At 69.2% G+C, this 56,431-nt stretch carries 51 protein-coding genes (2 of these 51 running past the window's edge); 26 read left to right on the forward strand and 25 right to left on the reverse strand.

The window, feature by feature from the left end:
* A protein-coding gene (locus tag BM041_RS18340; protein ID WP_092961336.1) for a TRAP transporter large permease crosses the window boundary here: on the forward strand, positions 1-1,256 show its 3' portion. It extends 52 nt beyond the left edge of the window; 1,256 of the gene's 1,308 nt are visible here — the last part of the coding sequence; its start codon lies beyond the left edge, outside the window; the stop codon is at positions 1,254-1,256.
* A gap of 92 nt (positions 1,257-1,348) precedes the next feature.
* Here BM041_RS18340 and BM041_RS18345 read toward each other — a convergent pair whose 3' ends face one another.
* From BM041_RS18345 to BM041_RS18360, 4 genes are read right to left on the reverse strand one after another with little or no spacing between them, the layout of a single operon-like run.
* Positions 1,349-2,230 carry a polysaccharide deacetylase family protein gene (locus BM041_RS18345; protein ID WP_092961337.1) on the reverse strand — a complete coding sequence of 294 codons (882 nt, stop codon included), beginning with the start codon at positions 2,228-2,230 and terminating at the stop codon, positions 1,349-1,351.
* Positions 2,224-3,699 carry an FGGY-family carbohydrate kinase gene (locus BM041_RS18350; protein ID WP_092961338.1) on the reverse strand — a complete coding sequence of 492 codons (1,476 nt, stop codon included), beginning with the start codon at positions 3,697-3,699 and terminating at the stop codon, positions 2,224-2,226. The genes BM041_RS18345 and BM041_RS18350 overlap by 7 nt, the downstream gene beginning before the upstream one ends.
* A gap of 4 nt (positions 3,700-3,703) precedes the next feature.
* Positions 3,704-4,501, reverse strand: a complete 798-nt coding sequence (locus BM041_RS18355) for a BtpA/SgcQ family protein (protein ID WP_092961339.1) — start codon at positions 4,499-4,501, stop codon at positions 3,704-3,706.
* 10 nt (positions 4,502-4,511) lie between these two features.
* A complete protein-coding gene (locus BM041_RS18360) occupies positions 4,512-5,288 on the reverse strand; it encodes an SDR family oxidoreductase (RefSeq protein ID WP_092961340.1) in 777 nt (258 codons plus the stop codon).
* Between the two features lie 33 nt (positions 5,289-5,321).
* Between BM041_RS18360 and BM041_RS18365 the strand changes: the two genes are divergently transcribed.
* Together BM041_RS18365 and BM041_RS18370 are read left to right on the forward strand one after the other, a co-directional pair.
* Complete coding sequence (locus BM041_RS18365) at positions 5,322-6,821, forward strand: amidohydrolase family protein (protein WP_092961341.1); 1,500 nt, start codon at positions 5,322-5,324, stop codon at positions 6,819-6,821.
* A gap of 20 nt (positions 6,822-6,841) precedes the next feature.
* Positions 6,842-7,555, forward strand: a complete 714-nt coding sequence (locus BM041_RS18370) for an aspartate racemase/maleate isomerase family protein (protein WP_092961342.1) — start codon at positions 6,842-6,844, stop codon at positions 7,553-7,555.
* A 3-nt stretch (positions 7,556-7,558) separates the two neighbouring features.
* Here the strand turns inward: BM041_RS18370 and BM041_RS18375 are convergent, their stop codons facing one another.
* The gene (locus BM041_RS18375) at positions 7,559-8,578 is read right to left on the reverse strand and encodes an aromatic ring-hydroxylating dioxygenase subunit alpha (RefSeq protein WP_092961343.1); all 1,020 of its coding nucleotides are present in this window, start codon (positions 8,576-8,578) and stop codon (positions 7,559-7,561) included.
* Positions 8,579-8,805: 227 nt separating this feature from the next.
* On the opposite strand from BM041_RS18375, the gene BM041_RS18380 reads away from it, so the two are divergent.
* The 4 genes from BM041_RS18380 to BM041_RS18395 are packed head-to-tail and all read left to right on the forward strand — an operon-like array spanning position 8,806 to position 13,428.
* Entirely contained in the window at positions 8,806-9,825 is a 1,020-nt protein-coding gene (locus tag BM041_RS18380; protein WP_092961344.1) for an ABC transporter substrate-binding protein, read from the forward strand.
* A 24-nt stretch (positions 9,826-9,849) separates the two neighbouring features.
* The gene (locus tag BM041_RS18385; RefSeq protein WP_092961345.1) at positions 9,850-10,668 is read left to right on the forward strand and encodes a creatininase family protein; all 819 of its coding nucleotides are present in this window, start codon (positions 9,850-9,852) and stop codon (positions 10,666-10,668) included.
* Positions 10,661-12,022: an FAD-binding oxidoreductase gene (locus BM041_RS18390; RefSeq protein WP_092961346.1), complete on the forward strand. Its 1,362-nt coding sequence runs from the start codon at positions 10,661-10,663 to the stop codon at positions 12,020-12,022. Before BM041_RS18385 ends, BM041_RS18390 begins: the two co-directional genes overlap by 8 nt.
* Positions 12,019-13,428, forward strand: coding sequence for an FAD-binding oxidoreductase (locus BM041_RS18395; protein ID WP_092961347.1), 1,410 nt, complete (start codon positions 12,019-12,021; stop codon positions 13,426-13,428). The genes BM041_RS18390 and BM041_RS18395 overlap by 4 nt, the downstream gene beginning before the upstream one ends.
* Positions 13,429-13,495: 67 nt before the next feature.
* Here BM041_RS18395 and BM041_RS18400 read toward each other — a convergent pair whose 3' ends face one another.
* From BM041_RS18400 to BM041_RS18430, 7 genes are all read right to left on the reverse strand, one after another.
* Complete coding sequence (locus BM041_RS18400; RefSeq protein ID WP_092961348.1) at positions 13,496-14,026, reverse strand: hypothetical protein; 531 nt, start codon at positions 14,024-14,026, stop codon at positions 13,496-13,498.
* A 247-nt stretch (positions 14,027-14,273) separates the two neighbouring features.
* Entirely contained in the window at positions 14,274-15,008 is a 735-nt protein-coding gene (locus BM041_RS18405) for a proteasome-type protease (protein ID WP_092961349.1), read from the reverse strand.
* Complete coding sequence (locus BM041_RS18410; RefSeq protein ID WP_092961350.1) at positions 15,005-15,769, reverse strand: transglutaminase N-terminal domain-containing protein; 765 nt, start codon at positions 15,767-15,769, stop codon at positions 15,005-15,007. Before BM041_RS18410 ends, BM041_RS18405 begins: the two co-directional genes overlap by 4 nt.
* Before the next feature lie 16 nt (positions 15,770-15,785).
* A complete protein-coding gene (locus BM041_RS18415) occupies positions 15,786-16,727 on the reverse strand; it encodes an alpha-E domain-containing protein (protein WP_092961351.1) in 942 nt (313 codons plus the stop codon).
* Between the two features lie 5 nt (positions 16,728-16,732).
* Entirely contained in the window at positions 16,733-18,196 is a 1,464-nt protein-coding gene (locus BM041_RS18420) for a circularly permuted type 2 ATP-grasp protein (RefSeq protein ID WP_456303965.1), read from the reverse strand.
* 138 nt (positions 18,197-18,334) lie between these two features.
* On the reverse strand, positions 18,335-19,036 hold the full coding sequence (locus BM041_RS18425; protein ID WP_092961352.1) for a DUF1194 domain-containing protein: 702 nt from the start codon (positions 19,034-19,036) through the stop codon (positions 18,335-18,337).
* Positions 19,036-20,736, reverse strand: coding sequence for a gamma-glutamyltransferase family protein (locus BM041_RS18430; protein WP_092961353.1), 1,701 nt, complete (start codon positions 20,734-20,736; stop codon positions 19,036-19,038). Before BM041_RS18430 ends, BM041_RS18425 begins: the two co-directional genes overlap by 1 nt.
* Before the next feature lie 103 nt (positions 20,737-20,839).
* Here BM041_RS18430 and BM041_RS18435 point away from each other — a divergent pair, with 103 nt between their 5' ends.
* Positions 20,840-21,883, forward strand: a complete 1,044-nt coding sequence (locus BM041_RS18435) for a hypothetical protein (RefSeq protein WP_092961354.1) — start codon at positions 20,840-20,842, stop codon at positions 21,881-21,883.
* A 15-nt stretch (positions 21,884-21,898) separates the two neighbouring features.
* Here BM041_RS18435 and BM041_RS30065 read toward each other — a convergent pair whose 3' ends face one another.
* Together BM041_RS30065 and BM041_RS18445 are read right to left on the reverse strand one after the other, a co-directional pair.
* Positions 21,899-26,833, reverse strand: a complete 4,935-nt coding sequence (locus BM041_RS30065) for a beta strand repeat-containing protein (protein WP_139226103.1) — start codon at positions 26,831-26,833, stop codon at positions 21,899-21,901.
* Between the two features lie 263 nt (positions 26,834-27,096).
* Complete coding sequence (locus tag BM041_RS18445; protein WP_092961355.1) at positions 27,097-27,663, reverse strand: nucleoside 2-deoxyribosyltransferase; 567 nt, start codon at positions 27,661-27,663, stop codon at positions 27,097-27,099.
* Between the two features lie 79 nt (positions 27,664-27,742).
* Here BM041_RS18445 and BM041_RS18450 point away from each other — a divergent pair, with 79 nt between their 5' ends.
* From BM041_RS18450 to BM041_RS18480, 7 genes are all read left to right on the forward strand, one after another.
* Complete coding sequence (locus BM041_RS18450) at positions 27,743-28,546, forward strand: alpha/beta hydrolase (RefSeq protein WP_092961356.1); 804 nt, start codon at positions 27,743-27,745, stop codon at positions 28,544-28,546.
* A gap of 36 nt (positions 28,547-28,582) precedes the next feature.
* Entirely contained in the window at positions 28,583-29,773 is a 1,191-nt protein-coding gene (locus BM041_RS18455; RefSeq protein WP_217648762.1) for an ABC transporter substrate-binding protein, read from the forward strand.
* Between the two features lie 15 nt (positions 29,774-29,788).
* A complete protein-coding gene (locus tag BM041_RS18460; protein ID WP_092961357.1) occupies positions 29,789-30,712 on the forward strand; it encodes a branched-chain amino acid ABC transporter permease in 924 nt (307 codons plus the stop codon).
* Between the two features lie 2 nt (positions 30,713-30,714).
* On the forward strand, positions 30,715-31,662 hold the full coding sequence (locus BM041_RS18465) for a branched-chain amino acid ABC transporter permease (RefSeq protein WP_092961358.1): 948 nt from the start codon (positions 30,715-30,717) through the stop codon (positions 31,660-31,662).
* Positions 31,655-32,425, forward strand: coding sequence for an ABC transporter ATP-binding protein (locus BM041_RS18470; RefSeq protein ID WP_092961359.1), 771 nt, complete (start codon positions 31,655-31,657; stop codon positions 32,423-32,425). The genes BM041_RS18465 and BM041_RS18470 overlap by 8 nt, the downstream gene beginning before the upstream one ends.
* Entirely contained in the window at positions 32,422-33,138 is a 717-nt protein-coding gene (locus BM041_RS18475; protein ID WP_092961360.1) for an ABC transporter ATP-binding protein, read from the forward strand. Before BM041_RS18470 ends, BM041_RS18475 begins: the two co-directional genes overlap by 4 nt.
* 129 nt (positions 33,139-33,267) lie before the next feature.
* Positions 33,268-34,230 (forward strand): Bug family tripartite tricarboxylate transporter substrate binding protein, encoded by a 963-nt coding sequence (locus BM041_RS18480; RefSeq protein ID WP_092961361.1) that lies wholly within the window; start codon positions 33,268-33,270, stop codon positions 34,228-34,230.
* A gap of 115 nt (positions 34,231-34,345) precedes the next feature.
* Here BM041_RS18480 and BM041_RS18485 read toward each other — a convergent pair whose 3' ends face one another.
* Positions 34,346-35,236 carry a LysR family transcriptional regulator gene (locus tag BM041_RS18485; protein WP_092961362.1) on the reverse strand — a complete coding sequence of 297 codons (891 nt, stop codon included), beginning with the start codon at positions 35,234-35,236 and terminating at the stop codon, positions 34,346-34,348.
* 152 nt (positions 35,237-35,388) lie between these two features.
* Between BM041_RS18485 and BM041_RS18490 the strand changes: the two genes are divergently transcribed.
* Positions 35,389-35,727, forward strand: coding sequence for a hypothetical protein (locus tag BM041_RS18490; protein WP_092961363.1), 339 nt, complete (start codon positions 35,389-35,391; stop codon positions 35,725-35,727).
* 24 nt (positions 35,728-35,751) lie between these two features.
* On the opposite strand, the gene BM041_RS18495 is transcribed toward BM041_RS18490, so the two are convergent.
* Positions 35,752-38,088 (reverse strand): bifunctional salicylyl-CoA 5-hydroxylase/oxidoreductase, encoded by a 2,337-nt coding sequence (locus BM041_RS18495; protein WP_092961364.1) that lies wholly within the window; start codon positions 38,086-38,088, stop codon positions 35,752-35,754.
* A 118-nt stretch (positions 38,089-38,206) separates the two neighbouring features.
* Here BM041_RS18495 and BM041_RS18500 point away from each other — a divergent pair, with 118 nt between their 5' ends.
* From BM041_RS18500 to BM041_RS18530, 7 genes are read left to right on the forward strand one after another with little or no spacing between them, the layout of a single operon-like run.
* A complete protein-coding gene (locus BM041_RS18500; protein ID WP_092961365.1) occupies positions 38,207-38,941 on the forward strand; it encodes an SDR family NAD(P)-dependent oxidoreductase in 735 nt (244 codons plus the stop codon).
* Complete coding sequence (locus tag BM041_RS18505; protein ID WP_245762155.1) at positions 38,938-39,459, forward strand: MarR family winged helix-turn-helix transcriptional regulator; 522 nt, start codon at positions 38,938-38,940, stop codon at positions 39,457-39,459. Before BM041_RS18500 ends, BM041_RS18505 begins: the two co-directional genes overlap by 4 nt.
* Positions 39,456-40,283, forward strand: a complete 828-nt coding sequence (locus BM041_RS18510) for an enoyl-CoA hydratase family protein (RefSeq protein WP_092961366.1) — start codon at positions 39,456-39,458, stop codon at positions 40,281-40,283. Before BM041_RS18505 ends, BM041_RS18510 begins: the two co-directional genes overlap by 4 nt.
* Complete coding sequence (locus BM041_RS18515; protein ID WP_092961367.1) at positions 40,283-41,470, forward strand: acyl-CoA dehydrogenase family protein; 1,188 nt, start codon at positions 40,283-40,285, stop codon at positions 41,468-41,470. The genes BM041_RS18510 and BM041_RS18515 overlap by 1 nt, the downstream gene beginning before the upstream one ends.
* A complete protein-coding gene (locus BM041_RS18520) occupies positions 41,467-43,119 on the forward strand; it encodes a benzoate-CoA ligase family protein (protein WP_245762156.1) in 1,653 nt (550 codons plus the stop codon). The genes BM041_RS18515 and BM041_RS18520 overlap by 4 nt, the downstream gene beginning before the upstream one ends.
* Positions 43,116-43,580 carry an acyl-CoA thioesterase gene (locus tag BM041_RS18525; protein ID WP_139226104.1) on the forward strand — a complete coding sequence of 155 codons (465 nt, stop codon included), beginning with the start codon at positions 43,116-43,118 and terminating at the stop codon, positions 43,578-43,580. The genes BM041_RS18520 and BM041_RS18525 overlap by 4 nt, the downstream gene beginning before the upstream one ends.
* Positions 43,573-43,986 carry a RidA family protein gene (locus tag BM041_RS18530; protein ID WP_092961368.1) on the forward strand — a complete coding sequence of 138 codons (414 nt, stop codon included), beginning with the start codon at positions 43,573-43,575 and terminating at the stop codon, positions 43,984-43,986. The genes BM041_RS18525 and BM041_RS18530 overlap by 8 nt, the downstream gene beginning before the upstream one ends.
* Here the strand turns inward: BM041_RS18530 and BM041_RS18535 are convergent.
* Together BM041_RS18535 and BM041_RS18540 are read right to left on the reverse strand one after the other, a co-directional pair.
* Entirely contained in the window at positions 43,983-44,198 is a 216-nt protein-coding gene (locus tag BM041_RS18535) for a hypothetical protein (RefSeq protein WP_092961369.1), read from the reverse strand. The genes BM041_RS18530 and BM041_RS18535 overlap by 4 nt on opposite strands.
* A gap of 176 nt (positions 44,199-44,374) precedes the next feature.
* On the reverse strand, positions 44,375-45,247 hold the full coding sequence (locus BM041_RS18540) for a PAS-domain containing protein (protein ID WP_092961370.1): 873 nt from the start codon (positions 45,245-45,247) through the stop codon (positions 44,375-44,377).
* Between the two features lie 209 nt (positions 45,248-45,456).
* Between BM041_RS18540 and BM041_RS18545 the strand changes: the two genes are divergently transcribed.
* Positions 45,457-46,668, forward strand: coding sequence for an NADP-dependent isocitrate dehydrogenase (locus BM041_RS18545; RefSeq protein ID WP_092961371.1), 1,212 nt, complete (start codon positions 45,457-45,459; stop codon positions 46,666-46,668).
* An 88-nt stretch (positions 46,669-46,756) separates the two neighbouring features.
* Positions 46,757-47,440: a DUF599 domain-containing protein gene (locus BM041_RS18550; RefSeq protein ID WP_092961372.1), complete on the forward strand. Its 684-nt coding sequence runs from the start codon at positions 46,757-46,759 to the stop codon at positions 47,438-47,440.
* Between the two features lie 47 nt (positions 47,441-47,487).
* Here BM041_RS18550 and BM041_RS18555 read toward each other — a convergent pair whose 3' ends face one another.
* The 3 genes from BM041_RS18555 to alaS are packed head-to-tail and all read right to left on the reverse strand — an operon-like array spanning position 47,488 to position 51,769.
* Complete coding sequence (locus BM041_RS18555) at positions 47,488-47,949, reverse strand: hypothetical protein (protein ID WP_092961373.1); 462 nt, start codon at positions 47,947-47,949, stop codon at positions 47,488-47,490.
* Positions 47,950-48,006: 57 nt separating this feature from the next.
* Positions 48,007-49,095, reverse strand: a complete 1,089-nt coding sequence (locus tag BM041_RS18560) for a DmpA family aminopeptidase (RefSeq protein ID WP_092961374.1) — start codon at positions 49,093-49,095, stop codon at positions 48,007-48,009.
* Between the two features lie 25 nt (positions 49,096-49,120).
* Positions 49,121-51,769, reverse strand: coding sequence for an alanine--tRNA ligase (alaS, locus tag BM041_RS18565; protein ID WP_092961375.1), 2,649 nt, complete (start codon positions 51,767-51,769; stop codon positions 49,121-49,123).
* 227 nt (positions 51,770-51,996) lie between these two features.
* Between alaS and BM041_RS18570 the strand changes: the two genes are divergently transcribed.
* Positions 51,997-52,488 carry a YciE/YciF ferroxidase family protein gene (locus BM041_RS18570; RefSeq protein ID WP_092961376.1) on the forward strand — a complete coding sequence of 164 codons (492 nt, stop codon included), beginning with the start codon at positions 51,997-51,999 and terminating at the stop codon, positions 52,486-52,488.
* Positions 52,489-52,504: 16 nt separating this feature from the next.
* On the opposite strand, the gene BM041_RS18575 is transcribed toward BM041_RS18570, so the two are convergent.
* The 4 genes from BM041_RS18575 to BM041_RS18590 all read right to left on the reverse strand — a co-directional run.
* The gene (locus BM041_RS18575) at positions 52,505-53,401 is read right to left on the reverse strand and encodes an amidohydrolase family protein (RefSeq protein WP_092961377.1); all 897 of its coding nucleotides are present in this window, start codon (positions 53,399-53,401) and stop codon (positions 52,505-52,507) included.
* Positions 53,401-54,405 (reverse strand): Bug family tripartite tricarboxylate transporter substrate binding protein, encoded by a 1,005-nt coding sequence (locus BM041_RS18580; RefSeq protein ID WP_092961378.1) that lies wholly within the window; start codon positions 54,403-54,405, stop codon positions 53,401-53,403. The genes BM041_RS18575 and BM041_RS18580 overlap by 1 nt, the downstream gene beginning before the upstream one ends.
* Before the next feature lie 190 nt (positions 54,406-54,595).
* Positions 54,596-55,630, reverse strand: coding sequence for a recombinase RecA (gene recA / locus BM041_RS18585; protein WP_092961379.1), 1,035 nt, complete (start codon positions 55,628-55,630; stop codon positions 54,596-54,598).
* Positions 55,631-55,823: 193 nt separating this feature from the next.
* Positions 55,824-56,431, reverse strand: partial view of an ATP-binding protein gene (locus tag BM041_RS18590; protein ID WP_092961380.1) — the 3' portion only. The gene runs 967 nt beyond the window's last position; only the last 608 of its 1,575 coding nucleotides appear in the window; its start codon lies off the right edge, out of view; the stop codon is at positions 55,824-55,826.

Below are 56,431 nucleotides of genomic sequence, written 5' to 3' on the forward strand. Positions count from 1 at the left end.
TCTTCCTCGGCCTGCATGTCGCCACCGCGATGTTCGCCGTCGCCGCCATCGGCGCGGTGGTCTATCTCAGCCCGGCCCTGGTCGCGGCGGCGGGAATGCAGTTCTGGGGTGCGATGGAGGATTACGTCCTTCTCTCCATCCCGCTCTACATCCTGCTGGGGGAGATCCTGGTCCGCAGCGGCAGCACCGACAGGCTGTACCAGAGCCTGTCGGACTGGCTGAACCCCCTGCCCGGCGGCCTGCTGCACACGAATGTCGGCGCCAGCGCCATCTTCTCCGCCGTGTCGGGGTCCTCCGTCGCCACCGCCGCCACCATCGCCACCGTCGCGCTGCCTTCCTTCCGCAAGCGCAAATACGATGACCGCCTGGTGCTGGGCTCCATCGCGGCCGGCGCCTCGCTCGGCAACCTCATCCCGCCGGGCATCGCGCTGATCGTCTATGGGGCGCTGACCAATACCTCCGTCGGGCAGCTCTACGCCGCGGCCGTCATCCCCGGCATCGTGATGACGCTGCTGTTCATGGCGACGATCGTCGTCCTCGCCCTCGCGCGGCCCGATTTGGTGCGGCAGAAGGAAGTGCTGGACCCGCTGCTGGTGCGGTTGAAGCGCCTGGTGGACCTGCTGCCGCCGCTGGTGATCTTCACCATCATCATGGGCTCCATCTATACGGGATGGGCGACGGTGACGGAAAGCGCGGCGCTGGCTGTGGTGGCGGCGCTGCCCATCGCCGCCTTCTACGGCCGGCTGAACGTGAAGATGCTGCATGAATGCTTCATCGCCACCGCGCAGCTCACCGCCATGTCCATGCTGGTGCTGGCCGCCGCCTTCTACCTGAACTTCGTCCTCGGCCTGCTGGGCGTCACGCCGGCACTCGGTAAGTTCATCACGGAACTCGGCGCCTCGCGGATCGAGCTGCTGATCGCCCTCGCCGTCTTCTACCTGCTGCTCGGCATCTTCTTCGAGAGCCTGCCGATGATGGTCGGCACCGTGCCCATCGTCTTCCCCGTGGTGGTCGCGGCCGGCATCGACCCGATCTGGTTCGGCGTCTTCATGGTGCTGATGTGCGAGGTCTCGCTGCTCTCGCCCCCGGTCGGCATGACGCTCTACGTCATCCAGGCCGTGCGGCGGGAAGGCACCATCGCCCAGGTCTTCGCCGGCACCATCCCCTTCTTCGCCGCGATGGTGCTGATGACGGCGCTGCTGATCGCCATCCCGGAGATGGCGCTGTGGCTGCCGAGGCTGATGTACGCGCCGTGACTTTTCGTGCCTTCAAGCGCCAGGCGCCGGCTTGGCTCGCCGCATGAGCGGCGGGCCGCCTTCGCGCCTTGCCTGTCCCTGGCAGGCGCCTTTCATACGGCCCGCGACGGATCCTCATGCACGAAGGCCGCGATATCGGCCCCGCGCGTGATCCAGATGTCGCCGGCCCGCGCCGCGATATGCGCCAGCGCGCGGTCCAGCTGCCGCCGGCGGAAGGGCTGGCCCATGATGTTGGCGTGCAGCGCAAGGCCGAAGACGAGGGGCACCTCCGCCGCATCCGCGATCATCTGGTCCACCTGGTCGATGATCATGTCGGCGAATTCGGCCGCACTCGCCTGGCGGCCGATGATGGCGACGCTGTCGTTGATCTCCTGCGAATAGGGCATGGCCAGCAGCGGCCCCGCATCCGTCAGCAGCCAGATCGGCTGGTCATCCGCGCCCCAATCCATGATGTAGCGATAGCCCGCGCGGCGGATCAGCTCCGGCGTGCGCGGCGTCTCCGCCAGCCAGGGGCCGAGCCATCCCTCCGGCGCCACGCCTTCCTCCCGCGCGATGCGCGATGTCGCCTCCGCGATCAGCGCGCGCTCATCCGCCTCCGACAGCCCGGCCTGGCTTTCGGAATTGGTGCGGCCGTGGCAGGCGATCTCATGGCCCAGCGCGCGGCAGGCGGCGGGAAAATCCGGCGCCTGGTCATAGACGGCGCTGTTCAGCAGCACCGTCAGGGGGATGCCGTGCTGCTGGAACTGCCGCAGCAGCCGCCAGGCGCCAACGCGCGTGCCGTATTCGCGCCAGGCATTGTTCAGCACGTCGGGCTGCGTGCCGCCCGGCACCAGATCCTCCACCAGCCCCTCGCCGAAGGCGTAGTGTTCGACATTCAGCGCGACATACAGCGCGAGCCCCTTGCCGCCGGGCCAGCGGAAGCGGGGCCGATCCTCGATGGATCGATGCGCGTAGCGTCCGTGGGTCTTCAGCATCCCGTTACCGCCGCCAGCCTGGGAAACAACGGCTTCAGCCGCTCATAGCTCTCGCGCCACAGCGGGTAGATCGCGTTATAGCGCGCCGCCGCCGTCGCATCGGGCTCCACCCGGCCGGCCGGCGTTACGAAGCGGCCGATCGCGTTCCAATCCTCGAAGGCGCCAACGCCAATCCCCGCGACATAGGCCGCGCAGAGGCAGGAGCCGGGATGCCCGTGCAGCAGGTGGATCGGCAGCCCCAGCACATCCGCCGCGATCTGCATCCAGACGCGGCTCGCCGCCCCGCCATCGCTCGCGATCACATGGGTCGTATCGTGGCCGAGGTCGCGCAGCACCTCCACATGATGGCGGAAGCCGAAGCACACCGCCTCCAGCGCCGCGCGCCAGACATGCGCCAGGCCGTGATGCAGGCCGAGGCCGATCAGCGTGCCGCGGGCATGGGGATCATGCAGCGGCGTCTTCTCGCCGAGGAAATAGGGCAGCAGCAGCAGCCCCGCCGCCCCCGGCCGCACATCCGCCGCCATCATGTCCAGTTCCGCATGGCTGCGCCCGCCGCCCCATTCCCGCACCACCCAGTTCAGCACCGCGCCCGATGTCGCCATGCAGCCATTCGGCAGGAACAGCCCCGGCACCAAATGGAAGTCGAGGAACAGCCGCGGGTCCGGGCTGGGCGATGACGTCGCCAGCAGGATGTCCCCCGCGCCCCCGAATTTCACCAGCAGGTCGCCGGGCCGCGTGACCCCCGCGACGAAGGCGGAGGCCACATGGTCCGCGCAGCCCGCCACCACCGGCGTGCCCTTCGCCAGCCCCGGCACCTCCGCCGTGACGCCGCCGATCACCACATGCCCCGCCCGCAGCGGCGGCAGCATTGCGGGCGTGACGCCGCCGAGCGCCACCAGGTCTTCCGCGATGGCATCGGTGGCCAGGTCCAGGAACCCGGCCTCCAGCGCCCAGTTGCGTTCCAGGGAAGCCGCGCCGGTCAGGCGCCAGGCGATGTCGTCGTAGCTGCCGCGCAGGGTCGCGATGCGCGCGAAGGCGTGCGGTTCGTGCCGCCGCAGCCAGCGCAGCTTCGGCGCGATCAACTGCTGGTTCACGCCATTGCCGGTGCGGGCGATGAAGGCGGCCTCATCGACCTCCGCGCGGATCTCCTCCACCTCCGCGCTGGTGCGGCCATCGCTCTGCTGGATGCTCGGCCGGATCAGCGCCCCCGCGCCGTCCCGCAGCACCAAGGCGGGCACCATGCCGGTCACGCCGATGGCAGCGACGGGGCCGGGCGATTGCGCCAGCATCGCCCGCAGGATCGCCAGGGTGTTGTCCCACCACTGGTCCGGGTCTTCCTCCGCCCATCCGGGCGCGGGGCTGCGCAGATCGACGGGGCGCGACGCCGTCGCCAGCACGGCGCCATCGCTATCCACCAGGATGCCGATGGTGGAGGTGGTGCCGATATCGATCCCGATCAGCCGCGCCACGCGCCTACCGCAGCCCCCGCACCCGGTCCATGAAGCGCGCGACGCGATCCGGGTCCACCTTGTTCCAGGTATTGCCCTGGTGCTTGAAATGCGTACCGATCACGCAGCCATCGGCCACGCGCATGATCGTCTCCACATTGTCGATGGTCACGCCGGTATTGGCGAAGACGGGCGTGCTTCCCGCGCCCCGCCGCGCCGCTTCCAGATCCGATCCCTCCACCGCCTGCCCCGTGATGCCGCCGGAGACGCAGATGACATCGGCGAGCGAGGAGAAGATCGCGCTCCGCGCCCGCTGCTCGATGCTGCGCGTATCCGGCGTGCTGGCGAATTCCGCGTTGATGTTGAACAGCAGCTTCAGATCCTGCCGGCCGAGTTGCGCCCGCAGCCGCAGCGCGCCGGCGCAATCGGGCTCCCACATCCCCATGTCGCTGGCATAGACGCCAGTGAAGACCTCCCGCGCGAAGCGCGCGCCGGTCGCCACGGCGACGGCGACGGTACCAACAGGATCCCAGAGGTAGTTGACGCCGAAGGGCACGGTCAGCGCGGGCTTCGCCGCCGTCACCAGCGCCGTCATCGCCGCCAGGCTCTCCGGCGTTGCCTTCAGCAGATAGGGTCGGTCCCCCTCATTGCCGAACATGATGGCATCGACGCCGCCCTTCTGGAGCGCCGCGATATCCTCCAGCACATCGTCCAGCAGCCCCGCCATGCCACGCTTCGCGTCATACAGCGGCGATCCCGGCAAGGGCCCCAGATGGGCCATGGCGATCACCGTCTTCCTGGTCTCGAACAATCCCGGGATCATCTTGTCCTCGTCAGCTCATGAACACGCCGCCATTCACGTCCACGGCCAGGCCGGTCATGAATCGCGATGAATCGCCCAGCAGGAACACCACCACATCGGCCACATCCTCCGGCTGCTGCAACCGGGCGAGCGGCGTCAGCGACACGTATTCCGCCCGCACGGCGTCTTCCGTCATGCCCCGGAGTTGCGCTTCCCACACCACCTCCCGCTCCTGCATGGAGGTCGCGACGAAGCCCGGGCAGACGCAGTTCACGCGGATGCCGTTCGGTGCGACTTCCTTCGCGATGGCCTGGGTGAAGCCGGCGACGGCGAATTTGCTGGCGGAGTAATGCGCCAGCAGCGGCGCGCCCACCTTGGCGGCGAGCGACGCGGTATTGACGATCGCGCCTTTGGTTCCCGCCGCCAGCATGTGGCGCACCACCGCCTGGTTCGTCAGGAACACGCCCTTGGCGTTGACGTCCATGTTGAAGTCCCACTCGGCCTCCGTCAGGTCCACCACGCGCCGCATGGTGGAGACGCCGGCATTGGCCACCGCCGCATCGATCCCGCCCATCGCTGCCACGGCCTCGTCTACCGCCGCGGCCGTCGCCGCGGCATCGCGCACATCCAGCGCCAGGCCGAAGGCGCCGCCCCCGGCCTCCGCCGCCACGCGCGCCGCCGCGCCCGCGTCCAGATCCGTCACGCAGACCCGCGCGCCCGCGGCCGCCAGCGCCAGCACGATGGCCCGCCCGATCCCAGCGCCGCCCCCCGTGACGAAGGCGCGGCGCCCTTCCAGCACGCGACTCATGCGGGGTAGCCTGTTCGTGACGAAGGGGTCGCCATGTCCATCCTGATCCGCAATGCCCGAATCCTGACCTTCGACGACGCCGCCACCGAATGGCCGGAGGGCGACATCCTCATCGAGGGCAACGCCATCGTGGCCGTCGGCCCCGCGCTTTGTCCAGACCGCAGGCCCGACCGCGTGATCGAGGCGCGCGGCATGCTGGCCATGCCCGGCCTCATCAACGCGCATTTCCACAGCCCCGGCAACTTCCTGCGCGGCATGGTGGATGGCCTGCCGCTCGAAGTCTTCATGCTCTACGAGGTTCCGCCCCTGATCGAGGGTGCGCCGGTCAAGCGCCTCAACTACGTCCGCACCATGCTGGGCGCGATGGAGATGCTGCGCCACGGCGTCACCACCGTGATGGACGATGCCTTCCACGTCCCCGTGGCCGACCGGGACGGCATCGACGGCATCATGGAGGCCTATCGCGACAGCGGCATGCGCGCCCGAATCGCCATCGACCAGCCGCAGCTGGTGGAATACGAGAAATACCCCTTCCTCAAGGAATTGCTGCCGCCCGAGGCCATCGCGGCGATGGAGGCCGCGCCGCGGCAATCGACGGAGGAGCTGCTCGCCCTCTATGACCACCTCATCGGCCGTTGGGACAACACGTCAGGCGGCCGCATCGCCGCCGCCCTCTCCTGCTCCGCCCCGCAGCGATGCGAAATCCCCTATCTCCAGGCGCTGTCGGCGCTCGCGCGGAAGCACGACCTCCCCTTCAACTGCCACATCCTGGAGACAAAGCTCCAGCGCGTGCTGGGGGAGGAGAAATTCGGCCGCAGCCTGGTGAGGCTCGCGCAGGATCACGGCATCCTCGACGAATTCCTTGTCATCATTCACGCCATCTGGGTGGATGACGCGGATATCGCCCTGATCGCGCGGTCCGGCGCGACGGTCGCGCATAATCCGCTCTGCAACCTCCGCCTCGGCAGCGGGGTTATGCCGTTCCGCGCGCTGCGCGATGCCGGCGTGCCCATCGCCATCGGCACGGATGAGGCAGTGGCCGATGACGCCATCAACCCCTGGGCCGCGATGAAGATGGCGGGGCTGGTGCACACGCTCTCCGATGTGGATTACCGCCGCTGGCCCGGCGCGAAGGAGATTTTGCGCTGCGCCATGCAGGGCGGCGCGCGGGCGCTGCGCTGGCCCGGGATCGGGCATCTCTCGCCCGGCGCCAAGGCGGATGTGATCCTGCTGGACCTCGACACCCTGCCCTTCACGCCGCTGAACGACCTGCACCGCCAGCTCGTCTTCTGCGAACCCGCGTCCAGCGTCCGCACCACCATCGTCGATGGTGTCGTGGTCTTCGAGGATGGCCGCGTCACGACGATGGACGAGGCCGCGCTGCGGCAGGAGGCCCGCGACCTCACCGCCGGCTACCGCGAAGCCTTCGCCCCCGCCATCGACGCCGCGCGCCGGCTGGAACCCGCCTACCGGGAGATGGTGCTGCGCGCCCATGCCCGCGATGTCGGCCTGCAACGCCGCCTCACGCGCTGACCATTCCGGAGAAGCCCCGCATGATCCCCGCCATCGGCACCATCACGCCATCCTCCAACCGGGTCGTGGAACGGACACTGGCCGGGATCATGCGCCACATCCCTGGCGTGGACAGCTGTATCGCCCGCATCACCTACTACGGCGCCGGCATCGGCCAGCCGAAGGACGGCTATGAGGCGGAGGCCTATCGCCATGCCGCCTGGCAGCTCGGCCATGCCGGCATCGGCGCCCTCTCCTGGAACGGCACGCGCGGCGCGGGGCTCGGGCTCGATGCCGATCGCCGCCTTTGCGCCATCATGGCAGAGGCTGCCGGCTGCCCCGCCACGACCGCCGCGCTGGACACGGCCAGGCTGCTGGACCGGATCGGTGCAAGGCGCATCGGCTTCGTCACCCCCGGCGACACCGTCTATGCCGCGGAAGCCGCCGCCGGCTTCGGCCTTACCCTCGGCCCCGTCCGCAGCCTCGACCTGAAGGACAATCTCGCCGCCGCTTCCGTCCCGCCGGACCGGATCGCCGCCCTGGTGCGGGAGGTCGCGCGGGAAGGCGGGGTGGACGCGATCCTGCTGTGGTCCACCAACCTGCCGGGCCTCGACACCATGGCCCCGCTGGAGGCCGAGACCGGCATCCCCATCCTCGACAGCGCCGCGATCGGAGTCTGGGGCACGCTGCTGGCCGCGGGGATCGACCCGACCCCGGCGGCGAGCCTCGGCCGGATCTTCACCATCGCGATGTAGCGCCTACTCCGCCGCTTCCGCAGGCACCTTCGCCTGATGCTCCGCGATCATCCGCGCGAGCATCCGGCGCATCAGCACGCCGGGCCGGTCGGAGGGCATGTTCATCTCGATGCCCGTCTGGTCCAGCGGCACGTCGAATTCCGTGCTCTCCAGGATGTCGCGGTCCTCATCCGTCACGACGCGGTCGAAGGCGATCACATCCTCGGCCTTCGCCTGTTCCTCCGTGTCGTTGCGGTAGACAAACTGCACCACCATCGATGACGCATCGTCGATCGGCGTCGCGCAGGTGACGATGCTGTGGCTGAGCCCGTTGGGGTAGCGGATGCGCAGCTTGCGCAGGAAGGGCGCGTACCACCGGCCGCTCATGTGGCGCACCGTGGTGTCGCTCTCCATGTTCAGCACCTTCTTCTGGATCTCGGGATTCCGTACCGGAACCTCCGTGATCATCATGAAGCCGTCGGCGTGCTCCTCGATCTCCAGCTTCGCGGGTTCCGGGTGGCCCTGGTCGCCGAAGCTGGCGCGGTGGACGAAGGCGAAATGGGCGTTGTCGAAGCTGTTCTCCATCAGCCGCAGCCCGGCGCAGTTCCACACCTCGTAGAACTCGTCGATGCGGCGGAAGCCCAGGCCCTCCTCCTCGAATTCCGGCAGGCCGTAGACCGGGTCTTCCAGCGCCACCCAGACATAGCCGTAGCGCGTTTCCGCCCGGTAGGACGGCACCCGCATGTTCGTCTGCCCCTGCCGGTCCACGGGCCGCTGCGGCACCCGCATCACCCGGCCCTCGGAGGAGAACTCCCACCCATGATACCCGCAGGCGAGCCAGCCATTGCTGTAGAAGCCCTTGGAGAGCTTGGCCGTGCGGTGGCAGCAGCGGTCATCCATCGCCGCCGCCTTGCCCTCCCCATCCAGCCACAGGACCAGGTCGCGGCCCAGCAGCCTGAAGGGCTTCGGCCCATCCTTCAGGTGGCTGACGGGGATGACGGGGTACCAGAATCGCTTCAGCAGCGGCGTGGCGGTGGCGAGCATCCGGGGAGGCCCTTTCGCAGGAATGTGGCCCCCAGGGTGCAAATCCCGCCTGCCCGGCGCAAGCGCCCATTCGCGCGCCCCATCGCGAAACCGCCCATTCCATCACCATTCCGCCCAATCCATCGGCAGAATACGGGCCGCACGCCCCGGCCTGCGGCAAATCCCCCCTCCACCCCCTGCCCGCCGCTTGCTAACAGCGCCGCAACCACAACCTGCCGGGAACCGCCATGATCCGCCGCCGCCACGCCCTTGCCCTGTTCGGCTCCGCCGCCCTCGCCGCCCCCGCGGTGCATGCGCAATCGCTGCTGGATGTCCGCTTCACGCTGGACTGGGCCTTGCAGGGCCCGCAGGGCGCCTTCCTGCTGGCACTGGACCGCGGGTATTTCCGCGAAGCCGGGCTGAACGTGACCATGGATCGCGGCTTCGGCTCCGGCGACGTGCCGGTGAAGATTTCCGCGGGTGCCTATGATGTCGGCGTCGCCGACCTGAACCCCACCATCCGCATGCGCCTCGAACGGCCGGAAAGCGACCTCTTCACCCCCTTCATCATCCATGACGCCACGGCGATGGCGATCATGACGCTCCGGCGGGAGAATATCCGCACCCCCGCCGACCTGGTCGGCAAGACCCTGGCCAGCCCCGAATCCGATGCCGGCCGCCAGCTGTTCCCCGCCTTCGCCAAGGCGGCGGGCATCGACCCGAACAGCGTGCGCTGGACCACCGTGACGCCGCAGCTGCGCGAACCCATGCTGGTGCAGGGCCGCGCCAATGCCATCACGGGTTTCATCACCTCCGGCATCTTCTCGCTCCGCGGCCTCGGCATCCCGGAGCAGGACATCGTCACCATGCTCTACAGCGATGTCGGGGCGGATTTCTTTGCGACGTCGCTGATCACCACGCGCCGCTGGGCCACCGCCAATCCCCGCGCCGTCACGGGCCTGATCCGCGGCCTGGTCCGCGCGCAATACGACAGCCTGCGCGACCCCGCCGCCACCATCGCCAACCTGCGGCGGCGCGAAGCCCTGACCGACGTGGCGCTGGAGACGGAGCGCCTGCGCATGGCGCTGGACCGGCTGACCTTCACGGACCATGTCCGCCGCAACGGCTTCGGCCAGGTGGACATCCCCCGCCTGCAGCGCAGCATCGATGCGGTGAGGGAGGCCTTCGCCATCTCGCGCCCGATGCCGGCCTCGGATATCTACGACCCGTCCTACCTCCCCCCGGCCACCGACCTTCGGCTGGCCTGAGGCGCTTCACGAAAGGTCCTGCCCATGGCCCCCCTTCCCACCCGCTATTGGCAGGACCTGCCCTGGCCGGCGTTCAAGACGCTGCCGGCCAATACCGTCGCCGTGCTGCCCGTCGCCTCGATCGAGCAGCACGGCCCGCACCTCCCGGTCTCCGTCGACACCACCATCAACCAGGGCGTCGTCGCCCGCACCCTGAAGGTCATCCCGGACGATTTGCCCGTGCTGGTGCTGCCGACGCAATCCGTGGGGTGTTCGGTCGAACACCTCCGCTTCCCCGGCACCGTCACCACCACGCCGGAGACGCTGCTGGCCATCGTGGCCGATATGGGCGCCTCCGTCGCCCGCGCCGGCGTGAAGCGCCTGGTGATCGTGAACAGCCATGGCGGCAATGTCTCGGTCCTCGACATCGCCTGCCGCCGCCTTCGCATCCAGCACAACATCCTGGCCGTGAACGCCATGTGGGCGCGCATGGGCAAGCCGGATGCGCTGAAGGATGAGGTTGAAGGCCGCTACGGCATCCACGCCGGCCGCGACGAGACGAGCGTGATGCTCGCCCTCACGCCGCATCTGGTTCACATGGACAAGGCGGTCAACTTCGTGAGCCGCTGGCAGGGCGTCTCCAACGTCGCCCCGCGGATGGCCCCCGATGGCGGCGCGCCGCTCGCCTGGCAGGCGCAGGACCTCAACCCCGCCGGCGCCGTGGGCGATGCGTCCCTCGCCACGGCAGAGATTGGCGAACAGCTCCTCGATTTCGCGGCGGAACGCATGGCCGCGCTCTGGACGCAGGTCGCCGCCTTCGATGCGGAATCCTTCCTGGCGAATGAGCTCTCCGCCCATGGCTGACATCGCCGGGCTCCTCGCCGCGCTGGACGGGATCGAGGTCTCGACCGATCGTGCGCTGCTGCGCCAGAAGTCGCGCGACTTCTACTGGTACAGCCCCATCCTGAAGGCGATCCTCGACGGCAAGGCGGGCGAACTCTACGCCCGCCCGAAGGATGAGGCCGAGGTGCTGCGCATCCTGGCCGCCTGCCGCGCGGCCCGCGTGCCCGTGACGACGCGCGGCGGCGGCACTGGCAATTACGGGCAATGCGTGCCACTGGAAGGCGGCGTCATCCTGGACATGACGGCGATGGCGAAGCCCATCTCTCTCACCGATGGCGTCGTCGATGTCGAATGCGGCATGAAGATGATCGACCTCGACCTCTGGGCGCGTGACCAGGGGTGGGAACTCAAGCTCTGGCCCTCCACCAAGCGCACCGCGACCATCGGCGGCTTCGTGGCCGGCGGCGGCGCGGGGGTCGGCGGCATCGCCCATGGCACGATGCGGGAACGCGGCAACCTCGTCGGCGCCCGCGTCGCCACCATGCAGGACCCGCCGGTGGTGCTGGACCTGGAAGGGGACGATGCCTCCCCGGTCAATCGCACCTATGGCACCACGGGGATCATGACGCGCATCCGCCTGCCGCTGACGCCGGCGCAGGAATGGCGCGACATCGCCATCGGCTTCGAGAAGTTCACCGATGCCTCCGCCTTCGCCCTCGCGCTGGCTTTCGCCGATGGCATCCCGAAGAAGATGTGCGCGGTCTTCGACAGCCAGCTTCCGCCCTTCTTCCGCGCCATCGCGGATAGCGTCCCGGCCGGGCAGTCACTGGTCCTGACCATGGTCGCGCCCTCGGGCCTCCGCGCGCTGCGCGACCTGGCCCGCGACCACAACGGCACCTTCCTGGTGGAGCAATCGACCGTCGAGGCCGAGCGCGACCCGGACAAGACGCCCTTCTACGAATACTGCTGGAACCACACGACGCTCCAGGTCCTGAAGAAGGATCGCGGCGTCAGCTACCTGCAATGCCGCTTCCCCTTCGAGGATACGCTGGCGGCGATCGAGGCCGTGCGCGTGCCCTTCCGGGACGAGGTCTGGATGCACACGGAATGCGTCCGCTTCGGCGGCCGCACCACCATGTCGGCGCTTCCCGTCATCCGCTGGACCAGCGCCGAGCGGATGCATGAGATCATGGCGGCCTTCGAGGCCGTGGGCATCGGCATCGCCAACCCGCATGTCCTCACCATCGAGGAAGGCAGCAACTACCGCCGCGTCCCCGGGGACCAGCTCGGCTTCAAGCAGCGCACGGACCCGCTCGGCCTGCTCAACCCCGGCAAGATGCGCGATTTCGTTCCAGCGGAGACCACCCCAGCATGACCGTCCAGGCCGTCATCGACTCGCTGCCGGGCATCCAGTGGATCACCGATCCCGCCCTCGTCCGGCAGAAGTCGCGCGACTTCTTCTGGTACTCGCCTGTCCTCAAGCGCCAGCTCAACGGCGTCACCGCCGAAGCCGTCGCCTGCCCGCGTGACGAGGCCGAGGTCATCGCCATCCTGAGCGCCTGCGTGAAGCACCAGGTGCCGCTCACGCCGCGCGGCGCCGGCACGGGCAATTACGGCCAGGCGATGCCGCTGAAGGGCGGCATCGTCCTCGATCTCATGGGCCTCGACCGCGTGGTCTGGACCAAGCCCGGCGTGGTGCGCGCCCAGGCGGGCGTGAAGCTCATCGACCTCGATGCCCATACGCGGCGGGAGGTGCGCGGCGAACTGCGCTTCCACCCCAGCACCAAGCGCACGGCGAGCATCGGCGGCTTCATCGCCGGCGGGTCCTCCGGCATCGGGTCCTGCACCTATGGCAAGCTGCGGGAATTCGGCAACATCCTCGGCCTTCGCGTCATCACCATGGAGGCCGAGCCCCGCGTGCTCGAACTCCGCGGCACCGATATCGACAAGGCCAACCACGCCTACGGCACCAACGGCATCATCACGGAAGTGGAAATGCCCCTCGCCCCCGCCTGGGACTGGGTGGATGTGCTGGCGGGCTTCCCGGACACGATCTCGGCAGCGCGCTTTGCCGAAGCCCTGATCGCCTCCGACGGCATCGCGAAGAAGATGGCGGGCGTGGTCGCGCCCGGCGTGGCGCAGACCTACTTCAAGATGCTCCAGCCCTACGTCCCCGCCGGCGCCGCCTGCTCCCTGGTGATGGTGGCGGAGCCCTTTCTCGAATTGCTCAAGCCGCTGCTGGAGCGCTTCGGCGGCACGGAGTTGTATCGCTGCGAGACGGAGAAGGCGGAGACGCCGCTCTATGAATTCACCTGGAACCACACGACGCTCCAGGCCCTGAAGGTCGATCGCAGCCTCACCTATCTCCAGACCCTCTACCCCGCGCCCAACCACTTCGCGCTGATCGAGAAGATGGAGAAGACCTTCGGGGACGAGGTGCCGATCCATCTGGAATTCGTCCGCCTCGGCGGCGTCGTCAGCTGCTTCGGCCTCCAGCTGGTCCGATACACGACGGAGGAGCGCCTGGCCGAGATCATCGACATCCATGAGGATGCCGGCTGCCCCGTCTTCAACCCGCATGCCTTCACGCTGGAAGAAGGCGGCATGAAGCGGATCGACAGCGAACAGCTGGACTTCAAGCGCGTGGCGGACCCGCACGGCCTGCTGAACCCCGGCAAGATGCTGGCCTGGGACGACCCCGACTGGACGCCCGACCGTAAGCGCAGCTTTTATCTGTATGGCCAGGCCGATGCGCCGGAAGTCGAGGAAGTGCTGGAATAGCCTGCCTGAAGCCCTCTCCCCCCCCACCGGGGGAGGAGAGGGTTGGGTGAGGGGGTACGCGTGACGGTCACGCCGTGTAGACCCAGGGCGTGCAGGCGCTAAGGGCGGGCATGTGGCCCTCCACCACCAGGGTCAGCGTCACCGGTGTCGCCTTCGGCACGCTGGCGCCGCCGGCCTGGTCGCGCAGCACGTCGAAGCAGTATTTGCTGTCCTCCAGCTTCCCATTGGCATTGAAGAAGCCCACCGCGATGCAGCCCTGCACATGGGATGGCTTGCTGCCCGGGTGCATCAGGATGTTGCCCTTCTTCGTCTCCTGCTCCTCCAGCCCCGGATTGATGACGAAGGACTTGTACTTCTCGTGCCAGTAGATGGCGGAAGCGGGATAGGTCCGGTTGCCCTTCATGTGCATGTAGCCATCCATGCGCTCGATCGTCTCGAACATCAGGCCGTGCACCCATAATTCGCCGACCAGGCCATGCGCCACCGCCATGGCGGGCTTGCCCCCCTCCATCACCGGGTTCCCGTCCTTGTCCTTCACGGCGTAGGTGTTCTTCACGAAGCGGTCGGTGCGCTTGTAGGTGAGGATGGCGGTGCTCATCGGGGTGGCTCCTCGGGAGGGGTTGTCCTGGGGGCCATGATGCGGCGCCGTGACGGGCGCGGCTGTTCCGCGGGGAACAGGGCGGAAAGGCTGGACAGCGGCGGCGGCACGGGTCTATTCTGGGAATATCATCCCACCAACACCATCCAGGCGCGCCGCTCCACCCCCCGCGAAAAGCGGTGCTAAATGCGCATAATCGGCATAATCGGCTAAAGTCATAGTAGCCTTTAGTGGCCCGAAAGCCACATCAGCCCAGCCAATCCGGCCGCGGCAGGGCCTGGTAGGCTTCCCGCAGGCTCTCCGACCAGCGCTGGCGGAGGAAGGCGAAATACGGGTCATCCTCCCCGATCCGCCGCCGCAGCCCCACCTGCAGGGCATCGCGCCGGATCACCGTCAGGTCGATGGGCAGGCCCACCGTCAGGTTGGACCGCAAGGTGCTGTCCATGCTGATCAGCGCCAGAGTCACGCCATCCGCCAGCGGCGTGGCGGGCGTCAGCACCCGGTCCAGGATCGGCTTGCCGTATTTGTGCTCGCCGATCTGGAGGAAGGGCGTATCCGCCGTCGCCTCGATGAAGTTGCCCGCGGCATACACAAGGAAAAGGCGGGGCGCGCTGCCCGCGATCTGCCCGCCGAGCATGATGGAGACGTCGAAGCTGATGCCCTGCGCGCGCAGCGCCGGACCATCCGCATCGAAGACCTGGCGCACCGCCTCCCCCACCAATTGCGCGGCGCGGAACATGGTCGGCACGGAGGCCAGGGTCTGCCTCTGCCCGCCCAGCGTCACGCCTTCCTGCAGCCGGTTCCACACGGCCTGCGTCACGGCCAGGTTCCCGGCGGTGAGCAGCGCCATCACGCGCTCCCCGGGCACCTGTTCCACGAAGGTCTTGCCGAAGACGGAGATGTTGTCGACACCGGCATTGGTCCGCGTGTCGGACAGCAGCACCATGCCCGCATCCAGCAGCAGGCCGACGCAATAGGTCACGCGCGGTCCACCCGGACGCTATGCGCGAAATGCCCCGCACCCGGGCCGCGGCGGATGCCGCGCACCGCGCCGGCCTCGCTCTCATCAAGCCCGATGGCGAGGCGGATATGCGCCTGCGGCGGTGCCTCCCGTAGCACCTCCACCGCCTGCCAGGCCGCGCCATCCCAGTATTCCGCCCAGAGATGCGGCGCCGCCGCCTCCTGCCCATTCGCCCCGTCCCAGACGTAGCCGGAGACCATGCGCGCCGGCGTCCCGCCCGCCCGGACCACCGCGAGGAACAGATGCAGCAGCCCCGCATCGCTGCCCTTGCGCGCGGCCAGCACCTCCGCCGCCACCTCCGCCGCCAGGGGCTCGACCTCGACCATCCCGCGCAGCGTCGCGGCCAGGGCGGCGGGCGCGGGGGCGCCGGCGGCCAGGGCGCGGATCGCGTCGTCCAGCGTGGTCAGCGCGGTCTCCCGCTTGAAGACCTCCGCCGGCAGCGTCTCCTCAAGGCCGGAGGGGCCTGATTCCAGCCGCAACTCCACTTCCCCGTCCACGGTCACGGACAGGCCGCGATGCGGCAGGTTGCGTGTCAGAAGCAGGGTGGTGTTGCCGTAGCCATCCTCGAAGCCCGGCATGGCGCCGCCGCGGTCGCCCGCGATGCGCCAGTGGCAGATGGTCAGCCCGGCCTCGTCCCGCGGCGTCAGGCGCAGCGCCTGGACGGTCATGGAATGGGGCTCGTCGAACTCCCAGTGCAGGCGGTGGCGCACACGCAGGCGCATCGTGGCGACCCTTCTCTCAGCCGTGCAGGTAGAAGGCGGTGATCTCCCGCCCCAGGTCGATGTTGCGGTTGATGGCCTGGGTCAGGAAGGCGTGCAGGCCGCCCTCCATGATCTCCTCGATCCGGCCGTAGCGCAGGCGCGCATGGATCTCGCCGGCCAGGCGATGCGCCTCCCCGCGCCGTCCGCCATTGGATTCGGCGATGCGGTCCAGCACCTGTTCCACGCGGCTGTGGCAGGACAGCAGGGATCGCGGCAGTTCCGGGCGCAGGATCAGCAGGTCCGCCACCAGCTTGGGCTGGAGCCTGGTGTGGTAGATCCACTGGTAGGATCGCAGGGCGGAGACCGATCGCAGCAGCGCCTGCCACTGCGCGTAGGCGACGGCGCCTTCACTGCCCTCCCCGCTGATGGTCTCGTGCTTCGCGTCCAGCAGTCGGGCCGTGTTGTCCGCGCGTTCCAGCATCACGCCGAGATGGGTGAAGCGCCAGCCATCGTTGCGCAGCATCGTGTCCGCCGCCGCGCCGTTGAACAGCAGGGTGCGGGCGCGCACCCATTCCAGGAATTGCGGCAGCCGGTCGGGCTCCGCCGCCGTCGGGGCCTGGGCGCGCATCTCCCGCCAGGTGTCGTTCAGCGCTTCCCACATGTCGACGGTCAGCGCGGTGCGGACGGCGCGGCCATTGCCGCGCGCGGCCTCGATGCAATTGGCGATGGAGGAAGGGTTGTCCGCGTCCAGCGCCAGCCAGCGGATCACCGCTTCCGGCGTGACTTCCTTGTGCTTCGCCAGGAAGCCGGGCTCCGCGCCCGCGGCGACGAGCAGCGTGCGCCATTCGTCGACGCCGCCGCCGAGGCTGCTGGCGAGCCCCGCCATGCGCAGCGCCACCTGCATGCCACGCGCGAGGTTGCCGGCGCGCTCCACATAGCGGCCCATCCAGTAGAGGCTGTCGGCGGTGCGGGAGAGCATGGCGTTCAGCCCCCCATCTTCTGGGACTGTGATTGGGTGGGCGCAGGCCCGTCATCCAGCACCCAGGTGTCCTTGGTGCCCCCGCCCTGCGAGGAGTTCACCACCAGCGACCCTTCCCGCAGCGCCACGCGGGTCAGCCCGCCGGGCACGATCCGCACATCCTTGCCGGTCAGGATGTAGGGGCGCAGGTCCACATGCCTCGGCGCGATGCCGCTGCCCGCCAGGGTCGGCACGGTGGACAGCGCCAGCGTCGGCTGCGCGATGTAGTCGGCCGGCCGCGCCTTGATGCGGCGGGCGAATTCCTCGCGCTGTTCCGCCGTGCTGTGGGGCCCGATCAGCATGCCATAGCCGCCCGATCCCCGCGCCAGCTTCACCACCAGCTCATGCAGGTGTTCCAGCACATAGGCCCGGTCGGATTCACGTTCGCACAGATAGGTCGGCACGTTCTGCAGCAGCGGCGCCTCGTCCAGGTAGAAGCGGATCATGTCCGGCACGAAGGGGTAGATCGCCTTGTCGTCCGCGATGCCCGCGCCCGGCGCATTGGCCAGCGTGATGTTGCCGGCGCGATAGGCCGCGAAGATGCCGGGCACGCCCAGCATGCTGTCCGGCCTGAACACCAGCGGATCGATGTAGTCGTCATCCAGCCGCCGATACAGCACATCGACGCGCTTCGGCCCGGCGGTGGTGCGCATGTAGACGACGGCGTCCTCGACAAACAGGTCGAAGCCCTCGACGACCTCCACGCCCATCTCATCGGCCAGGAAGCAGTGTTCGTAATAGGCGCTGTTGTAGTGGCCGGGCGTCAGGATCGCGACGCAGGGCTCCCCCTGGCAGTTCGGCGGCGCGGCTTCCTTCAGCGTCTCCAGCAATTCCTCGGGGTAATGCCCGACGGGCATCAGGCGATGGCCGGCGCAGAGCTGCGGGAACAGCCGCAGCATCGCCTCCCGGTTCTCCAGCATGTAGGAGACGCCGGAGGGCGTGCGGCAATTGTCCTCCAGCACGTAAAAGTCGTCGGGCCCGGTGCGGACCAGGTCGATGCCGCTGATGTGGGTGTAGACGCCGCCGGGCGGCGTGAAGCCCTGCATCTCCGGGCGGAAGGCCTCGTTCTGCAGCACCAGGCTCGGCGGGATCAGGCCGGCGCGCAGGATCTCCCGCTTCGAATAGACATCGGCCATGAACATGTTCAGCGCCTTCACGCGCTGGGTCAGGCCGCGCGCCAGGCGGTCCCATTCCTGGCGGGCCAGGATGCGGGGGATGACGTCGAAGGGGATCAGCCGCTCGGGGTCCCCCCCCTCGCCATAGACGGCGAAGGTGATGCCGACGCGGCGGAACAGCGCCTCGGCCTCCGCCCGCTTGGCGGCCAGGGCTTCCAGCCCATGGGCTTTGAGCCAGGCTTCTATCCCGGCATAGGCCGGGCGCACGCCGCCCCCGGCATGCATCTCGTCGAAGGCGCGGCGCGATTCGTTCACGTGGTTGATCCGGAAGCCACTTTCCCTTCCCCCGACCATCGCGGAATACGATCGCCCTGGGAAGGGGCGCGCATCACGAGGACCCGCTTGCGGAAACCCGGCCTGCCCGCCGCTTGGGCAGGGCTGCCGCCGGTGCGGTCATCCGGCGCGGGGTCCCGGCGCCAGCGCGACCTCCCGGATCAGCTTGGCGCGCAGCGCCCGGGCGAAGTCGCGGCGATCCTCCGCCCGCATCACGAAGGCACCGGGGCCGCCGATCACATCCCGCTCATAGGCCGCGGCCAGCACCCCGCCGGACCAGGAGGACGCGACCTCGATGGCGAGCGCGTTGATGGTGATGCCCTGGGCCACCACGCGGTCCCGCGCCTCCGGCGCCGGCACGCGGCTTCGCATGTCCGGGCCATCGCCGGAGACGTCGATGGTGCGCTCCGTCGCCGCCCAGGGAGCCGCGGCGATCAGGGCGGCGCTGTGCAGGATGGCGTCGCCGATGGCGTTGTAGGATTGGCGGGACCGCGGCGCATCGCGCATCGCCGTGGCGGCCACCGCCGCGCTGGCGGCGTCCGAGACGCGGTGCCAGTCCACCACCGTCGCCGCGCCGCCGGGCGAACCCCATTCCACCATGGCGATGCCGATGGCGCCGCGGGGTTGGGACCGGATGGCAGCCAGCACGGCGGGATGGGCGATGGCCTCCGCGATGCCTTCCCGCTGGAGGGCGAATTCATCGGCATCGATGGAGCCGGAGGCATCCACCGCCAGCACCAGCAGCGAATCGACCGGCGCGCCTTGCGCAGCGGCGGGCAGCGCCACGAGCGCGGGGGCGGCCAGCAGGGCGCGGCGGCGCATCAGTTCGCGATGGCATAGGCCGGGCGGCGGGGATCCGCGCCGGCATGGATCAGCCCGGTGGAGGGCTCGCTCAACACCACCTCCACGCTGCCGGCCAGCCAGGTCGTGGCCGGCCAGTCCTTCACCTCATGGCCCAGCGCCGACAGCGCCGCGCGCGTCTCCGCCGGGATGCGCGATTCCACCGCGAGCCGCCCGGGGAAGTATTCGTAGGGCGCGAAGGAGGAGGGGAAGGAATAGGTCGCGACGCGCGGCGCCTCGATCGCCTCCTGCACCTGCATGCCGAAATGCAGGATGTTCAGCATGACCTGGAGCATGGCCTGTATCTGCACATCGCCGCCCGGCGTGCCGAAGGGCATCACGCCGCCCTCCTTCGTCAGCACCATGGCCGGGTTGGGCGTGAGGCGCGGCCGCTTGCCGGGCGCCACGCCCGCGGGATGGCGCGGGTCGGGCCGGTTCTGGGAGCCTCGGCCGGAGATGACGAGCCCCGTCCCCGGCACCACCGGCACGTTCCAGGACCCGTCGCTGGGCGTCGCGCTGAAGGCGTTGCCCCAGCGATCCACCACCGCGACGTAGGAGGTATCGGCCTCGATCTTCGGCAGCGGCTCCTCGGTCGCGGGCGGCAGTTCGGTACCGTTGCCGAGGATGGGCTCCGGCAGGCCGGGATGCGCGCGGGTGAGGTCGATGGCCGCGGCCCGGCGGGCGATATGGGAGGGCGAGAGCAGCGTCTCCAGCGGGACGTCGGTGAAGGCAGGGTCGCCGAAATGATATTCGCGGTCCGCCAGCGCGCCCTTCAGCGCCTCCGTGATGACATGCAGGTACTGCGGCGAGTTGTGCGCCAGGCCGTCCAGGCCGAGCTTCTCCGCGATCAGCAGCGCCTCCAGCAGCGCCGGGCCCTGGCACCAGGGACCGCAGGTGATGACCTCATGCCCCCGCCAGGGGCGGCGCACCACGGGTTCGATGCAGGACGCGAAGCCGGCCATGTCCTCGGCCGAGAGGAACCCGCCTTCCGCCTTGATGAACCGCACGATCTGCTGCGCCAAATCGCCCTTGTAGAAGGCGTCATGCGCGGCCTGGAGCCCGGCCTCACGCCCCTTCGAGGCGGCCGCGCGTTCCTGGTCCACCATGTAGGAGAGGCTGTTGGCGAGGTCCGTCTGGCGGAACAACTCCCCGATCCGCGGCGGGCGGCCATCCGGCAGGAAGATGGCGGCGTTCTGCGGCCAGCGGGCGTACGCGGCCTTCTGCTTCTCGATGCTCTCGGCCAGCAGCGCATAGGTCGCGTAGCCGTCGCGAGCGTAGCGGATGGCGCCGGCGGCGATGTCGCCGAAGCTCATCGTGCCGTGGCGGCGCAGCGCGGTGATCCAGGCATCGGGCGCCGCCGGCACCACCATGCGCCGCACGCCGATCGGCATGGTGCCGCCATGCTCCCGCATGAAGACATCGGGCGGGGTCGAGGCCGGCCAATGGCCGAGGCCCGCGATGCTCTCCACCGTGCCATCGGCCTTGCGGATCAGGATGGGCGCCACGCCCGCGACGCTGACGAGGTCCGGCTGCAGCACGCCGAGCGCGAGGCCCGCCGCGCAGCCCGCATCCACCGCGTTGCCGCCCCCTTCCAGGATGGCGAAGCCCGCCGCCGCGGCCAGGTAGTGCCCCGCGCTGATGGCGTGGCGCGTGCCGCTGATGGTGGGGCGTCCGGCGGTCATGGCTGGCCTCGATGCTTTCTGGTGCGGAAGGCTCGGCGCCCCGGGGCGGCGCTGTCAATGGCCGGGAACCATCGGGCGGCTCGGGCGTCGGCACCGCGGACCGATGCGCGATACCCAATCCCCCACCCTGCCCGCCGTCACCCACGGCGCGACGCTGCTGCGCGGCCTCCGCGTGGAGGCCTGCGGCAACGCCCTGCCCGGCCTGCCCGCCGGCGCGGAGCGGGATTTCGACGCCATCCTGGCCGCCTGGCGCCTGCGCCACCGCCGCGGGGGCGGCCGCGACCCCTTCGGCGACATCGTGCCCGAAGCGGTGGAGGCCGAGGCGCTGGAACAGGCGCTGTCCGGCGGCATGCCGGTGGCCGCGGGCCTGGTGCAGGGCGCGATCGAGGATGTGGCCCACAACCTCGTGAAGATCATCCGCGGCTGCCTGGTGCGTCCGGAATGGCAGGGCACGCAGCGCGTCGTCGTCGGCGGTGGCTTTCGCGTCGGGCGCATCGCGGAACTGGCGCTGGGCCGCGCTGGCGTGCTGCTGCGGGCGGAGAAGCTGGGCAGCGCCGTCGCCGCCATCCGGCACGATCCGGCGGAGACGGGCCTGCTCGGCGCCGCACGCCTGTTGCCCATGCGGATGCTGGAGGGGTCGGACGCCGTGCTCACGGCCGATCTTGGCCGCCGGAGCTTTCGCGCGGGGCTGGTGCTGCCTCGGCTCGGCGTGGCGCCGGACCTGGCGGCGGCCAGCGTCTGGCGAATGCGCCACTGGGTTCATGCCGGAGAAACGCCAGACCGCGCCGTGGCGCTGCGCAGCCTGGCGGCCATGCTGCGCGACCTGGTCGGGATGGCGGAGCGTGCGGGCCTGTCCATCGCCCCCGCCATCGCCCTGGGCCTGCCCGCGCCGGTGGCGCAGGACGGGACGCTCGGCGAGGGGGCGGAGGCGCTGCCGGGTGACTGGTCCGCCCCCGGCTTCCGCCCGGCCGAGGCGATCGAGGCATTGCTGCCCGGCGGGGGCGCCGACGTGGTCCTGCACCACGCCGCCGTCACCTTTGGCCTGTCAGAGGCGCCCTTCCACCGGGACATCGCGCGCTGGGGCGTGCTGCGGATCGGGGCCGATCCGGGACACGCCCGCTTCACCAACCTGCCGCTGCGGCGATGAGGGAAGCGCCGCGCGTCACGCGATGACCTGGATCTCCGTGCTCACGAAGCCCGACACCCCGAAAAGGACGGCGATCTGCGTGGCACCGCCGGCACCCGTGCCGTTGGCATCCCACCACAGGATCCGGTCGTCAGTGTCGAAGACGAACTGCCCGGTCCCCGCCACCGTCGCAACCCCCGCTGCGTTGGCGACGTAGAGATTATTGGCGACCAGATCGATGCCGATGGTCAGCGGGCCAGCAAACCCGCTGGCGGAAACCTGGATCGAATCCTCCGCCACGTTGTAGTCGGCGATGCGATCCGGCGCCTCCCCGATGCTTCGGAACAGGAAGACATCGCTGCCGGTGCCGCCCAGCAGACTGTCGTTGCCCGCGCCGCCTGTCAGCGTGTCATTCCCCGCGCCGCCATTCAGCGTGTCGTTGCCATCGGCGCCATCCAGCGCATTCGCCCCCCCATTGCCGACCAGCGAATTGCTCTGGGCGCTGCCCGTGCCGTCGATGCTCGCCGTACCTGTCAGACTCAGCACTTCAATGAAGTCGGACAGGGTGTAGCTGACGGAGGAGGCGACCTGATCGCTTCCCTCCCCGTTCAGTTCGAGGATCGCATCAGCCGCCGTGTCCACGAAGTAGACGTCGTTGCCAACGCCGCCGACAAGACTATCGGCCCCAGCGCCGCCATCCAGCCTGTCATTGCCGGCGCCGCCCGACAGGGTGTTGCCGGCGACATTACCGGAAAGCGTGTTGTCCTGTGCGTTGCCCGTGCCGGCGATCGTGTCCGTCCCGCGAAGGAACAGCGCCTCCGTGAAGGCGGACAAGGTGTAGGACACGCTTGCATAGACCTGGTCAGCGCCCTCGCCATCAAGCTCGACGACCGTATCGCCGGAGTTGTCGACGAAGTAGATGTCGTTGCCGGCGCCGCCAAGCATGGCATCGGCTCCGGCACCCCCATCGAGGCGGTCATGGCCGCCCTGACCGTACAGGCGATTGCTTCCGGCATTGCCTGTCAGGGTGTTGTTTCCATCATTGCCGGTACCATCAGTGTTGCCGGCACCGCGCAGCACGAGTGTCTCGAGGAAACTCGACAGAGTGAACGTGGCTGTCGAGAAGACCTGATCGGTCCCCTCCCCATTCAGTTCAAGAATCCTGTCGCCGGCATTGTCGACGTAGTAGACATCATCGCCCACACCGCCGGCGATGCTGTCCGCCCCCGTGCCGCCGTCCATCGTGTCATTGCCCACGCCGCCCGCAAGCGTGTCGCCATCCGTGCCACCGGAAAGCTGGTCGTTGCCTTCGCCGCCGACCAGGCTGTCCGCGCCCGCGCCGCCGTTCAGGTTGTCGTTGCCGCCGCTGCCGAGCATGATGTCGTTGCCACCACTGCCGTTGATGGCATCCTGGCCCGCCCCGCCGTCGATGGTGTCGGCCCCCCCTGACCCGGTGATCGTGTCACTGCCGGCACCGCCCTCGATGACGTTGCCGACAGTGATGGCGACGGCCTTGGTGGCGGTGAACTCGCCATCGGTGGCGGAGACCATGAAGTCGTAGACGTTGTCGCCACCGGCATCGAGCGGCGTCTCGAAGTCCGGCGCGTTGACGAAGGACACGGCGCCCGTGATGCTGTCGATGGTAAAGATCGCCGCATCCGTACCGGAGATGCTGTAGTTCAGCACCGTGCCCGCATCGATATCAACACCAACCACCGTGTAGGCCGGGCTGGTCACGTTCTCTGTGAAGGCGACAGCTGCGGCGGAGGTGATGCTCAGGCCCTCATTCACGTTGGTGACGGTGATCTGGACCTGCTTGCTTCCCAGCGTGCCGACGACGGTCGGGACACCCGCGACATCGATGATGTCCTGGACAAAGACCTGGATCGTATAGACCGGGCTGCGCGGCGCTTCGAAATTCGGCGACGCCTTGAACGTGATGACGCCCGTATCGGCATCCAGGTCGAAGTTGGCGGCGTCGGCTCCACCGATCGCGAGCGCGTGAGTCCCGCCGGCAACATTCTCGTCATCCGTATAGGTGATCGCGTAGACCGTGCCGGTCGTATTCTCCTGGAAGGTGGCAGAACCAGCGGAGCCGATGATCGCCGGCGCATTCGCGTCCGTGATCGTCAGCGACAGGTTGACGTTGGAACTCAGTGCTCCGTCAGAGGCTGTGATGGTCACGTCGTAGATGTTGTCGCCGCCGTCGTCCTGCGGGTTCTCGAAGTCCGGGGCATCGATGAAGGTGGCAACACCGGTTGCGGTGTCGAAGTCGAACAGCGCCGCATCCGCGCCGCCGAGGGAGTAGACGAGGGTGACCGGACCCGCGGCCGAAGGGCCGCCAGTATCGGTCGCAGAGACAGAGAAGGCCGTACCGGTGCCGTTCTCCGCGAAGGTCGCCGGCCCCGTGCTCGTGACGACCGGGGCCAGGTTCTCATAGACGTCGGTCACGGTGATCGCGACGTTACGCGTCGCGGTGAAGGCGCCGTCGCTCACCGTGAAGGTCAGCCGGTACACATTCGCCAGGGTATCGGCCAGGCTGTCGACCGGCACTTCGAAGTCCGGAGCCGCCAGGAAGTGGACCTGCCCCGTGCCGGAATCGTAGCTGAAGAGGTCGGCATCCGCCCCGCCCATGGTCACGGCCAGATACGAATTGTCACCACCCGCGGGTCCCGCCGCACCGCCCGTATCGACGATGACCAGCGTGTAGGCAGCGCCCGTGCCATTCTCCGCGAAGTTCGCGGTGGCGGCGGAGGTCACGACCGGGGCGACATTCTCATAGACGTCGGTGACGGTGATCGCCACCGCCTGGGTCGCGGACCTGCTGCCATCGCTGCTGGTGACGGTGATATCGTAGATGTGGTCGCCATTCGAATCATCCGGCTGCTCGAAATCCTTCGCCGAACTGATCGAGACGGCGCCTGTGGCGGCGTTGATGCTGAAATGCCCGGCATCGGTACCGCCGAGGGTGTAGACGAGCGCGACCGGGCGCGGCCCGAGTTCATCGCCATCGTCGGTCGCGGCAGCGGTGTAGACCACACCGGTCGCGTTCTCGACGATCGAGCCGGTGTCGCCGGAGGTGAAGACGGGTGCCTTGTTCTCATAGACCAGGTTGGTGACCCGGATCGCGACCTGCTGCACCAGGGGCTGGTAGCCATCGCTGACGGTGATGCTGACGTTGTAGACGTTGTCGGCGCCGGCATCGGCCGGTGCCTCGAAATCAGGTGCCGTCTTGAAGCTGAGGTCGCCGGTGGTCGTGTTGAGGTTGAACAGCGCGGCATCGGTGCCGCCGAGCCGCAGGGTCAGCGGATCGCCATCCGGATCGTCGCCGATCACCGTATAGACGGCGCCGGTCGTGTTCTCCGGCACGCTGATGCGGGTGTTGACGGCGGGCAGGTCGTTGGTGCCCTGGATGGTCACCGTGACGGTGCCGGTGCGCTGAACGCCCTCCCCATCTTCCATGACGTACTGGAAGTAGGTCGCCGTCGTCTGCCCTTGCTTCAGCGACTGGAAGTTCAGGCCGGGGTCGTAGACGACCTTGCCGTCAACGATGCTGGCGCTGCCGATGAGATTCGCGGTGTTGAGTGACACCAGCGTCTTCGAGGATCCGGCCGTCGCCGTCTCGTCATTCGCCAGGACGTCGATGGTGACGGCGGCACCGTCCTCGATGGCGGTCGCTCGGTCAGGCAGGGCAACGGAGGACGGCTCGAGGGTGACGACGAAGACGTCGTAGTCGAAGCCCACATCGCTGTCGTCGGCGTAACCGTTACTCTTGTTAGAAGCCAGAACCAGCTTGCTGCCATCCGCGGACAGGGCGGCGGCGGACTGCTCCTTCGCGATCCAGGTGATCGAGCCGGTGTCGCGGTCCAGCACGTAGACGTTGGTTGCGCCATCGGTATGGTCAGGATCAAGATTCCTGGCCGAGCTCAGGAAGACGAGCTTCCTGCCATCAGCCGACAGCGCGCCGAGGTCGCTGAACACGAAAGCGCTGCTCGTGGTGAAGTCACCGTCGGGAATGGTCGCGCCGGCCGCTGCGAAGACATCCGTCAGCTCCCCGGTGACGAGGTCCTTCTCCATCAGTGTGGTTCTGGTGGTGGAACCAGTGTCCACGGTCAGCCGGAAGAAGATCTTGGCGCCGTCGGGGGAGAAGCTCACCCCCCGCGCCGCCGCAGTCTCCAACTCGCTGCCATCGCTCGCCGTGCTGACGCGGGTGATCGCGCCCGTCAGCAGGTCCTTGATGAAGATGTCATAAGTGTAGGGAAGGTTGCTCGACGGGGTGCCATTGGTGTCGTTAGGCACGAGGTTGCTGGCTGGGGAAGCGAAGGCGATCTTTGTGCCATCCGGCGAAAAGACCGGGAGTTCGACGTAGTTGTTCGCATTCGCTCCCGCCGCATTGCTGGATACCAGCGTGTAGGCGCCAGTCGCCAGGTTCTTGACGTACACGTTGTCGAAGCCGCCGGTAACGCCGGGGACGAGCGTCGTCGCGTTCGACACAAAGGCGATGCTCTTGCCGTCCGGAGAATAGGCCAGATGGGAGAAATAGGCGTTCGGCTCGGCTCCGCCCGGGATGACCGACTCCAGCGTCACGGCGCCCGTGATCAGGTCCTTGATGTAGAGGTCCGTGCGGTTGTTCGTATCGGTGGGACCGAGATTGGTGGCGTCGCTGTAGAAGGCCAGCTTCGTTCCATCAGGAGAGAAGAGGAAACCGATGTACGCGGCGCCGTTGGCTTCGGCGCCGGAGACCCCCCGCGAAACGATGGTCAATTCGCCGGTGTAGAGATCCTTGACGAAGATGTCCCGCTTGCCGTTCGTGTCGCCGGGAACGAGGTTCGACGCCTCGGTGACGAAGGCGATCTTCGTGCCGTCCGGCGAGATGGCAAAGACGTCAGTTCTGTTGTTCGCCTTCACACCCGCGGCGGTTTCGGTCACGCGGGCGAAGCCCCCGATGGTGGGGGAGAGGATGGAGGTCATGGGGTGCCGTCCCTGGTCTGAGCGTTGCTGCGACGACGGCGCACCCGATGAGCGGCCGTGCGATTTATGCGAAGGCTCCCACGGATCTACCGGCTGCTCAATAATTCATACGGTCTTTTATCGAGGACATTGCAAGAAGAGACTCAGTCTAGAGCATGAAATTCTTGAAATAATTGGCTGATATCGCCTTTTGATTGTACGCCGACGCCTCATTCCCGCTTGCCGGGAAAATTCTGGCCGACAACCCGCCCGTGGCCACCCATTCAACCGTTGCGGGTGGCCAGCGCCTTCAGGCACGCCTCGAAGCCCGTGAGGTCGGACCAGCGCTGCGCGGCCGGCACCGCGCGGCGCACCAGCATCCCATCCGCCGCACGGATGCCGCCATCGATCATCAGATTGTCGGTGAGGCCGAAGGATTCGAGTGAGAGTCCCTCCCCATCCACCCACTCGCCTTCAGCGTCACGGCGCGCGGCATCGCCGAGGAAGCGGCGCGTGCGGGTGCTGAAATCGGCGTCGTCGTTGCTGTAGCCCAGCACCGGACGGCCGAGCGCCCGCATGAAGCCCAGTTCGTAGACGGTGCCGGCATCGGCGGATGGGCCTCGGAAGGGCGTCAGATTCGCCACCAGGGCATCGCAGGCGCGGATATGCGCCTCGTTCCGCAGGTAGATGGCGTACCAGAGATCGGGCGCCGCATCGGCGGCGGGATCGGGCCGCGGATCGGTGGGGAAGACCCCCTCCAGCCCGTACAGCGCGCAGAGGCGCTTCTTCTCCGCCGCCATGGCGGCAGCATCGGGCAGGAAGACGTCGGGGCCGGCGAGGTAGACTTTCATGGCCCCCTCTTGCCTCAAACAGGGGTGGTTGTGGAACGGGGGGCTTGCCGCGCGCGGCGGCCCCGCGTGCAATGCGGCCATGGACCCCGAAGCCGAATACAACAACCGCGCCCGCGTGCCCGAACACCCCGCCGTGATGGCGGGATGGCAAAGGGACGCCAGCGCCTGGCGGGAAGCCTGCCCGCGCGCCGAACTCGGCCTCGTCTACGGGATCGGGGAACGGGAGCGGCTGGACCTGTTCTGGCCAGAGGGAGAGGCCGTCGCCATGGCCGTCTTCATCCATGGCGGATACTGGATGGCACTCGGGCGCGAATGGGTCAGCCATTGCGCGCGGGGGTTGAACGGCCATGGGATTGCGGTGGCGGTACCGTCCTATGACCTGGCGCCAGGCGTCACCGTCAGCACCATCGTCGCGCAGATGCGCGCCGCCTGCGCCTTCCTGTTCCGCCGGCACGGCCGGCGCCTGATGGTGACGGGCCATTCCGCCGGCGGGCAATTGGCGGCGATGATGCTGGCGACGGAATGGCGCGCGATGGATCCGGCACTGCCGGCGGACCTCGTGCCCGCCGCGCTGCCGATTTCCGGCGTGTTCGAGCTGGAGCCGCTGCTGCCCACGACCATCGGCGCGGGCCTGCGGATCACGCCGGCAGAGGCCCGCGCCGTGTCGCCCCGCTTCCTGCCGAAGCCCCCGGGCACTCTCCACTGCGTGGTTGGCGGTGACGAAAGCCCGGAGTACCTGCGCCAGACACGCGACATGGCGGCCGCCTGGGGCGGCAAGGCAGAGGCGCTGCCGGGGTTGAACCACTTCACAGTCATCGCGCCGCTGGCCGATCCGGGCAGCGCGCTGGTGGGGCATGCAAAACGGCTTGCATGTCGCCGATAGTTCAAGCTTAAAATATCTACGGGAGACGGAGGAACGATGATGCGGTTCGAACTGGGCCGGCGCGCGGCGCTGGGCCTTGGCGCCTCGGCGCTTGCCATGCCGCTGGTGGCACGCGCGCAGGCGGCGCCGGTGAAGGTGGGGCTGGTGGCGGTTCTGACGGGGCCGCAGGCCTCGCTGGGGACGCATCTGCGGGACGGCTTCATGCTGGGCATGCGGCACCTGGAGAACCGCCTCGGCGGCCGCGGCGCGGAGGTGCTGGTGATCGATGACGAGCTTCGCCCCGATGCCGCCGTGACCAAGGTGCGCGCGGCGATCGAGCGCGACCGCTGCGACGTGATCGTCGGTGTCGTCTTCTCCAACATCCTGGCCGCCATCATGCGACCGGTGACGGAGACGCAGACCTTCCTGATCTCGACCAATGCGGGCCCCTCCCCCTTCGCCGGGCGCGGCTGCAACCCGTTCTTCTTCGCGACCTCCTACGTCAATGACCAGAACCATGCGGTGATGGGCCAGGCGGCGCAGGATGCCGGCTACCGCCGCGTGATGATCATGACGCCGAACTACCAGGCGGGGCGCGATGCCGCGGCCGGCTTCAAGTCCCGCTTCCGGGGCGAGGTGGTGGACGAGATCTACACGCCGCTGACGCAGCTCGACTTCTCGGCGGAGCTGGCGCGGATCGCGGCGGCGCGGCCGGATGCGCTGTTCACCTTCATGCCGGGCGGGCTCGGCGTGAACCTGGTGCGGCAGTACCGCCAGGCGGGCCTCGGCAACATCCCCTTCCTCTCCGCCTTCACGGTGGATGAGGCGGTGCTGCCGGCGCAGGGCGAAGCCGCGGTCGGCTTCTTCACCGGCACCACCTGGACGCCGACGCTGCCGAACGAGCAGAACGCCCGCTTCGTGCGGGACTTCGAGGGGCAGTTCAACTACGTCCCCGCCAGCTATGCGGCGCATGCCTATGACAGCGCCTTCCTGCTGGACAGCGCCATCCGTCGCACGGGTGGCAACCTGGCCGACAAGGGCGCGCTGCGCGCCGCCATCCGGGCGGCCGATTTCCGCAGCGTGCGTGGCAATTTCGCCTTCGGCGCCAACCACTTCCCGGTGCAGGATTTCTGGCTGGCCAAGGTGGCCCGCCGCGCGGATGGCAAGTTCCAGACGGAGCATGAACGGAAGGTCTTTGACAACGTCGTCGATCCCTTCGCGGCCGAGTGCCGCATGCCCGCGGCCTGAGGGACGGGACGAGGGATGTCGACGACGCTCCTGCTGGTGCAGGGCCTGAACGGCCTGCAACTCGGCATCCTTCTCTTCCTCATCGCGGCGGGGCTGACGCTGGTCTTCGGGGTGATGGATTTCATCAACCTGGCGCATGGCGTGCAGTACATGGTGGGCGCCTATTTCGCCGCCTTCTTCGCCGCGCAGACCGGCAGCTTCTGGCTGGCCTTGCTGCTGGCGCTGCCGGCGGCGCTGCTGTTCGGCCTGCTGCTGGAATTCCTGGTCTTCCGGCATCTATATGACCGCGATCACATGGCGCAGGTGCTGGCGACCTTCGGCGTGATCCTGGTGCTGAACCAGGGCGTGAAGATGGTCTTCGGCGCGGCGCCGCTGCAGGTGCCGCTGCCCGATGCGCTGACGGGCGGCATCCGCGTGATGGACGGCCTGCTCTATCCCACCTATCGGCTCGCCATCATCGCGGGTGGGCTCGCCACCGCCGGGCTGCTCTGGTGGCTGGTGGAGCGCACGAAGGTCGGCATGCTGGTGCGCGCGGGCGCGACGAACGCACCGATGGTGGCGGCGCTCGGCGTCGATATCCGGCGGTTGTTCATGATCGTCTTCGGCTTCGGGGCGATGCTGGCGGGCTTCGCGGGGGTGCTGGCGGCGCCGATCCTGTCGGTGGAGCCCGGGATGGGCGACAACCTGCTGATCCTGGCCTTCGTCGTCATCGTCATCGGCGGCATCGGCAGCATCCGCGGCGCCTTCCTGGCGGCGCTGCTGGTCGGGCTGGTGGAAACGCTGGGGCGGTCCATGATGCCGGACCTGATGCGGCTGTTCCTGTCACCGAGCGAGGCGCGGCAGGTCGGCGCGGCGCTGTCCTCCATGCTGATCTACATCGCCATGGCGGCGATCCTGGCCTTCCGGCCCGCGGGACTGTTCCCGGTGCGGGCGTCCTGACGATGCGCCAGCTGCGATCCGAGTTGCCCGCCCTGCTGCTGCTGGGTGCGCTCGCCCTGGCCCCCTTCGTGGGGTTCGGCGAGGGCTATGTGCTGACGCTGCTGGCGCGGGCCATGATCCTGGCGATGGCGGCGGTCGCGCTGTCGCTGCTGGTCGGTGGCGCGGGCCTCGTCTCCATGGGCCATGCCGCGATGATGGGCTTCGGCGCCTATGCCGTGGTGATCCTGGATGATGCGCGCATCGTGGAGGCGCATGTCGTGCTGCCCGTCGCCATCCTGGCGGCTGCCGGCTTCGCGCTGGTGACGGGCGCGGTCGCGGTCAGGACCAGCGGCGTGCACTTCATCATGATCACGCTGGCCTTCGGGCAGATGGCCTTCTTCACCGCGACCTCGCTCGCGGGCTATGGCGGCGACGATGGCTACACGCTCTATGCGCGGAACACCGTGGCGGGCGGGCGGCTGCTGGAGAACAAGCTGGCCTTCCACTACGTCTGCCTGGGTGCGCTGACGGCTTCCTGGCTGCTCTGCCGCATGCTGCTGGCCTCCCGCTTCGGGCGCGTGCTGCGCGCCGTGAAGGGCAATCCGATGCGGGCCCAGGCGCTCGGCTTCGACCCCTATCCCTACCGCCTGACGGCCTATGTCATCGCCGGCGCGATCGGCGGCGCGGCGGGGTTCCTCTTCGCCAATGCCGCGGAGTTCGTCGCACCGGCCTACATCTCCTGGCAGCGCTCCGGCGAATTGCTGTTCATGGTCATCCTCGGCGGGCTGTCCGGCCTGCATGGCGCGCTGCTCGGCGCGCTGGGCTTCGTGCTGCTGGAGGAATGGCTGTCCCATCAATGGGAGCATTGGCGCATCCTCTTCGGCGTGCTGCTGATCCTGGCCGTGCTGTTCCTGCCGAACGGCCTGTCCGGCATCCCTGGCCAGGTCGCGAAGGGGTTCCGCCGTGGCTGAGGCGCTCCTTTCGCTGCGCAACCTGAGGAAACGCTTCGGCGGCCTGGCCGTCACCGACGACGTGTCGCTCGATGTCACGCCGGGGGAGATCCACGCGATCATCGGCCCCAACGGCGCGGGGAAGACAACCCTGATCAATGAGATCAGCGGCGTGCTGCCGGTGGATGCGGGCCAGGTCTTCTTCGCCGGGCGGGACATCACCGCGCTGCCGCTGCATCGCCGCGCCAGGCTCGGCCTGGCGCGCAGCTTCCAGATCACCTCCGTCATCCCCGCCTTCACGGCGCTGGAGAATACCGCGCTCGCCGTGCAGGCGGGCGCGGGGTCCAGCTTCCGCTTCTTCCGCCCGGCCTCCACCGAACAGCGGCTGAACCAGGCAGCGATGGCGGCGCTGGAGGCGGTGGGCCTCGGCGCCCGCGCGCAGGTGCCGGCGGGGGCGATGAGCCATGGGGAGAAGCGGCAGCTCGAACTCGCCATCGCCCTCGCCACGGAGCCCCGCCTGCTGCTGCTGGACGAACCGCTGGCCGGCGCGGGGCCGGAGGAGACGGAGCGGCTGATCGGCATCCTGCGATCCTTGCGCGGCCGCTACACCATCGTGCTGGTGGAGCACGACATGCAGGCGGTCTTCGCCCTCGCCGACCGGATCTCCGTCCTCGTCTATGGCCGTGTCATCGCGACCGGCGCCACGGAGGAGATCCGCGCCAACCCCGAGGTGAAGGCCGCCTATCTCGGCGAGGACGAGATGACGCTGGACCATGTGCCATGATCCGCCTGGCCGGCCTGACCGCGGGCTATGGCGGCAGCCAGGTCCTGTTCGGCATCGACCTCGCGATCGGCGCCGGGGAGGTGGTGACCCTGCTCGGCCGCAACGGCATGGGCAAGACCACGACCATCCGCGCCATCATGGGCCTGCTGCCCTCGGTCGGCGGGCGCATCTGGGGGGGCGATATCGCGCTCGATGGCGCCTCCGTCGCGGGCCTGCCGGCGCACAAGGTGGCGCGACAGGGGCTCGGGCTGGTGCCGGAAGGGCGGCAGGTCTTCCCGACCCTGACGGTGGAGGAGAATCTGCTGGCCACCGCCGCGCATCGGGGCCCCGGCGCGCCGCGCTGGACGCTGCCGGCGGTGTATGACTTCTTCCCCCGCCTGCGGGAGCGTCGCCACAACCCCGGCGCCAAGCTCTCCGGCGGCGAACAGCAGATGGTCGCGATCGGCCGCGCCCTGATGACCAATCCGCGCCTGCTGATCCTGGACGAGGCGACCGAAGGCCTGGCGCCGCTGATCCGCGCGGAGATCTGGCACGTGCTGGCGCAGCTCAAGGCCGAGGGCCAGGCGATCCTGCTGATCGACAAGAACCTGGCGGCCGTGACGCGCCTGGCCGACCGGCATGTGGTGATCGAGAAGGGCCGCACGGTCTGGACCGGCACCAGCGCCGATCTGGCCGCGGCGCCGCAGGTCCGGGACAGCTACCTGCACCTGTAAACCCTTTACCGCTTTACAGGCGGCGGAGTCGGTGGCTTCACAGCTTTCACCGCGCCCACGCAATCATCCTATAGAACTGCGCGCACCCACGATGCATTTGAACGCCAGACGAGTTCTGGAGGTTCGATCATGTCGCAGCTCAGCCGCCGTAGCATCCTCGGTGCCTTCCTCACGGCCCCCCTCGCCGCCCCCGCCTTCGCCCAGCCCTGGCGGCCGGACCGACCGGTCGAACTCGTCGTCGGCTTCGCCCCGGGCGGTGGCACGGACATCGTCGCGCGGCTCTTCGCCAAGCACCTGGAAACGCGCCTCGGGCAGCCCATCACGGTAGTGAACCGGCCGGGGGCGTCCAGCGAGGTGGCGCTGACCTATGTCGCGCGGTCGCGGCCGGATGGGCAGGTGCTGGGGCTGACCAACATGCCGTCCTTCGTGACGGTGCCGGTGGAGCGGCGGGCGCAGTACAACCTCGACAGCTTCGGCTTCATCGGCAACATCATGACGGACCCGACGGGCCTGATCGTGCGTGCCGACAGCCCGATCAGGGATGTGCAGGATCTGGTGCGCCGCGCGCTGGCGGATCCCGAGGGGATTGTCGTCTCGACCTCCGGCATCGGCACCGACGATCACCTGATGATGGCGCAGATCTCGCGGCTGACGGGCGCGCGCTTCACGCTGATCCACTACACCGGCGCGCCGATCCAGCGGACGGCGCTGATCGCCGGCCAGGTGCAGGCGAATTGCGTCTCCATCGGCGAATACGCGCCCAACCCCGATGGCGTGCGCTTCATCGCGCATGGCGGGGCGGAGCGCAGCCGCTTCACGCCGGAGACGCCGACCTTCAGGAGCCTCGGCCTCGATTTCGAGATGTATTCGGAACGCGGCCTGGTGGTGCCGGCCTCCACGCCTTCCCGCATCCTCGAAAGGCTGCGCGACGCCGTGCAGGAAGCCGCCAGCGATCCCGCCACCCGGCGCAGCTTCGAGGCACAGTTCATCGAGCCGACGCTGGAGCCCGGCGCGCAGTGGGAAGCGCGGATGCGGGCGACGCAGACCCAGTATGCTGACCTGTGGCGCCGCGCGCCCTGGATCAACAGCTGAGTGGGGGGTGGCCCGCGTCATGAAGCCGTTCTTGTGCCAGCGGTCGAAGAACCGCGGCGGGGCCCGGTGGTGACGACAAGGGAGCCGTCGCCAGACCGGCGCGGGCCACCGATGGTCAGTCCCTGAACTCCGCGGGCAGCACCGCGGCCAGGTGGTCGAAGACGGCGCGGTAGCGCCGTCCCTGGCGCACATCCGCATGGGCCACCAGCCAGACCGCCGTGCGCGGCGCGAATTCCGCGGCCAGCAGCCGGCGCAAACCCGGCGCGCGCCTTGCCGAGCGCGTTTCGAGGACACCCATGCCGAGGCCGCTCGCGATCGCTTCGCGTTGCGCCAGCAAGCTGTCGGTCTTGAACGCGAAATGCGTCCTGCTGACGTCGAGCTTAAGGCGTTCGGCCGCGCGCGGGCCGAAGGCATCGCGGTCGAAGCCCACCCAGGCATGGGCGACCACCTGGTCGATCCCGGATGGCTCTCCGTGGCGTGCCAGATAATCCTCCGACGCGAAGAAGCCGAGTTCCACCATGCCGATCTGCCGCGCGATCAGCTCAGGCTGCTCGGGCCGGGAGAAGCGGATCGCGATGTCGGCGTCGCGGCGCAACAGGTTCTCCACCTGCATGCCGGTCGACACCTCGATGGTGATCCCCGGATTGCTGAGCAGGAAAGGCCGCATCAGCGCCGGGAGGCGTTCGACGCCGAAGACTTCCGTCGTCGTGATTCGCACCGTGCCGGTCGGGCTCTCCGGCTTGCCGGTGATGGAGGCGGACAGCGCCTGCGCGGCCTGTTCCAGATGCTCGGCGTGTTCCATCAGCGCCATGGCGCGGTCCGTGGGGCGAAGGCCCTGCGGCGTGCGGTCGAACAGCGCCTCCCCCACCTGGTCCTCCAGCGTGCGGATCTGGCGGCCGACGGTCGGCTGCGTCAGGCGCAGGGTCTGGGCGGCGGCTGAGAGGCTGCCTGACCGCATCACCGCGACGAAGGCCTGGAGAAGGCTCCAGTCCAGGCTGTTTGTCATGCCGTTACCGCATGTAACGGTTAAGGGTCATGCATTTCCGCATGCCGGAGGAAGAACAATCGGCAATCCCGCGACGACGGCCGCGGACGCATCTTCCGGCCACGGACGGCGACATCGGGTCGCCACCCCGACTGAGAAGAAAGCCAACGACCATGACCACCCTCTCCTCCAAGCTGACCCTGGCCGCCGCGCTGTTCGGCACGGCCCTGGCCTTCGGTGCCGCGACCGCGCAGGCCGCCGAGGCGACTTCCTACCCCCGTTCGGTGGGCACCGGCGAGAATAGCGAGATCGTCTATGCGCCGGGTTACCAGGGCAACATCGTCGGCGGCGGCCGCATCGTGACGCAGCAGATGCCGGGCAACGAGGTCGCCGTGACCTATCTGGATGGCCAGTTCGCCCAGCGCCAGGCCCCGGGCGTCGCGGCGCGGTCGATCAGCAACGGCGAGAACACGGATTTCGTGCTGGCGCCGATCGCCGCGCCCCGCGGCTGATGACCGTCCAGCGGGCGGCGGAGGCTACTCCGCCGCCCGCGGAAGCGACGCCGCCTCCGGCTTGTGGCTCTTCGGCCGGGCCTTGAGCTTCAGGTCCCGCAGTTCCGCCTGATCCTTCGCCGCGTTGCGCAGCAGCGCATCCTTGCCCCAGAGGTATTGCGGCGGGCAGGCGATATCCTTCACGCCATACTGCGCCGCGGCGTGCAGGGTGAAGGATGGGTTCGTCAGATGCGGCCGGGCCAACGCCACCAGATCCGCGCGGCTGGCGGCGACGATGGTGTTCACCTGGTCGGCGCTGGTGATGTTGCCGACGCACAGGGTCGCGATGCCCGCCTCGTTCCGGATCATGTCGGACCAGGGCAGCTGGAACATCCGGCCATAGGTCGGGCTGGCATCGGCCACGGTCTGGCCGGTGGAGACATCGATCAGGTCCGCGCCGGCTGCCGCGAAGGCGCGCGCGATCGCCAGGCAATCCCCGTCCGTCAGGCCGCCCTCCGCCCAGTCGGTCGCGGAGATGCGGACCGACATGGGCTTTTCCGCCGGCCAGACCGCGCGCATGGCCGCGAAGACCTCGATCGGATAGCGCAGCCGGTTCTCGACGCCGCCGCCGTAGTCATCGTCCCGCCGGTTGGTGAGCGGCGACAGGAAGCTGGCCAGCAGGTAGCCGTGCGCGCAATGCAGTTCCAGCATGTCGAAGCCGCAGGCGATGGCGCGCCTTGTGGCGACGACGAAATCGGCCTTCACCGCATCCATGTCCTCGCGGGTCATGGCGCGCGGCACCTGGCTTTCGGGGTAGTAGGGGATCGCGCTGGCGGAGAGGATCGGCCAGGCGCCTTCCTTCAGCGGCTTGTCCATCCCTTCCCACATCAGCCGCGTCGCGCCCTTCCGCCCGGCATGGCCGAGCTGGAGGCAGAATTTCGCGTCTGATGTCGCATGCGCCAGCGCGACGATGCGCGTCCAGGCGGCCTGCTGCTCATCGTTCCAGAGGCCGGCGCAGCCCGGGGTGATGCGGGCGGTCGGGCTGACGCAGGTCATCTCCGTGAACAGCAACCCGGCCCCACCCATGGCGCGGGCGCCGTAATGCGCGATGTGGAAGTCACCGGGCACGCCTTCCGGCGCCGAATACATGCACATCGGGGAGACGACGACGCGGTTCGCGAGCGTCATGTCGCGCAGCCTGAAGGGCTGGAACATGGGCGGCTTGCGCGGGTCGGCCGGCAGGCCGGCGGCCTGGGCTTCCTCCGCCACCGCGCGCTGCGTCTCGGCCACGAATTGCGGGGCGCGCAGCGCCAAATTGTCCCAGGTAATGGCCTTCGACCGCGTCATGACACCGAAGGCGAAGCGGGTCGGAGAGAACTGCCAGAAACGCTTCACATGTTCGAACCACACCAGGGAGACGCCGGCGGCGTGCTGCGTCTTCTCCACATCCTCGCGCCGGTCGGTCTCGTAGCGGTGCAGGCATTCGGCCACGCTGCCGCCGGCGCGGAACGCCTTGTGGAGGCCGATCGCATCCTCCATCGCCAGCTTGGTGCCAGATCCGATGGAGAAATGCGCGCTGGCCTTGGCATCGCCCAGCAGGACCATGTTGTCCTTCACCCAGCGGCCGCAGGTGATGGTCGGGAATTGCCGCCACATCGATCTGTTGGTGATCAGGCGGTGGCCCTGCAATTCCTCGGCAAAGACGCCTTCGAGATACGCGGCCGACTCCGCCTCGTTCATCCGCTCCAGGCCGGCACGGGCAAAGGTCTCGGGATCGGTCTCCAGCACCCAGGTGCTGGCGCCGGCCTCGTACTGGTAGCAATGGGCGATGAAGATGCCCTCGGGCCGTTCCTTGAAGAAGAAGGTGAAGGCGTCGAAGGGGCGCGTGCTGCCCATCCAGGCGAAGCGGTTCGGGCGGAGGTCCACTTCCGGCGCGAAATGGTCGCGGAAGCGTTCGCGGATGGGGGAATTGATGCCATCGGCGGCAACGATCAAATCGGCATCCGGGAAATCCTCCGGCGCGGCCTCCCGCCGGTATTCGAGTTCGACGCCCAGCGCGCGGGCGCGGTCGGAGAGCAGCATCAGCAGGGTGCGGCGGGAGCAGCCGCAGAAGCCGTTGCCGCCGATGCGGTGTTCCTGGCCCTTGGCGACAATGGCGATGTCGTCCCAATAGGCGAAGCTCTCCGTGATGGCGCGGTAGCTGGGTTCATCCGCGGCCTGGAAGGTGTCGAGCGTCGCGTCGCTGAAGACGACGCCGAAGCCGAAGGTATCGTCCGGCCGGTTGCGCTCCACCACCGTGATGCGCGCCTGCGGGAAATCCCGCTTCATCAGGATGGAGAAATAGAGGCCCGCCGGGCCGCCGCCGATCACCGCGATGCGCATCGATGCACCTCCGCCCCTGACACCCGATAGTTTAGGCTTCAAAGATTGGGCGGGCAACCGGATTGCAAGGTTGCGCCGCCGCCGGATGATGTTTTAGGCTTGAAGCATCGGAGGTCGGATGGAAGCGTCGCCACTCCTCGGCAAGGCCGCGCTCGTCACGGGCGGCGGCACGGGCATCGGGCTCGCCTGCGCGCAAGCGCTGACGCGCGCGGGGGCGGTGGTGACGGTGCTCGGGCGGCGGGAAGCGCCGCTGCGGGCCGCACTGGATGCCGGCGATGCGGCGGGCCTGCTGGTGGCGGATGTGACCGCCCTGCCCGCGCTGCCGCGCTTCGACATCCTGGTGAATGCCGCCGGTGCGGCGGAAAGCGCGCCTTTCCTCAAGTCTGATGCCGCGCTGTTCGACCGGATGTGGCGGGTGAATGTGCTGGGCGCGGTTGCGGCGGCGCAGGCCGTGCTGCCGGGGATGCTGGATGCCGGCGCCGGGCGCATCGTGATGGTGGCCAGCACCGCGGCGCTGAAGGGCTACCCCTATGTCACCGCCTATACCGCCGCGAAGCACGGGCTGCTCGGCCTGGTGCGGGCGCTGGCGCAGGAAGTGGCGATGAAGGGCGTGACGGTGAATGCGGTCTGCCCGGGCTTCACGGATACCGCCATCGTGGCGGAGAGCGTGGCCCGCATCGTTGCCAAGACCGGGCGCGGCGAGGATGAGGCCCGCGCCGAACTCGCGAAGCACAACCCGCAGAAGCGCCTGGTGCAGCCGGCGGAGGTCGCCGCCGCGGTGCTCGCCCTCTGCCTGCCCGGCAGCGCCGCCATCAACGGGCAGGCCATCGCGGTGGATGGGGGGGAGACGTGACCCCGGACGACATGATGCCCGCCGCCGTGGATGCGGAGACCGCCCTGGCTGGCGCGCCGCCTGGCCACAAGGACGATCTTCGCCTCTGGCTGCGCCTGCTGACCTGCGCGACGCTGATCGAGGGCGAGATCCGCACCCGCCTGCGCCGCGACTTCGACACGACCCTGCCCCGCTTCGACCTTCTGGCGGCGCTGGACCGCGCGCCGGCGGGCCTCACGCTCGGCGATGTGTCCCGCCGCATGATGGTCAGCAACGGCAACGTCACCGGCCTGGCCACGCGGCTGGAGGCCGAGGGGCTGGTCGAGCGCCGCGCGCGGCCTGGCGACCGCCGCGCCCAGATGCTGCGGCTGACGGCCAAGGGGAAGCGCGAATTCGCGCGGCAATCGGCGGCGCATGAGGGCTGGGTCGCGGAACTGCTCGGCGGGCTGGATGGCGCCGACCGCGCCGCGCTGTTCCGTCTGCTGGGCCAGGCCAAGGGTTCCGTCCGCGCGGCCCTTTCACCCGAGGAAACACCATGATCACGGCCATCAGCGGCCCCTTGGCCAGCTACGCCGCGCAGCATCTTCGCCTGGATATCGAGGGCGGCGTCGCGACGCTGACGCTCAACCGGCCGGAGCGGAAGAACCCGCTGACCTTCGACAGCTACGCGGAGATGGCCGCGATCCTGCGCGCCGCCACCCATGATGATGCGGTGAAGGCTTTCGTCGTGACAGGCGCGGGCGGCAATTTCTGCTCGGGCGGCGATGTGCATGAGATCATCGGCCCGCTGCTGGATCGCGACACCAAGGGGCTGATGCAGTTCACGGCCATGACGGGTGAGCTGGTGAAGGCCATGCGCGCCTGCCCGCAGCCCATCATCGCCGCCATCGATGGCATCGCCGCCGGCGCGGGCGCGATCATCGCCATGGCATCGGACATCCGCCTCGGCACCGCGCGGGCCAAGACCGCCTTCCTGTTCAACCGCGTGGGCCTCGCCGGCTGCGACATGGGCGCCTGCGCCATCCTGCCCCGCATCATCGGCCAGGGCCGGGCGAGCGAGTTGCTTTATCTCGGAAGATCGCTCGGCGGGGAGGAAGCGCTGGCCTGGGGCTTCTTCAACGCAATCCACGAGCCCGATGTGCTGCAAGGCGCCGCCGCGAAGCTGGCGCGGGAGATCGCGGAGGGGCCGAACTTCGCCCATGCCATGACCAAGCGCATGCTCCAGATGGAATGGGCCATGTCGCTGGACCAGGCGATCGAGGCCGAGGCCGTGGCGCAGGCGCTGTGCATGACCACGCAGGATTTCCGCCGCGCCTATGACGCCTTCGTCGCGAAGCAGCGTCCGCAGTTCAAGGGCGACTGATGGCCGACCGCAGCTTTCTCCAGTGGCCCTTCTTCGAGGATCGCCACCGCGCCTGGGCGCAGGAGGTCGAGGCCTGGGCGGCCACGCATGCCGAGGCGCTGTCCGACGAGCATGACGCCGATGGCAGCGTGCAACGCCTGGCGCGCGCCATGGGCGAGGCCGGGCTGCTGCGCGTGCCCTGCCCTGCCGATGGCCGGCTGGATGCGCGCAGCCTGTGCATCGCGCGGGACATCCTGGCGCGGCACAGCGGCCTGGCGGATTTCGCCTTCGCCATGCAGGGCCTCGGCACCGGGCCCGTCACGCTGTTCGGCACGGACGCACAGCGCGAACGCCTTCTGCCCGGCGCGCGGGCGGGCACCTCGCTGGCCGCCTTCGCGCTGAGCGAGCCGGAGGCCGGCAGCGACGTGGCCGCGCTGGCCACCACCGCGACGCCGGACGGCAACGGCCACTGGCGGCTGAACGGCCGCAAGACCTGGATCAGCAATGGCGGTATCGCGGCGTCCTACATCGTCTTCGCCCGCACCGGGGAGGCACCCGGCGCGCGGGGCCTTTCCGCCTTCATCGTCGGCGCCGATGCGCCGGGGCTGACCATCGAGGCGCGCATCGACGTCACCGCGCCGCATCCCCTGGCGACCTTGGCCTTCGCGGATCTGCGCGTCGCCGTCGACGACCTCATCGGCAAGCCCGGCGAGGGCTTCAAGGTCGCGATGGGCACGCTCGATGTCTTCCGTGCGACCGTCGGCGCCGCCGCGCTGGGCTTCGCGCGCCGCGCCTTCGACATGACGGTGGAACGCGCCAGTTCGAGAAAACTGTTCGGCGGCGCGCTGTTCGACCAGCAGATGAGCCAGGCCGCCATCGCCGACAGCGCGGTGGATGTCGAGGCTTCCGCCCTTCTCGTCTATCGCGCGGCCTGGCTGAAGGATTCCGGCCAGCCGCGCGTCACGCGCGAAGCCTCCATGGCCAAGCTGCACGCAACGGAAGCAGCCCAGCGCTGCGCCGACCGCAACGTGCAGATCCATGGCGGCCTCGGCGTCACCAAGGGCCACAAGGCCGAAGAACTCTACAGGGAAGTCCGGGCGCTGCGTGTCTATGAAGGCGCCTCGGAGGTCCAGCGCGTGGTCATTGCCCGCGCGGAGCGCGAAAAAGCGCCAGGGGCCGAACGCGACAGTCGCACATCCACATCATGAACCGGGAGACGGGGATGGACGGGATGATGACGCAGGCGATGGGCGCATCCGCCCACCAGGACAGCTTCTGCCGGGACAATCTGCCCCCGCGCGACCAGTGGCCGGTCTTCCTGCTGGACCGGCCGGAATTCCAGTATCCCGCGCGCCTCAACTGCGCGGTGGAACTGCTGGACCGCAACATCGAACGCGGCCGCGGCGACCACCCCGCGCTGGTGACGCCGGCGGAGACGCTGACCTACCGGCAATTGGCGGAGCGCGTGGACCGGATCGCGCATGTGCTGGTCTCGCGCCTGGGCATGGTGCCGGGCAACCGCGTGCTGCTGCGCAGCGCCAACAATGCCTGGATGGTCGCTGCCTATTTCGCCGTGCTGAAGGCCGGCGGCGTCGTCGTCGCCACCATGCCGCTGCTGCGCGCCAAGGAATTGTCGCAAGTTCTCCGCAAGGGCCGCATCACCCATGCGCTCTGCGATGCGCGGCTGGTGGAGGAATTGCGCAAGGCGGAAGGGCCGGACCTCCGGCACCTCGTCACCTGGGGCAACGGGATGCTGGAGGCAATGGTCGCGGAGGCGCCCGGCACCTTCGCAGCCTGCGACACGGCCGCCGACGATGTCTGCCTGATCGGCTTCACCAGCGGCTCCACGGGCGAACCCAAGGGCACGCTGCATTTCCATCGAGACATGCTGGCGATCTGCGATGGCTACGCCCTGCAGGTGCTGAAGCCGGAGCCGAGCGACATCTTCATCGGCTCCCCGCCGCTGGCCTTCACCTTCGGCCTTGGCGGCCTCGTCCTCTTCCCCTTCCGCGTCGGCGCCACCGCCGTGCTGCTGGAGAAGGCGCCGCCGGAGGAATTACCCGCGGCCATCGCGCGGCACCGCGCCACCGTCTGCTTCACCGCCCCCACCGCCTATCGGGTCATGGCCGCGAAGGCCGGGGAGCATGACCTGTCCAGCCTCCGCAAATGCGTCTCGGCCGGGGAGACCCTGCCGGTGCCGATCCTTGAGGCCTGGCGGAAGGCAACGGGCCTGACGCTGATGGACGGCATCGGGGCGACGGAGATGCTGCACATCTTCATCGCGGCGCGGGAGGACCAGATCCGCCCCGGCGCCACCGGCATCCCCGTGCCGGGCTACCGCGCCAGGGTGGTGGACGATGCCGGGCAGGAGGTGCCGCGCGGCACGCCGGGGCGCCTGGCGGTGCAGGGGCCGACCGGGTGCCGCTACCTCGATGATCCGCGCCAGGCGCAATACGTCCAGGCTGGCTGGAACATCACCGGCGACACCTACATCCAGGACGCGGATGGCTACTTCTGGTACCAGGCGCGGAACGACGACATGATCGTCTCCGCCGGCTACAACATCGCGGGGCCGGAGGTGGAATCCGCCCTGCTGACCCATCCCGCCGTGAAGGAATGCGGCGTGGTGGGCGCGCCGGATGCGGAAAGGGGGATGGTGGTGCGGGCCTATGTCGTGCTGAAGGACGCCATCGCCGGCGACGCCATGCTCGTGAAGGCGCTCCAGGACCATGTGAAGGCGGAAGTGGCCCCGTACAAATACCCGCGCAGCGTCGTCTTCGTCCCCGCCCTGCCGCGGACGGAGACCGGCAAGCTGCAACGCTTCGCGCTTCGCAAGCAGGCCGAAAGCGGCGCATGAGCCGCCCGCAACCGATCCCGGCCGCCGCCCTGCCGCCCCGCGCCTTCCGGGGCGCGGTGCGAATCCGCTTCGGCGATTGCGACCCCGCGGGTATCGTCTTCTTCCCCGCCTTCTTCGCCATGGCGAATGGCATTGTGGAGGACTGGTTCACCGAGGATCTCGGCATCGACTTCCATGCCCTGCACGGCACACGCCGGATCGGCACGGGCTTCGTCCATGCGGAGGCCGATTTCTTCCGCCCGGGCTTGATGGGCGACCGCATCGCGCTGACGCCGATCCTGACGCGGATCGGCGGCGGTTCCTATGCGTTGACCGTCCACATCCATCGCGGGGAGGAGGAGCTGGCGAGGCTTTCCCTCGTCACCGCCACGACCGACCTCGATGCCCGCCGCGCCGTGCCGATCCCGGCCGACCTGCGCGCGGCGCTGGTCGCCTATCAGGAGCGTTGCGCCCATGGCTGACAGCCCCCTTACCGCCCTCCAGCCACCGGGCTGGCCGGCGCCGCGCGGCTACGCCAATGGCATGGCGGGCCAGGGTCGGGTCGTGCTGGTGGGCGGGCAGATCGGCTGGGACGCCGAAGGTCGCTTCGCCGCGGGCTTCGTGCCGCAGGTCCGCCAGGCGCTGGAGAACATCCTGGCGGTGGTGAAGGAAGCCGGCGGCGGCCCCGAACATATCGGTCGCCTGACCTGGTATGTCACCGACATGGCCGAGTACCGCGCGAGCCTGGCGGAACTCGGCCCGGCCTATCGCGCCGTCATGGGGCGCAACTTCCCCGCCATGGCGCTGGTTCAGGTGGTCGCGCTGGTGGAGCCCGAGGCGAAGGTCGAGATCGAGGCCACCGCGATCATCCCGGGACTACACACCTAGGCCGCGGGCGCTTCCGGCCCCGGTTCGTCGGCGACGTCGATCGGCGCGTCCACGGCCTCATCCGCGTCCTTCTTCCAGCCGCGGCGTTCCTCGCACAGGCGTCGCGCCAGCAGCGCGGCGCCGATCGCCCCGGCGCCCAGCGCCAGGGTTGCCGTCGCGGCGGTCGCCACCGCCATGCCCACCATCGTGCCCGTCGCCATTCGCAGCAGCATGGCCAAGTCTCCTCTTTGTGGGGTCTATCTGGGGCCGGGTCGCCGTGGGGCAAGCGGAATGGGGGGTGGCGGCAGGGACCGTTCCGCCGCGCAGGAACACACGATGGCGCCATCGGCCAGGCGATTCGGCATGGTGGGCTCCCCGCAATGCGGGCATTCCACCGGTTCGGGACGCGTCAGTTCCATGCGGCGGGATCCTGCGGCAGGCCCGCGGTCAGCAGGCGGAGTTGCGTGAGCGCGCCGGCGGCGGCCGTCTCCTCGATCCCCTCCATCGCGGCGGCCGCCCGTGTCCAGCCGGCATTGGCAGCCACGCCGCGCAGCGCATGGGCCACGGCGCGGGCTTCCGCCACATCGCCATCCGCGGCGGCGGCGGTCAGCCGGGGGATCCGGCTGGTCCATTCCTGGCGGAAGGCCGCCTGCATCGCATCGCCGGCTGCTGCGGCGGCGGGGGCGAGAATGGGCGTGTAGAGGGTGACATAGCCGCCGCCCGGCAGCGGCGTGCGGCGAAGTTCCAACCGGCTGCCATCAGGCCTCTCGCGCTGGAGGCGCTGCGGCGCGGTACCGTTGTGGAACATGGCCATCCGGCGCTCCGTCTCCGCCTCCGGGTCCACCATGCCGAATTCGCCCGCTTCCGCCTGCAGGCGAATCACCTCCCTCAGTGGCATGCCGATGCGCAGCGCGCGGCGCGGCACGCCGGCATAGTCGGGGAAGCGGGGATTCCATCCGGCCAGCCGCAGACCCGCATCGACCACCAGGATGCCATCGGCCATGGCGGCCAGCACGCCATCCAGCATCCGGGCCTTGGCTTCCGCACGTTCCGTCACCTCGCGCAGTTCCGCATTGGCCGCGGCCAGATGGGCATTGCGTGCATGCAGCTGCATGTCCCGCCGTCGCAACCGCCGGGCCTGCACCAGCAGCGCCAGTGCCGCCAGGACGGCAGCGAACGCCAGCAGGGCGCCCACCATGAGGCTGGCGCGCGGTTCATCCATGCCCCGCGCGAGCGCCGGGGCCGGGAGAACCCCCGCCAGGGCGATCAGCGGGATCAGCATCGTCGTCTCCCGCCAGAAGGTTGCCGGTTAACCCCTGCCTTCTACCCGCGCGTGCCGAAGGCCGGCAAGGTCGCGCATCGGTCAGCCTTCGGACCGGCGGGCTTCAGGCGGGCTTGCCCCCGGGGGGTCCCATTGGCATGTTCCGCCCACTCCCAACCCCAGGGCGCGATCGAGGTGTCCCGGCACGGGCGTTCGGCAAGGAATGAGGCATGGCCAAGATCAAGGTGAAGACCCCCGTCGTTGAGATGGACGGGGACGAGATGACGCGCATCATCTGGGGGTTCATCAAGGACCGCCTGATCCTGCCCTACCTCGACATCGACCTGAAGTACTACGACCTGGGCGTCGAGTACCGCGACCAGACCGATGACCAGGTGACGGTGGATGCCGCCAACGCGACCAAGCAGTACGGCGTGGGCGTGAAGTGCGCGACCATCACCCCGGATGAGGCGCGGGTGAAGGAGTTCGGCCTGAAGAAGATGTGGCGGAGCCCGAACGGCACCATCCGCAACATCCTGGACGGCACGATCTTCCGCGAGCCGATCATCATCAAGAACGTGCCCCGCCTGGTGCCGCACTGGTCGAAGCCGATCGTCGTCGGCCGCCACGCCTTCGGCGACATCTACCGCGCGGTGGAGATGAAGGTCCCGGGCGCCGGCAAGGTGACCATGACCTACACGCCGGAAGGTGGCGCGCCGCAGGAGATCGGCGACTTCGTCTTCAAGGGCCCCGGCGCCTTCATGGGCCAGCACAACCTGAACGCCTCCATCGAGGGCTTCGCCCGGGCGTCGTTCAACTACGGCCTGCAGCGTAGCTATTCCGTGTACTTCAGCCACAAGAACACGATCCTCAAGGCCTATGACGGCAACTTCAAGGACATCTTCAAGTCCATCTTCGACGCGGAGTTCGCCGACCGCTTCAAGGCGAAGGGCCTGGTCTATGAGGACCGCCTGATCGACGACATGGTGGCCAGCGCCCTGAAGTGGGAAGGCGGCTACATCTGGGCCTGCAAGAACTACGACGGCGACGTGCAGTCCGACATCGTCGCCCAGGGTTTCGGCAGTCTCGGCCTGATGACCTCCGTGCTGCTCTCCCCGGACGGCAACACCGTCGAGTCCGAGGCCGCGCACGGCACGGTGACGCGCCACTACCGCGAGCACCAGAAGGGGCGCGAGACCAGCACGAACCCGATCGCGTCCATCTTCGCCTGGACGCGCGGCCTGTCCTATCGCGGCAAGTTCGACGGCACGCAGGATGTCGTCGACTTCGCCGACGCGCTGGAACAGGTCTGCATCGAGACGGTGGAAGCCGGCCACATGACCAAGGACCTGGCCCTGCTGATCAGCAAGGACCAGCCCTACCTGAACACGCAGGATTTCCTCGCCAAGCTGGACGAGAACCTGAAGAAGAAGATGGGCTGATCCCCTTCCGGGGACAGGCCATCGGCTGCGTCGCGGCCGCCAGGGGAAATCCTGGCGGCCGCTTCCGTTCCGGCGCTAGACAGGCTGGATGAGCGAACTCACCACCTTCGATATCGCCGGCCTGATCGTCTTCGCCGCCTGCTGGGCTGGCTATGCCACCGCGGTCGGCCGCGTGCCGCGATTTCGCGACGCCAGCGTGATCGCCGCCATGGATGAACACCGGCGCCGCTGGATGCGCGCCATGCTGGACCGGGAGAACCGGATCGCCGACATGGCCGCGATCGGCAACCTGATGAACAGCACCAGCTTCCTGGCCACCACCAGCATCTTCATCCTGGGCGGCCTGGTGGCGCTGCTGGGGGCCCCGGACCTCGGCCGCCGCGTCGTCTCCGCGCTGCCCTACGCCATGGTGCCTGATGAGGTGGTGTGGGAGCTGAAGATCGCGCTGCTGCTGCTGATCTTCGTCAACGCCTTCTTCGAGCTGACCTGGGCGCTGCGGCAGTTCAACTACAGCTCCATCCTCGTCGGCGGCATTCCCGGCGCGCCCGCCACGGCGGAGACGATCGCCCAGGCGGACATCGCGGCCCGCGTGCTGAACCGGGCGGCGCGGCACTTCAATACGGGGCTCCGCAGCTACTATTTCGGCCTCGCCGCGCTGGCCTGGATCGCCCATCCCGCCCTGCTGATCCTGGCCAGCCTGCTGGTCCTGCGGGAGCTGTACCGACGGGAGTTCCGGTCGGAGGTGCGGGACGCCGTGCAGCCGACGGGCTGAGCGGGACCGCCGGCGGGGCAGCGGCCATGAAGCCGCGCCCCCCCCCCTCAGGCGCGCTCGATCCGGCGCAGCACGTCCCAGAATTCCTTGAACACGGCGGCGCGGATGGCGCTGTCCGCCGCGCCCTCGGGCAGGCGGTCCGGATGGAAGGCGCGGGCGAAGGCCAGCTTGGCCTGGTGGAAACGGTCATCGACCGGGCGTCGCCAGGGCCATCGCACCCCTGTCCCGGGCCGCGCCGCCTCCAGCACCGCCAGTTCGGCCCGGGCGACCCGCAGTTCCGCCCTCAGCCGCGCCACCTCCTCCACCAGCACCGCCGCATCCGGCCCTTCCCCCGAAAGCCCGGCAGGAGGCCGACGGAGCCGCACGCGGCCCGCCCGCGCCACCAGCACGCCAAACCGCATCCGCGGCTGCCGCAGCAGCCGCCAGACCATGCGCATCAGCCGCCAGAGGGCATAGGCCACCAGCACGGGCAGGATCGCGATCAGGGTACCGGCGAGGGTGACGAGCATCGGGCCTTCCCTCCCCGGAAGGCTGTGGGAGGCTCCGCCAGTTTCCTCGCCCCGTTGTTAACAGCCCCGCAACGCGAGGACGCGATCGAGCGGGAGTGAGCGCCCGACCACCCGCCGGCCCGCGACCCGGCCTTCGATGGTGGTCGCCATGGTCAGCGCGTTCAGCACCGCCTCCTCCGTCGCCTCCGACGCTGCCACGAACAGGGGCGAGGCCTTGTCATTCGGCAGGTCCGCGTAGCGGGCGATGGCGGCGCGGCGTTCCGCGGTGCGGATGACATCCAGATGGGTCGCGAAGGCCAGCGCATAGTCGCCCGACCCGTCGGAGAAGGCGGCGCCGGTACGCGCGATGCCGGCCATGGCGCGGCGCGCCAGGCGCTGGAGGTTGCGGTCCGACAGCGGCGCGTCAGTCGCCAGGATGACCATGACCGACCCATCGGCATCGGCCTGCTGGGCCACATGCTCCGCCAGGAAGTATTTTCCCAGGCGTCGCCCGACCTCGAGGCCCGCCATGCACAGCGCGCCGCCGTAATTCGCCTGGACCAGCGCGCCGACCGTCCAACCGCCGAGGGCGGCCGGCAGCACGCGGCTGGACGTGCCGATGCCACCCTTCCAACCGAAGGCCATGGTGCCGGTGCCGGCGCCCACGCTGCCTTCCGCCACCGGGCCGGTGGCCGCCGCCGCCAGGGCCTCGGCGCAATGCGCGCCGGTCACGCCGCGGATGCGGATGTCGTTCAGGCGGCCGTCATTGGTCTCGCCGACCACGGCATTGACGCTGCGGACCTGCTCGTTCCCAGGCTGGGCCAGGGTCCAATCCACCAGCGCCTCCATCGCCCGCCCGACGGCGAGTGTGTTGGTCAGCAGGATGGGCGTTTCCAGCTCGCCCAGTTCCTGCACCTGCGTCACCCCCGCCATCTTGCCGAAGCCGTTCATGGCGAAGAGGCCGGCGGGAACGCGGTCCGCATAGGGATTGCCGGGATGCGGGCGGATGGCCGTGACGCCGGTGCGCGTGCCCTCCCCCTCGATCACCGTCACCTGGCCGACCAGCACGCCGGCGACATCGGTGATGGCGTTCAGCGGACCGGGCGTGAGGATGCCGGGCGCGAAGCCGAGGGTGCGGGCGCGCTGCCTGGTGGTCGCGTCACCCATGCGCCAGCCCTGCCGCCTGCGTCCTTCAGCCGCCGAGCGCGGCCCGGATCGCCGCGAGTGCCTCCGCCGCCTTCGCCGCATCCGGCCCGCCGGCCTGGGCCATGTCCGGCTTGCCGCCGCCGCCCTTGCCGCCGATGGCGGCGCTGGCCGCGCGGACCAGCGTCACGGCATCGGTCTTGCCCTTCGCGGCCTCCCCGATGCCGACGAAGACGCTGGCCTTGCCTTCCGCGGTCGCGACCACGCCGACGACATCGGCGGTGCCGGATTGCAGGATGGCCTCGACCACGCCCTTCAGGTCCTTGGGCGGCATTTCGCCGAGTTCACGCAGCGCCACGCGGAGCCCGGCGATGGTCTCGACCTCCGCCGCCGCACCACCGGTCGCGAGCTTCTTGCGGAGGTCGCTGACCTCGCGCTCCAGCTTCTTGCGTTCCTCCAGCAGGTTGGCGATGCGCTCCGCCAGTTCGGCCGGCCTGGCCTTCAGGACGGAGGACGCCTCGTTCAGCTGGCGGTCGCGCTCCTCGATCACCTTCAGCGCGGCCTCGCCGGTCACGGCCTCCACGCGCCGGATGCCGGCGGCGACGGCGCCCTCGGCCACGATGCGGAACAGGCCGATATCGCCGGTGCGCTTCGCATGCGTGCCGCCGCAGAGTTCCAGCGAATAGACGCCGAAACGCTCCGTGGCACTGGGGTCATGCCCCATGGAGACGACGCGCACCTCCTCCCCGTACTTCTCGCCGAACAGCGCCATGGCGCCGATCTGCACGGCGGCGTCAGGGGTCATCAGGCGGGTGACGACTTCCGCATTCTCGCGGATGCGGCTGTTCACCTCCGCCTCCACCCAGGCGAGGTCCGCATCCGTCATGGGCACGGGCTGGCTGACGTCGAAGCGCAGCCGGTCCGGCGCGTTCAGCGACCCCTTCTGCGCGACATGGGTGCCGAGGCGACGGCGCAGCGCCTCATGCAGCAGGTGCGTCGCCGAGTGATGGGCCCTGATCGTGGAGCGGCGTGCGTGATCGACCTCCGCCTGCACGGCGAGGCCAAGCTTGGCCTCCCCATGCGCGACGACGCCGACATGGACGAAGAGGTCGCCGAGCTTCTTCTGCGTGTCGCGGACGTTGATCCGGCAGCCCTCGCCGGCCGAGATCAGCCCGGTATCGCCGACCTGGCCGCCGGATTCCGCGTAGAAGGGCGTCTGGTTCAGGATGACGGAGACCTCGGTCCCCGCGACCGCGCTGTCCACCACCTGGCCATTGGCGACGATGGCGAGGATCTCGCCCTCCGCCGTCTCGGTGGAGTAGCCGAGGAATTCGGAGGCGCCGAGCTTCTCCTTCAGGTCGAACCACAGCGTTTCCGTCGCGGCCTCGCCCGACCCGGCCCAGGCGGCGCGGGCGCGCTTGCGCTGCTCGGCCATCGCGGCCTCGAAGCCCGCGGTATCGACCGTCTTGCCCTCGCCGCGCAGCGCATCCTGCGTCAGGTCGAGGGGGAAGCCGTAGGTGTCGTAGAGCTTGAAGGCGACGTCGCCCGGCAGCGTCCCGCCGTCTCCAAGCCGGCCCGACTCATCGGCCAGCAGGCCGAGGCCGCGTTCCAGCAGGGACCGGAAGCGGGTCTCCTCCAGCCGGAGGGTTTCGACGACCAGCGCCTCGGCGCGGAGAATCTCGGGATAGGCGGCGCCCATCTGGCGGGTCAGCGCGGGCACCAGGCGGTGCAGCAGCGGCTCCCGCGCGCCCATCATGTGGGCGTGGCGCATGGCGCGGCGGAGGATGCGGCGCAGCACATAGCCGCGGCCTTCATTGGACGGCATGACGCCGTCGGCGATCAGGAAGGTGCCGGCGCGGAGGTGGTCCGCCACCACGCGGTGGCTGGTCTTCCACTGGCCGTCGGGATCCTGGCCGGTGGCCTCGCTGCTCGCCAGGATCAGGGCGCGCAGCGTGTCGGTGTCGTAGTTGTCGTGCTTGCCCTGGAGGATGGCGGCGAAGCGCTCGAGGCCCATGCCGGTGTCGATCGAGGGGCGCGGCAGCGGCACGCGGGTGCCGGGGGGGCCTTCCTCATACTGCATGAAGACCAGGTTCCAGATCTCGATGAACCGGTCGCCATCCTGGTCCGCGCTGCCGGGCGGGCCGCCGAAGATCTTGTCGCCATGGTCGAAGAAGATCTCGGAGCACGGGCCGCAGGGGCCGGTATCGCCCATCCGCCAGAAATTGTCGGAGGTCGGGATGCGGATGATGCGGCTGTCGGGTAGGCCGGCGATCTTCTTCCAGTAGACGGGGGCTTCCTCGTCCTCCGAATAGACCGTCACCAGCAGGCGGTCCTTCGGCAGGCCGAAATCGCGGGTCAGCAATTCCCAGGCATGGCCGATCGCCTGTTCCTTGAAGTAGTCGCCGAAGCTGAAATTGCCCAGCATCTCGAAGAAGGTGTGATGGCGGGCGGTATAGCCGACATTGTCCAGGTCGTTGTGCTTGCCGCCGGCGCGGACCGACTTCTGCGCGGTGGTGGCGCGTGAATAGGGCCGCTTCTCCTGCCCCGTGAAGACGTTCTTGAACTGCACCATGCCGCTGTTCGCGAACATCAGCGTCGGGTCGTTCCGCGGCACAAGCGGGGAGGATTCAACCACCTCGTGCCCATTACGGCGGAAGTAGTCGAGGAAGGTGGCGCGGATGTCGTTGCTGCTGGTCATCGCCTGATCGCTGCCATCATTTGGAACCCCTGCCCACGGAAGGGATGCCGCCGCCACGGCCGGAAGGCCCAGGCGAAAGCCGCGTCCCTTACCGCGCGATGAACTGAACGTCGAGGGTCGGCGGTTGCGGGCGCGAAGCCGGAACTGCCACGCGGCCGCGCCGTTCGGGCCGAGGAGGGGGGGCCGAGGAATGCCCCCCGGCACCGAACACACGAGGGAGGCCCATCATGGCCGAAGACTTCAAGTCGCTGATGATCGAGGCGTTGCAGGACGCCTACAGCGCCGAGACCCAACTGATCGAGGCCCTGCCCGACATGGCGGAAGCCGCGCAAAGCCCGACTCTCCGCCAGGCCTTCGAGGATCACCTGGCCCAGACACGTGGCCATGTGGAGCGGCTGGAGCGGGCGGCGGAACTGCTGGACGCCGATCCCGAAGGGGAGGAATGCGAGGCGATGGAGGGCCTGACCGCCGAGGCGGAGGAGATCATGGACGACCATGACGAGGGCCCGGTCCGCGACGCTGCCCTGATCGGCGCCGCGCAGAAGGTGGAGCACTACGAGATCGCGACCTACGGCACGCTGCACGCCATGGCGAAGGCGGCCGGGATGCAGGAGGTCGCGGACCTCTTCGCCCAGACGCTCGCCGAGGAGAAAACGGCGGACGAGAAGCTGACCCTGCTGGCGGAGCGGGAGGTGAACCCGGCCGCCCTCGCCGCCTGACGGGCGCGCGGCGCCCTCATGACGCGGGGGCGCCGCCTTCGGGGCCGAAGCCGTAGAGCGCCTGCGGATTGTCCACCAGGATGCGCCGCAGGGCCGCCTCATCCCGGACCCAGCCGGCGATCCGCGCCAGGGCGCGGCCGTCATCCACGGCCTCGAAGGCCTCGGGCGTGGCAGGGTCGCCCGTCCGGACGCGACCGGGATGCGGCCAATCGCTGCCCCAGAGGAGGCGCTGCGGCGACGCCGCCACCAGGGCGCCGACCAGATCGGCCAGCACCGGCGCATCATCGGGATCGGCAACCGAGCGCTGCGGCGCCGACAGCTTGATGTGGAGGCCCTCCCCCTCGACCAGATGCACGATGTTCCGCGCTGCCGTCGCGAGCGGCGTCTCCTTCAGGCCAACCAGGCCGAAATGGTCGATCACGACCGGAACCCCGGCCCCGCCGAGCTGGCCCCGCAGGGCCCAGAGCACCTCATGGCCGGCGAAGATCTGGAGGTGCCAGGCGCTGCAACGCAGCCGGCGCGCGAAGGCCGCTACCGTGGCACTGGCGCAATCGACGTCCGTGGCGCCGGTCGTGGCGAGGTTGAGGCGGACGCCGCGCGCGCCTGCCTCATGCAGGTCGGCCAGTGCCGCATCGCCGATCCCGGGATGCACGACGACGACCGCCCGCGCGCGACCCGCCATGCGACGCACCGCATCGAGCGTGCAGCCGTTATCCGTGCCGTAGACGCTCGGCTGCACCACGACGACGCGGGCCAGGCCGTGGTCGTCGAGGAAGCCGCGAAGCTGGTCGGCATCCGCCAGGCCCGGCGTGTAGCTGCGCCCCGGCATGAAGGGAAAACGGGCGGGATCGCCGAAGGCATGGGTGTGGCAATCGGTGCTGCCGGCGGGAAGGGCCTCCATCAGGGCTGCCATCAATCGAGGGTGGCGCCCGAGGCCCGGACCACGGGACCCCAATAGGCGATCTGCTGGTCCCAGAAGGCGGTGAACTCGGCAGGGCGCGACCCCACGAGATCGAGCCCCAGATCGACCATCCGCTGGCGGCAGCCGGGTTCCGTCACGGCCTGGATGGTCGCCTCCGCCAGCCGGTCCACGATCGGCGGTGGCGTGCCGGCCGGGGCGTAGACGCCGTGCCAGATATAGGTCTCGTAGCCCGGCAGGCCGGCCTCCGCGATGGTCGGCACGCCCGGCAGCAGCGCGGCCCGCTCCGCCGTCGTCACACCGAGCGCGCGGAAGCGCCCCTCCCGCACCTGGGGCAGCAAGGCGGGGATCACGTTCACCATGAAGTCGATCTGGCCCGCGAGCATGTCGTTGATCGCCTGCCCTTCGCCCCGGTAGGGGACATGCACGGCTTCGACCCCTGCCATGCGGGTGAACAGCGCGGCCGAGAGGTGCAGGATCGTGCCGGCGCCGGATGTGCCGTAGCTGAGGCCGCTGGGCCGCGCCCGCATCAGGTCGATGAGTTCCTGGACCGTGCGCGCCGGCAGGTCGGCCCGCACCGCGAGGACATTCGGCGCGCGCGCGACCTGGCTGACAGCGACGAAGTCCCGCCGCACGTCGAAGGGCAGGTTGCGGTAGAGGAAGCTGTTCAGCACGGCCGATGAGACGGTGTGCAGGATGATGGTGTAGCCATCCGGCGCGGCCTTGGCCGCCGCATCCGTGCCGATGGTCCCGCCCGCGCCACCCCTGTTCTCCACCACCACAGGCTGGCCCAACGCCGTCTGCATGCAACTGGCGAGCAGCCGCCCGACGATATCGGCGGTGCCGCCCGTGGCGAAGGGGATGATCATGCGGACGGGCCGGGCGGGATAGGGCTGCGCCAGGGCCGGCTGCGGCATCGCCAGCGCCAGCACCACGGCGGCCAGGGCAGAGGCGGCGAGACGGCGGCAACCGGGCAATCGAGGATGGGCAAAGGCCATGCGGATCTTCCTCCCTGGATGGCGGCATTGGCGGCGCAGCGTTCTAAAACATCACGTTCCATGGAACTCCGCATGGATCAAGTCCCAACCGCGCCGGCGCGCCTGCCCGGGCAGCAAAAAGGGGATGGGAGCCTGCGCTCCCATCCCCCCTGCATCACGGATCGGCAGGCCGAAGCCTGCCCGCCAGCGGTCACTCCGCGGCGGCTGCCTCGTCATTCTCCCCGGCCAGCATGGTGCTGGCCAGGCCATTGGCCTGGGCGCGGATGCGCTTCTCCACGCTTTCCGCCATGGCAGGGTTGTCGCGCATGAACTGCTTGGCGTTCTCCCGCCCCTGGCCGATGCGCTGGCTGTCGCAGCTGAACCAGGCGCCGGACTTCTCCACGATGCCGGCCTTCACGCCGAGGTCGATCAGCTCACCGACCTTGGAGATGCCTTCGCCATACATGATGTCGAAATCCACCTGCCGGAACGGCGGCGCCATCTTGTTCTTCACCACCTTCACGCGGGTCTGGTTGCCCGTCACCGTCTCCCGGTCCTTGATGGAGCCGATGCGGCGGATTTCCATGCGGATGGAGGCGTAGAACTTCAGCGCGTTGCCGCCCGTCGTCGTCTCCGGGTTGCCGAACATCACGCCGATCTTGAGCCGGATCTGGTTCAGGAAGATCAGCAGGGTGTTGGAGCGGGAGACGCTGCCCGTCAGCTTGCGCAGCGCCTGCGACATCAGGCGGGCATGCAGGCCCACATGGCTGTCGCCCATCTCCCCTTCCAGCTCCGCCCGCGGCACCAGCGCGGCCACGCTGTCCACCACGAGCACGTCCACCGCGCCGGATCGCACCAGCGTGTCGCAGATCTCCAGCGCCTGCTCGCCGGCATCCGGCTGGCTGATCAGCAGGTTCTCCACGTCCACGCCCAGCTTCTTGGCATAGCCGGGGTCCAGCGCGTGCTCCGCGTCGATGAAGGCGCAGGTGCCGCCCTTCTTCTGCGCCTCCGCGATCATGTGCAGCGCCAGCGTGGTCTTGCCCGAGCTTTCCGGGCCATAGACCTCGATGATGCGGCCCTTCGGCACGCCACCGATGCCGAGCGCCAGGTCAAGGCCGAGCGAGCCGGTGGAGATGACCTCCACCTCCTCCATCGCCGCCTTGTTGCCCATGCGCATGATGGAGCCCTTGCCGAAGGCCCTCTCGATCTGGCTCAGCGCGGCGTCCAGAGCCTTCGTCTTGTCCATGAGGCTCGCTCTCCCGAACTCCCGGGCCCGATTCCCGGTATCAACCTGGGGGCGCAATCCCCGGCCGGATCCTCACCCGCCGGTCACACCCCGCGTCACCTTGGACCAGAAAGCGGCGCGACTCCAAGTGCCGCGCAACCCCCTGTCCCTCGGCTCGGAATATGGCCCGGAACGGCCGGCCCGACAAGAACATTTAGGAAACTTTCACCACCCCCTCGGGCAGGATGCCTTTCAGTTCCGTGACCAGCGCACCCAGGCTGTAGGGCTTGGCCATCAGGCGGATGCGCTCCGCCGCCAGGTCCCGCCCCAGCGCGGCCTCCGCATAGCCGGACACCAGCAGCACCGGCAGCTCGGGCCAGCGGTCCCGCAACCGGGCGGTGAGTTCCAGCCCGTCCAGGCCCGGCATCACCACGTCCGACACCAGCGCCAGTGGCACGGCCCCGCTCCTGTCCAGCATCTCCAGCGCTTCCTCGGAACAGCCGGCGCTCATCACCTCGAACCCCGCGCGGCGGAGCGCACGCTCCGCCAGGCGCAGCAGCGGCACCTCATCCTCCACCAGCAGCACGGCAGGGCCGCCCGGGGGGGGCTCGGGCGCCGGCGGCGGCGGGGGCGAAGCGGTGGGCGGCGCCACCATGGCGGCCGGCACCACCGGGTCCGCCGGCCCTTCATGCCGCGGCATCCAGATGCGGAAGCGCGCCCCCTCCCCCCGCCGGCTGTCCACCGCGATGAAGCCGCCGGATTGCCGGACGATGCCATGCACGGTGGACAGGCCGAGCCCGGTGCCGCCCTGCTCGCGCTTGG

The sequence above is a fragment of the Falsiroseomonas stagni DSM 19981 genome, from assembly GCF_900114315.1.
Taxonomy (GTDB): Bacteria; Pseudomonadota; Alphaproteobacteria; order Acetobacterales; family Acetobacteraceae; genus Falsiroseomonas; species Falsiroseomonas stagni.

Bases quoted from the DNA above. Each gene is read 5' to 3' on its own strand.
- BM041_RS18555 (WP_092961373.1), bottom strand. From the start codon at position 47,949: ATGCTCGTCACCCTCGCCGGTACCCTGATCGCGATCCTGCCCGTGCTG.
- BM041_RS18465 (WP_092961358.1), top strand. From the start codon at position 30,715: ATGCGCCAGCTGCGATCCGAGTTGCCCGCCCTGCTGCTGCTGGGTGCG.
- BM041_RS18540 (WP_092961370.1), bottom strand. From the start codon at position 45,247: ATGCTGATCCCGCTGATCGCCCTGGCGGGGGTTCTCCCGGCCCCGGCG.
- BM041_RS18575 (WP_092961377.1), bottom strand. From the start codon at position 53,401: ATGGCAGCCCTGATGGAGGCCCTTCCCGCCGGCAGCACCGATTGCCAC.
- BM041_RS30065 (WP_139226103.1), bottom strand. From the start codon at position 26,833: ATGACCTCCATCCTCTCCCCCACCATCGGGGGCTTCGCCCGCGTGACC.
- BM041_RS18560 (WP_092961374.1), bottom strand. From the start codon at position 49,095: ATGGGTGACGCGACCACCAGGCAGCGCGCCCGCACCCTCGGCTTCGCG.
- BM041_RS18520 (WP_245762156.1), top strand. From the start codon at position 41,467: ATGAACCGGGAGACGGGGATGGACGGGATGATGACGCAGGCGATGGGC.
- BM041_RS18515 (WP_092961367.1), top strand. From the start codon at position 40,283: ATGGCCGACCGCAGCTTTCTCCAGTGGCCCTTCTTCGAGGATCGCCAC.
- BM041_RS18510 (WP_092961366.1), top strand. From the start codon at position 39,456: ATGATCACGGCCATCAGCGGCCCCTTGGCCAGCTACGCCGCGCAGCAT.
- BM041_RS18365 (WP_092961341.1), top strand. From the start codon at position 5,322: ATGTCCATCCTGATCCGCAATGCCCGAATCCTGACCTTCGACGACGCC.
- BM041_RS18435 (WP_092961354.1), top strand. From the start codon at position 20,840: ATGCGCGATACCCAATCCCCCACCCTGCCCGCCGTCACCCACGGCGCG.
- BM041_RS18530 (WP_092961368.1), top strand. From the start codon at position 43,573: ATGGCTGACAGCCCCCTTACCGCCCTCCAGCCACCGGGCTGGCCGGCG.
- BM041_RS18345 (WP_092961337.1), bottom strand. From the start codon at position 2,230: ATGCTGAAGACCCACGGACGCTACGCGCATCGATCCATCGAGGATCGG.
- BM041_RS18545 (WP_092961371.1), top strand. From the start codon at position 45,457: ATGGCCAAGATCAAGGTGAAGACCCCCGTCGTTGAGATGGACGGGGAC.
- BM041_RS18500 (WP_092961365.1), top strand. From the start codon at position 38,207: ATGGAAGCGTCGCCACTCCTCGGCAAGGCCGCGCTCGTCACGGGCGGC.
- BM041_RS18410 (WP_092961350.1), bottom strand. From the start codon at position 15,769: ATGCGCCTGCGTGTGCGCCACCGCCTGCACTGGGAGTTCGACGAGCCC.
- BM041_RS18355 (WP_092961339.1), bottom strand. From the start codon at position 4,501: ATGATCCCGGGATTGTTCGAGACCAGGAAGACGGTGATCGCCATGGCC.
- BM041_RS18580 (WP_092961378.1), bottom strand. From the start codon at position 54,405: ATGGCCTTTGCCCATCCTCGATTGCCCGGTTGCCGCCGTCTCGCCGCC.
- BM041_RS18360 (WP_092961340.1), bottom strand. From the start codon at position 5,288: ATGAGTCGCGTGCTGGAAGGGCGCCGCGCCTTCGTCACGGGGGGCGGC.
- BM041_RS18460 (WP_092961357.1), top strand. From the start codon at position 29,789: ATGTCGACGACGCTCCTGCTGGTGCAGGGCCTGAACGGCCTGCAACTC.
- BM041_RS18490 (WP_092961363.1), top strand. From the start codon at position 35,389: ATGACCACCCTCTCCTCCAAGCTGACCCTGGCCGCCGCGCTGTTCGGC.
- BM041_RS18385 (WP_092961345.1), top strand. From the start codon at position 9,850: ATGGCCCCCCTTCCCACCCGCTATTGGCAGGACCTGCCCTGGCCGGCG.
- BM041_RS18425 (WP_092961352.1), bottom strand. From the start codon at position 19,036: ATGCGCCGCCGCGCCCTGCTGGCCGCCCCCGCGCTCGTGGCGCTGCCC.
- BM041_RS18480 (WP_092961361.1), top strand. From the start codon at position 33,268: ATGTCGCAGCTCAGCCGCCGTAGCATCCTCGGTGCCTTCCTCACGGCC.
- BM041_RS18445 (WP_092961355.1), bottom strand. From the start codon at position 27,663: ATGAAAGTCTACCTCGCCGGCCCCGACGTCTTCCTGCCCGATGCTGCC.
- BM041_RS18455 (WP_217648762.1), top strand. From the start codon at position 28,583: ATGATGCGGTTCGAACTGGGCCGGCGCGCGGCGCTGGGCCTTGGCGCC.
- BM041_RS18375 (WP_092961343.1), bottom strand. From the start codon at position 8,578: ATGCTCGCCACCGCCACGCCGCTGCTGAAGCGATTCTGGTACCCCGTC.
- BM041_RS18535 (WP_092961369.1), bottom strand. From the start codon at position 44,198: ATGCTGCTGCGAATGGCGACGGGCACGATGGTGGGCATGGCGGTGGCG.
- BM041_RS18370 (WP_092961342.1), top strand. From the start codon at position 6,842: ATGATCCCCGCCATCGGCACCATCACGCCATCCTCCAACCGGGTCGTG.
- BM041_RS18395 (WP_092961347.1), top strand. From the start codon at position 12,019: ATGACCGTCCAGGCCGTCATCGACTCGCTGCCGGGCATCCAGTGGATC.
- BM041_RS18495 (WP_092961364.1), bottom strand. From the start codon at position 38,088: ATGCGCATCGCGGTGATCGGCGGCGGCCCGGCGGGCCTCTATTTCTCC.
- BM041_RS18475 (WP_092961360.1), top strand. From the start codon at position 32,422: ATGATCCGCCTGGCCGGCCTGACCGCGGGCTATGGCGGCAGCCAGGTC.
- recA (WP_092961379.1), bottom strand. From the start codon at position 55,630: ATGGACAAGACGAAGGCTCTGGACGCCGCGCTGAGCCAGATCGAGAGG.
- BM041_RS18485 (WP_092961362.1), bottom strand. From the start codon at position 35,236: ATGACAAACAGCCTGGACTGGAGCCTTCTCCAGGCCTTCGTCGCGGTG.
- BM041_RS18550 (WP_092961372.1), top strand. From the start codon at position 46,757: ATGAGCGAACTCACCACCTTCGATATCGCCGGCCTGATCGTCTTCGCC.
- BM041_RS18415 (WP_092961351.1), bottom strand. From the start codon at position 16,727: ATGCTCTCCCGCACCGCCGACAGCCTCTACTGGATGGGCCGCTATGTG.
- alaS (WP_092961375.1), bottom strand. From the start codon at position 51,769: ATGACCAGCAGCAACGACATCCGCGCCACCTTCCTCGACTACTTCCGC.
- BM041_RS18390 (WP_092961346.1), top strand. From the start codon at position 10,661: ATGGCTGACATCGCCGGGCTCCTCGCCGCGCTGGACGGGATCGAGGTC.
- BM041_RS18570 (WP_092961376.1), top strand. From the start codon at position 51,997: ATGGCCGAAGACTTCAAGTCGCTGATGATCGAGGCGTTGCAGGACGCC.
- BM041_RS18400 (WP_092961348.1), bottom strand. From the start codon at position 14,026: ATGAGCACCGCCATCCTCACCTACAAGCGCACCGACCGCTTCGTGAAG.
- BM041_RS18430 (WP_092961353.1), bottom strand. From the start codon at position 20,736: ATGACCGCCGGACGCCCCACCATCAGCGGCACGCGCCACGCCATCAGC.
- BM041_RS18450 (WP_092961356.1), top strand. From the start codon at position 27,743: ATGGACCCCGAAGCCGAATACAACAACCGCGCCCGCGTGCCCGAACAC.
- BM041_RS18525 (WP_139226104.1), top strand. From the start codon at position 43,116: ATGAGCCGCCCGCAACCGATCCCGGCCGCCGCCCTGCCGCCCCGCGCC.
- BM041_RS18380 (WP_092961344.1), top strand. From the start codon at position 8,806: ATGATCCGCCGCCGCCACGCCCTTGCCCTGTTCGGCTCCGCCGCCCTC.